The following is a 56,556-nucleotide window of genomic DNA, read 5'->3' as shown; positions in this document are numbered from 1 at the left end:
GTCGCTCACCATAACCGCTACAACGCATCTGACTTTGACGCACATGTTAAAAGCTATGAAGAAGCGTTCCATGCGTTTCGTGAAGGACTGGGAATGAAAGACAAAACCTGGAAACAGGCCGTACAAAGCTCAGCAACAAGCATGGACTATATGGACGGACGCCAGAACCTTCGCGCTACGCTTGAAGATCGCGGATTCGGTTTTAAATAAATCTGTTGCGGCTGTGTGTGCAGCCGCAAAAAAAGCGTCACTTACTGCTATCAAATCAGACATAAGTATTACGTCCGCTTTTCGCTCATAGCGGACCTTGACCATTTACCGGAACCCCACCAGGCAAGCCTCATTCAGTAGCAATACAACTCAATCTAAATCAGCTTTTCAGTAAGGATCCGGCTTTGGTATTTTTCGGATCTGACCGGGAAAAGAGAGAAGAAAGCATATGTGAAGGATATCCATATGCATGACATCTGCATAGGTATAGCATACGCATATACTCACCATCTGCATATGCCATATCTATACATATGCTGTACATCTGCCTATACTGAACATATGCACACACCCGGTGCAGTGAACCTCAATCCGGATATGCGTCACATATCCATACTTACCCGGGAGAGAAAGAACATGAGAACCGTATCTATTTTTAAAAACGGCAACAACCGCGCCATCCGCCTGCCCCGCGATCTGGATTTTGAGGGGGTGAGCGAGCTCGAGATCGTCCGGGAAGGGGACAGCATCATCCTGCGTCCCGTCCGGCCGACATGGGGCTCGTTCGCGCAACTGGACAGGGCCGATCCGGACTTTATGGCGGAGCGTGAGGATGTGGTCAGCGATGAAGGACGCTTTGCGCCATGAAGAAAACCTGGATGCTCGACACGAACATCTGCTCGTTCATCATGCGCGAGCAGCCGGCAGCGGTGCTGAAGCGCCTGGAGCAGGCGGTGCTGCGCGGTGATCGCATCGTGGTCTCGGCCGTGACGTACGCCGAGATGCGCTTCGGCGCCACCGGCCCGAAGGCCTCGCCGCGCCATATTCAGCTGGTCGATGCGTTCTGCGCGCGCCTCGATGCCATCCTGCCCTGGGACCGCGCCGCGGTGGACGCCACGACGGACATCCGGGTGGCGCTGCGCCTCGCCGGGACGCCGATCGGCCCGAACGACACGGCCATTGCCGGGCACGCCATCGCGGCCGGCGCCGTCCTGGTGACGAACAATGTGCGGGAGTTTGAGCGGGTGCCGGGCCTGATGCTGGAAGACTGGGTGAATTAACGAAGTCTGGCCGCCATCCGGCGGCCAGACAGTCATTCAGCGATAAAAGTCGTATTCACTTCATCGTTTCTGTATGACAAAATCCGGATATTCAGATATTTGGCACCAGCGTTTCACCGTTACTTTTTATAACATCGGCATACCAGTAGAAGCTCGCTTTTCTGTAGCGCTTAAGATCGCCCCGTCCCGTATCATCGCGATTGACGTAGATAAAGCCGTAACGCTTACCTAATTCCGCGGTGGAGTTACTGACCAGATCGATGGGGCCCCATGATGTGTATCCCATCACATCCACGCCATCTTCGATAGCTTCCCGGACCTGGTACAGGTGGTTATTCAGATAAGCGATACGGTAGTTGTCGTCAACCGTAAAGTCGTCTTGAAGAATATCTCTGGCACCCAGTCCGTTTTCGACAATGAACAGCGGCTTCTGATAACGATCCCACAGCATGTTTAACAGAATGCGCATTCCCGTCGGGTCAATTGTCCAGCCCCACTCCGACACCGGCAGCAGCGGGTTTTGTATCATGCTCAGCACGTTACCCCGTGACTTCTCGATGGTGTCCTCGTCGGTTGTCGCACAGCCGCTGTTGTAATAGCTGAACGAGATGAAGTCCACGGTGTTGTTCTTCAGCTGCTCGCGGTCCTCCTCTGTAATATCCAGCACAATATTATTGTCACGGAAGAAGCGCAGCATGTACCCCGGGTAGGCTCCGCGGCACTGCACGTCGCCAAAGAACAGCCAGCCGCGGTTCTCATTCATCGTTTTCAGCACGTCATCCGGTTTGCAGGTCAGCGGGTAAAGCAGGCCCCCCAGGAGCATATTGCCGATTTTTGCATCCGGGATGATGTCATGGCACCGCCCCACGACGATGGCACTGGCGACCAGCTGATGGTGGATAGCCTGATAGATATCAGCCTGACTGCTGCCTTCAGGCAGGCCCACTCCGGTCAGCGGCGCGTGCAGGGACATGTTGATTTCGTTGAAGGTCAGCCACAGCTTGACCTTCTCTCTGTAGCGCCCGAAAACCGTGACGGCGTAGTCAGTGAAAAAACCAATCAGTCTGCGGTCAGCCCAGCCGTTATAGCGGGTCACCAGATTCCAGGGCATCTCATAGTGGGAGAGCGTCACCATCGGCGTAATTCCGTGCTGCAGAAGCTCGTCAAACAGCCTGTCGTAGTAGGCCAGACCGGCTTCATTCGGGGTCTGCTCATCACCCTGTGGATAGATGCGTGCCCAGGCGATGGAAACGCGCAGGCAGGTAAACCCCATCTCGCTGAAGAGTTTAATGTCCTCCGGGTAGCGGTGGTAAAAGTCGATGGCCACGTCCTTGATGCTGCTGACGCTCCCGTCACGTTCCACCACCTCGCCGAAGATACCTGCGGGCTGAACGTCCGAGGTGGACACCCCTTTGCCGTCCTTGTCCCATGCACCCTCGACCTGGTTTGCGGCAATTGCCCCGCCCCAGTAAAAATTATCCGGGAATTTTTTCATGAATCTTCCTCACTTAATCGTTGTCATCAATACCGTGTCATATGAAACAGTCTGTTTATCTGCCAGATGTACTGCCCTGAATTCATCGCTGTTATTGATTAATACCGGCGTGTCCAGCAGACATCCTGCGCTTTGAATAAAATCGAGATCAAATTCAATCAACAGATCACCGGCTTTTACCGAATCACCCGTTTTTACATGTGCCGTAAAACCTTCACCTTTGAGATTTACGGTATTGATCCCGACGTGGATCAGCAGTTCCACACCATCATTACTGACCAGGTTGATAGCATGTCGGGAATTAAATATTGACGACACAACTCCGTCAAAGGGCGCAATAACTTTACCGGAGGTTGGAATAATCCCCACTCCGTTACCCAGCAGGCCACTGGCAAAGGTCGGATCGCGGATTTCGGCAATATCAATAACCTTCCCCTGTAGCGGAGAGAGAATAACGATCTCTGCTGTTTCTGGTGCGATACTTGGGTTAGCACTTGGCGATTCTTTTGATGCCGGTAAACCGAAGAAATAGGTCAGTAAGGTAGAAAGCACGAGCGATAAGGCCGTGCCGATTATGGCCCCCCACACGGTCATATCCATACCGGTAGGTGGGATCATCTGAGCGAGAGTGAAGAAGCTGGTCAGACCGAAAGAATAGATACTACCGTGGAATGCTCCGACTATTGTCCCGCCTATGGCTCCGGCCGTGCAGCCGAAGATGAATGGCCGTCGGTTTGGGAGGTTAACACCATATACTGCAGGTTCCGTAATACCAAAAATGGCCGCGCTGACTGCCGAACCCGAAAGAGTTTTCAATTTTGGATCCTGGGTTCTCAGGAACACACCCAGCGCTGCGCCCAACTGGCCTACCACGGCCGGTACCAGTAATGGCTGCATAATATCATGGCCTAACACGCTGATGTTGTTGATCATGATGGGGACAAGACCCCAGTGCAGACCAAACATGACGCAGACCTGCCACAGTCCCCCCATGATCGTACCCGCTAAAGCAGGCGCAAACTCATAAGCGGCCAGAAACGCATTTGCCATAAGGTGGCTGAGGCCGGTAGCGAGCGGTCCAATAAGCAGGAACGCAGCAGGAACGACGATGAGAAGCGCTATCAGAGGGGTGAAGAGGTTTTTGACCGCTGAAGGGAGAATTTTATTACAGAATTTCTCCACCACACTACTGAGCCAGGCAGCAAATATGACCGGAATAACCGAGCCGGCATAATTAATATAAGTGACGGGAATTCCGAGGAAGGCATCAACTGACGCGCCGTGCTGTAACTGAGCGTCGAACGCCGCTATCATTGCCGGATGCATCAGTGCGCCGCCAATCGCCATCGACAGGAATGGCGACCCGCCAAAACGCTTGCCTGCAGTGTAACCCAGCACGAGAGGGAAGAAATAAAACAGGGCATCACCAGCTGCCGCCAGTATTTTGTAGGTTCCGCTCGACTCAGTCGTAATTCCGCAAACGATAGCAAGGGCTAGCAGCCCCTTCATAATCCCGGAAGCGGCCAGGATCCCCAGAAAAGGGGTAAAAATCCCCGAAACCACATTAATCAGCCTGTTAAAGATATTTTCTTTTATGACTGCCTCGTCGCTGCTCCCTGCAGCTAGATCAGTCTCATCCGTAATGCCTGTAGCTTCGATAGCCTTATAAACTTCAGAAACATTATTACCCACAACCACCTGGAGTTGGCCCCCGCTTTCTACCACCATAATAATCTCTGGATGGTTGCTCAAATCATCCTTCAGAACAACATCATATTTTCTTAACTGAAAGCGAAGCCTTGTTGCGCAATGGGTCAAACTTTTAATATTTTCCGGGCCGCCGACCCGGTTAATTATAAATTCAGCAAGTGACTGATATTTCATAGGGACATTTACCTTTCAAAAAGCAAAAAAAAACCCACTCCGCCCAGATAATACTGGTCTGAAGAAGGTTTTGCCTGCAAACGCAGTAACAATCCAGTTTCTAAAAATTTGTCTGAGAAATGTATAAATAACTGGGGTTTCCAGATATCTAATTGTATCCTCAAAAATGTTATACACCGTGCCTGAGTTCATATGAATAGCAGAAATGCAGTATGGCGGATTACCGATATCAATCGTCGTAAAATATACAGATAGCAAAAAATAAAGCCTCATATGATATGAGGCTTTATTTATACAGATCTATTAGCATGCAGGGTAAAAGTGAGGTGGCGGGACCACATGATATGTTTTTACCGGTATGCCCTGCATTCACTCTGAAATCCGGTTCTCTATTTTCCGCTACGGAAATCAGGAACATTTCCTGAAACGAGGGCGAAATCAGAGAATTCTACTTCGCATCCGGAGGCGTTAGGCGCTTGTGCCTCGAACCCTATGTGTAAAATCTGTTCCGCGTCGTTCAGCACATCAAGGGGAAAAGCGCGCACAAATATCCATTTTTGACCATCCAGCGAAGCATGGAAGGCAAATACATTATCTTTGCGGGAGATCCGTAAATGCACTTCCTGTCCACTGACGGTAAAAGCATTGGCATCATCAGAGGTATATCCGTTGTTCACCACAGAGACAACCATGGGTTCACGTTCGGGTGAATATTCAAAGCACAACTTCGCCCATGATCGTTCGTTAACGTAAAGAAGCAACACGCCGGCATCGAAGGTGTTACCGAATTCGACTTTTACCGTTGAACGAAATTGAAAGTCTCCGCCAGGAGCCGGACGTAAAAGTGTTGCTGCATTACACCGGCTTGCAGACGTTACCTGGCTTGTGCCCCTTCCCGGATCGATGAAAATATCACTGTACGGCAATGCCCTAACGGCTATCTTCCGGGATAGCGTATCAATGTTCCAAACGGAGCCTTCTGACGGCTGTAAGAGGCTAATGTTGTCATGTGAAAGATGGTTCATAGCTATTCCTTTCATATATTCTATTAATTTTTAATGATCTACATTTTTTTTTCAGAGAAAATAGGGATGATGGTCAGGGAAAAGAGCATGACCAGGGCGGACAGGAAACAAAACGCATTGGCCAGTCCTGTATAATGTGCAATAAATCCGACCGCTGCGGGCCCCATAAGCACCCCCAGATATCCCAGCATGCTTGCAGCGGAGATAGCCAAAGAAGGGGCCATTGAATCCTGTTTGCCTGCACGCGTGAACAAAATAGGCACCACGTTACCGGCAGCAAAGCCCGCTATCGCAATCGCACTAAAGACAATGGCAACGGATGAGGACAGTGAAATAACCAAAAGTCCAATTGCCGTAAATATTACACCAAGAGTCAGTATCCAGCGCTCTCCTGCAAGTGAGACGAGCCTGTCACCGACGAAGCGGCTTAATGTCATCGCCACCGCAAAGACAACATACCCCGATCCTGCTATGTTTGCCGGTAAACTTTTTTCCTGAATCAGGAGCAATGCACCCCAGTCAAGCATCGCACCTTCTGCCAGGAACATCACCATTGCCAGAAGGCCTACCACAATCACTTTACCTTTAGGAAGTACAAATAATGGCGCCTCGTTAACCGTAACTGTTCTGAGGAACTTGTTTCTGATAACTGAGAGGCATATCAGTATCGTAAATATTGCGATCATCGATGCCACAAAAACGTGTAATCCCGTGGCAATCAGCAAAGTCATAACCACAGCGCCGGCAAGCCCTCCAACGCTGTAAAAACCATGAAATCCTGACATTAAAGGCATACCCGCCCGATCCTGAACTTCAGAACCGTGAATGTTGGCTGCTACATCAGTCGCACCAATCGAAAGGCCAAATAAGAAAAGTGCAGCACCAATTCCCAGGGGGGTGGAAAGCAGGGCAAGAAGGGGTAAAGCAACCACAATACCCACAGCACCCATGATGATGACCATCCGGCTGCCGGCTTTAGCAGAAATGCCACCGGCAGCAGGCATCCCTATTAATGCCCCCAGACCCAGACATAACAATACGGCACCCAAAAGAGCGGGCTCCGCCTGCATACGGCTTTGGGCGAAGGGTACCAGGGGAGCCCAACAGGCGAGCCCAAAACCAGCGATAAAGAATGCCAGTCTGGTGGCAAGTTTTGCGTCCGTGAGTTCTGTGAACTTAATATTGTCTGCTGAATAAGCCAGCTCATTTCCTTTCCCTGATATCATTTCTTCACTACTTTTCATCTGATACGCCCTGTGCGACGGTGTAAAAACAACCTAAAAAATACCAGTAGCATGCGTGTCATGATTCAGATAGGATGACAAATTATGTCTAATATACGCCAAAACACTATGAATCCAGATTTCGCTATCTCGCCTCTGGTAGGTCAGCCAGAACAATGGGGGGCTGATGTTCTTGAAAAGCATACTCATGCGCGCCACCAGTTAATTTTTTCCTCCCGGGGCGTCATTCACATCAAAACACATGTCGGCGAGTGGGTTCTTCCACCCAGCAGGGCACTCTGGATTGATGCCGGTACTGAACATTATGTTGAAACCAAGAAGCCAGCCTCGCTCTTTGTTCTGTATATTTCTCCCGCTTTTTTTTCCATGGATAAGCCTGAACACTGCTGCGTGGTTGAAGTGAGCAACCTGGTCAGGGAGCTCATCATGGCGTGTGCAAAAATGGGGTGGACCTATGATGAAAATAGTCACAGTCACCGACTGGCAGAGGTGTTGGTAGGCAGTCTTTCAGGTTTACAGCTCGCATCACTGGAACTGATCAAGCCGAAAGATCCCAGAGCCATCCACTTAATAAAATTACTGGAGCACGACCCGGGATCACGACGGTCGCTGCACGACCTGGCCAGAGAAGCAGGAGCTAGCGGAAGAACGATAGAACGACTTTTTGCTCAGGAGACAAATCTTCCCTTCGGAGCCTGGAGACAGAGACATCGAATGCTGTTTGCGCTGGAACGTCTGGCTTATGGCCAGAGTGTCATGAATGTCGCGCTGGAGTCAGGCTATGAGTCTGCTTCAAGCTTTATTGCTGCTTTCAAGGCAATGTTTGGTACCACGCCATCTAAATATTTCTCATAACCAGATTCATATGAACAGAACGGTCTGGCTCCATTTCAGCTCCGTCAGGGCGGGACCATAGATACTCTTTTATTCGCTATTTCCCTTTCATGCAGATACATCGAATAAACGACAAATTATAATCAGGATCTGACAGAACTGGAAAAAATGACTCTGCGTTCAGGCATTTTAAATTAAATACGATTAACCTTTTATCATGGCAGGGTTTACAGGAAGGTGCAGGATATTAAGTTGTTATATGAATCCATTCAGACAAAATGAAGCCTTCTCATAATACATAACGATTTTCTCTCTATTGGACCGTCCTTAAGCATTATATGTTTATTCCAGCCCTAGTATACAGGTTAGCTAAAATGTCAGATACAGCGAATAAACACTTCACAATAACAGTGTTCCCGGATAATTTTTACTGGGGCGGGGCAATTGCCGCAAACCAGGTCGAGGGTGCATGGGACAAGGACGGCAAAGGGGTGTCCACCTCGGACGTTCAGCCCGCAGGTATCTTCGGCGAGGTGGTGGAACGTGACGGGAGCGTCAGCAGCATCAAGGACGTGGCCATCGACTTTTACCACCGCTACCCGGAGGACATTAAACTCTTCAGCGAGATGGGGTTTACCTGCCTGCGCGTTTCCATCGCCTGGGCACGCATCTATCCACAGGGTGATGAGCAGACCCCGAATGAAGCCGGTCTGGCCTACTACGACAGGCTGTTTGACGAGCTTCTGCAGCACGGAATTACGCCGATGGTGACGCTCTCCCACTATGAGATGCCCTGGAATCTGGTGACCCGCTATAACGGCTGGGCTGACCGCAGACTGATTGGTTTTTTCACTGACTACGCCGTCACGGTTTTCGGGCGCTACAGAGAGAAGGTCAAGCTGTGGCTGACCTTCAACGAAATCAACATGTCCCTGCACGCGCCGCTGACCGGAGTGGGCCTGCCTGAAGGCAGCAGTCAGGCTGATATCTATCAGGCTATCCACCATCAGCTGGTCGCCAGTGCCATCGTCGTGGGGCGGTGCCATGACATCATCCCGGATGCAAAAATCGGCAATATGCTCCTGGGGGGCCTGCTTTACCCGCTGACCTGCAAACCGGATGACGTGCTGAAAACGATGAATGAGAACCGCGGCTGGCTGTTCTTTGGCGACGTGCAGTGCCGCGGAGCCTACCCGGGGTACATGCTGCGCTTCTTCCGTGACAATAATATTGTGCTGGATATTACAGAGGAGGACCGCGAGCAGCTGAAGAACAACACCGTGGACTTCATCTCGTTCAGCTATTACAACAGCGGCTGTGCGACAACCGACGAGGACACCATCGAGAAGTCACGGGGTAACGTGCTGAGCATGATACAAAACCCGCTGCTGCCGGTGTCGGAGTGGGGCTGGACAATTGACCCGACGGGAATGCGCATTCTGTTAAACATGCTGTGGGATCGTTATCAGAAGCCGCTGTTCATTGCCGGAAACGGACTGGGTGCCAGAGACAAGCTTAACGAGGATATGACCGTCAATGATGATTACCGTATTAATTACATCAATAATCACCTGTATCAGGTTTATGAAGCAATCGAGGATGGCGTCGAAGTTATGGGCTATACAGCATGGGCCCCCATCGATCTGGTCAGTAACGCCACCGCAGAGTTAGATAAGCGTTACGGCTTTATCTACGTTGACCATGATGACAGCGGTGATGGCGATTATGCAAGATATCCAAAGGATAGTTTTTACTGGTTTCGGGATGTCATTACTACGAACGGGGAAACCCTGATCCCTTTCCGGTGTCGTTGATTACAGTCCAACATTTACCGGTAACACTTTCTTTTATTTATAATGATATGGGATAATTTTTTATTCCGAGGGCAACACTAAACTTTCCGCGAGGAACTCTACAAATGATGATGTTCTTGATGGAAGAACAATGTTTTTATAATAAACCGCATTGAGTGGTTCGCGGACACGCAGTTTCTCTTTTATATCAAGATTGACAAGATCACCCTTTGTAATATCATTTTTTACATACGGTTCTGGCAGGCAAGCAATACCCGACGAGTGAATGGCCAGCTGTCTTATAATCTCACTGTTTGAAGCGACAATGGATGGCTGAATTTTATAATAGTGTTCTTCGCCCGTATCCAGAGGCCAGTCATTCATTAAGGAGTTTTGTTTGTAACCTATCAGCCTGTGGCTTTTTAATGCATCAACTCGATGAGGCATACCATGCTCTGCAATGTATCGCGGAGAGGCAACAAACATCATCTGGCACAGCCCAAGTATCTTCGCATGTAAGCCGGAATCTTTGAGTTTTCCGATGCAAACAGCAACATCACTTCTGTGTTCAAGCAAATCATAAACATTGTCATTTGAAATTATTTCAATTTCTATCTCAGGATAGCATTTCTGATATCGATGCAGAACCGGTGTAATGACGTGCAGTACAAGAGACGTGGACGCAATGATCCGAATCTTCCCGGATGGATGACGACGTTTCATGGTGACATGTTCTTCTGCATCCTCTACTGAAGCAATGATTTGTTTGGCATATTCCAGGAATGTCCTTCCTTCTTCAGTGGATTCCAGTCTCCGCGTTGAGCGTCTGACCAGTACGGTATCTAATTTCTCCTCCAGTCGTCGAAGCGCTCTGCTAACAGCTGATACGGTAAGATCCAGCTCATACGCAGCTCGTGATAATGTCCCTGTTTCTATAACAGCAATAAATATCTGCATTTCTGCTAAAGTTGTTTTCATCTTTGCCTTGAAGTCAAAAGTGTTTTAACGGCATAAATCTGTTCTTATTCACAGAGATATTTCAGTATTAATCCTTACATTTATCGATTAAGGATTTTTATGCCAATAGCACTCTTCGCTTTGACAATCAGCGCTTATGCTATCGGGACAGCTGAATTTGTCCTTGTTGGAATCATTCCCATCATTTCAGCTGATTTATCAGTTTCAGTACCGTCAGCGGGTCTGCTTGTCAGTCTCTATGCGCTGGGCGTGGCAGTGGGGGCACCTCTTTTAACAGCAGCAACAGGAAAGATGCCCCGCAAAACGCTTCTTCTGTGCCTGATGGCCGTTTTTACTCTAAGCAATCTGTATGCCTGGCAGGCACCCGGGTTCGTCTCGTTGATTGTGGCGAGGATCATTACCGGCATGGCACACGGCGTGTTCTATTCCATTGGTTCAACAATCGCTGCCAGCCTTGTTCCAAGAGAGAAAGCCACGAGTGCAATAGCTATCATGTTCACCGGGCTGACCGTCGCTCTGGTCACCGGTGTTCCCCTGGGGACTTTCATCGCTCAGCACCTTGGCTGGAGAGCCACATTTTTTTCAGTGTCTGTCCTCGGAATGATCGCCTTTGCAGGCAGCTTTTTACTGATACCCCGCGGCATAAAAAAATCTGAACCCGCGCCCGTGAGATTTCTGATTAAGGTCCTGACAACCCCTCAGCTGATACTGGCATATTCCCTGACCGCGATAGGGTACGGGGGATCGTTTATAACGTTTACCTACCTTGCCTCTACTCTTGAGGAAATATCCGGATTTTCACCCGCTGCGGTAAGCGGTGTCATGCTGGTATACGGTTTTGCAGCTGCACTGGGCAATCTGTATGGCGGACGGATCTCTGACAAACATGGCCCTATTAATGCTCTTAAAATTATATTTTTATTACTGTCCCTGGTGTTGTTCGCTTTATATCTGACAGCATCTAATTCATGGCTGATGCTGGTCACTACATTTGTCTGGGGTGCTGCCGCATTTGCAAACGTCCCTGTACTGCAATATCTGGCTGTCAGGCAGGCTGAAAAATTCGTTCCTGAAGCTGTGGATGTGGCATCAGGGCTGAATATATCGGCCTTCAATATCGGTATCGCTGGCGGAACCTGGATAGGTGGCCTGGTCGTAATCCATTTCGGTCTCCTGCATACCACATGGCTTGCCGGTGTGGTCGTTTTCTTCGCTTTCCTGCTCAGTATTTTCGCGGGAGCACTAGAAAAAAGGGAAATAAGCACTGAAGCTGCGTACTGAAAACCGTCGTGAGCATCACCCACAAATTCATTTAGTTCCCAACGCATATAGCCTGAGTCCGGAGTTATGCTCCTCCTCAGGCTATAACAGTTACACTGAATAACAGACTGACTGGCAGTTAGGCATCGACAAAGAGAACTTTACCGTTGATAAATCCGTCAACAGAACGCTGGAACGCTTTTCCGACCAGTTTGCCCGGAACTGGCTGGAACCCTGGCAGCATAGGGCCGTAAACATCCCAGGCTTCTTCCAGTACGGTTGGGTTCACTACATTGATACGGATCCCGCGGGGCAGTTCGTTAGCCACACACTGTACAAATGTGTCGATAGCACCGCTGGTTGTCGCGTCAGCTATAGAGCCGGGGATAGGTTTCACATTATGAATGCCGGAAATTAAAGTGAATGAGCCGCGGTCGTTGATGTACTCAAGGCCTATTTTAACGACATTGATCTGACCCAGCATTTTGCTCTGGACAGTGAGCTCCCACTGCTCAGCTGTCATATCGACAAAATTAGCATACTCGCAGTGGCCAACGGCGTTAACAACAGCGTCAAAGGCGCCGACGTTTTTGAAAAGTGCTCTCAGGGATTCATGACTTGTAATATCTACCTGATAGTCCGTACCTTTTCCTGAGCGACTGGCGGTAATCACTTTGTGATCGCCCAAACCGGTCAGCGCCGCTTTGCCCATTTTCCCCTGAGCACCAATCAGAATTACAGTTTTCATTATTTACCTCGGATATGTTTATGAAAGACAGGAGAAATCATATATGGGTTATGATACAATTTAAATAAAGCAAACATTGTATGAGGTACAACTAAACGTGGATTACATTGATATCAAACACATGCGTGTATTGTTACTGCTGGTTAAAGAACTTAATGTCTCAAGGGTAGCTTCAAAGCTGGATATCTCTCAGCAGGCGGTCAGTGCATATCTTAAAAGACTCAGAACCTATTTCGGCACCGAGCTGTTTGTACGCAGGAATGCAGGACTCGAGGCGACCGACTATGCCCTTTCTCTTGTGCCTAAAGTAGAGAAAATTCTGGATGAGGTTAGCCAGCTTCGTTCACCCCAGGTATTTGATCCGAACATTCAGGATTTCAGCATCTGCATAATGGCAAACGAATATGCTCAGCTTACTATTATCCCATCCTTACTGAAGACACTACATGCGCTGGCACCGCGTGCCAGCGTTGAAATCAAAGACTTCAATGCCAGTCAACATGTTGAATGTCTTAATTCCGGTGATGTCGATTTAGTGCTGGGTTTTTCGAATCATATTGATGTCGGACTGATACGCAAAAACATCCGGCGAGAAGAGTACTGCTGTGTGGTCAGACACGGTTCAGCTATTCCGGGAAAACTTGAAATGAACATGTCATTCTCGGATATTCCCGCCGTTAAGTTTGCTCCGAGTGCCGGTAACATTGAAAATCTGGTTGATGATTTTTTTGAAAAAGCCGGAATGAAAAATAACGTCATTGCTACGTTACCGTGTTATACGACGCTCGGCGCTTTTTTCACTGCGAATGACGCTATTGCATTCATTCCATCAGCGATAGGAGCACAGGGAAACTTCTGTAAACTGGAGACGGCAGAAAAAATGGTCCCGTTTGATGTTACTGTCGCCTGGCATCGGAAAAGTAATGATAATCCGCTCCGAGTATGGTTGACCAAAATACTGGAAATGACGACTATTTGCGGGGGCACGAATTGTGTTTAACATTTGCGATCAGTCAGAAAAACTGATCGGCCTATACAACATCAAATGGCATATAGCTATAGTTCCAGACTCCCTCTGAATTTTCTCCTGCTTTTGCATCAGCTCAAACTTATTCATTTGTAATCCTGGCTTTGATATTCAGAAGGAGGATTCTCATCGCCAGTTCTGATCCACTTAGTCAACAGATCATGCAACGTCTGTAGGTGGGATTCGACCTTCTTCCATTCGCTGTTCTGACATAAGCCAGTAAGGATTAGCGCAGGTTCCGACTTTACCTTTTTTCGGATCTCTGGTGAAGTAGTAAGGAGTTTATGCTGAATAATAATCATCATTGATGATAAAAATGAATTAATGCTAATCAAGCAAAAATAATGAATTATAATTGTATTTTTAGCATCAATACAGCATATCAGCCCAGTTCTTTCTTACTGGCCAGATTCAGTTAACTACACGTGATTGTCCGGTCAGGAGGTGACGGGATCTGCATTTATAGTATGAACTGAATCGCCACGGGTTTAACAGACACCTCAGAGTCATTTAAGATGGCTTAAAGAGAGGTGCCCATGAGCGGTAAGCGTTATCCCGAAGAGTTTAAAATTGAAGCAGTCAAACAGGTTGTTGATCGCGGTTATTCTGTTGCCAGCGTTGCAACACGTCTCGATATCACCACCCACAGCCTTTACGCCTGGATAAAGAAGTACGGTCCGGATTCTTCCACTAATAAAGAACAGTCAGATGCTCAGGCCGAGATCCGCCGTCTCCAGAAAGAGCTGAAGCGGGTTACCGACGAACGGGACATATTAAAAAAAGCCGCGGCGTACTTCGCAAAGCTGTCCGACTGAGGTACGCCTTTATCCGTGACAACACCTGTTGCTGGCCTGTTCGCCTGCTCTGTCGGGTGCTGGATGTTCATCCCAGTGGTTTTTACGCCTGGCTTCAGCAGCCGCATTCACAACGCCATCAGGCAGACCTAAGACTGACAGGACAGATTAAACAGTTCTGGCTGGAATCGGGATGCGTCTATGGTTATCGCAAAATCCATCTGGATCTGCGGGACAGCGGGCAACAGTGCGGAGTGAACAGAGTCTGGCGACTGATGAAACGTGTCGGGATAAAGGCTCAGGTTGGATACCGGAGCCCGCGGGCACGTAAAGGCGAAGCCAGTATCGTGTCGCCCAACAGGCTCCAGCGACAGTTCAATCCGGATGCTCCGGATGAGCGTTGGGTAACGGACATAACCTACATCAGGACCCACGAAGGCTGGCTGTATCTTGCCGTGGTTGTTGATCTGTTCTCACGCAAAATTATCGGCTGGTCCATGCAATCCCGGATGACAAAGGACATTGTCCTGAACGCACTGCTGATGGCTGTATGGCGGCGTAATCCCCAAAAACAGGTGCTGGTTCATTCGGATCAGGGCAGTCAATACACAAGCCATGAGTGGCAGTCGTTCCTGAAATCACACGGCCTGGAGGGCAGCATGAGCCGTCGCGGTAACTGCCATGATAATGCGGTTGAAGAAAGCTTTTTCCAGTTGTTGAAACGCGAACGGATAAAGAAAAAGCTCTACGGAACGCGGGAAGAAGCCCGCAGCGATATTTTTGATTACATCGAAATGTTTTATAACAGTAAGCGTCGGCATGGTTCTAGCGATCAGATGTCACCGACAGAATATGAAAACCAGTATTATCAACGGCTCGGAAGTGTCTAGATTATCCGTGGCGATTCAGATAAAAATCATGCCCGCAGACTCACGGCCATGCTGATGCTTCATCGGGGTGAACGGGTCAGCGATGTTGCCAGAACTCTCTGTTGTGCCCGTTCATCCGTTGGTCGCTGGATTAACTGGTTTACGCACTCAGGTATTGAAGGCCTGAAATCCTTACCCGCAGGGCGCTCCCGACGCTGGCCTTTTGAACATATCTGCACCCTGTTACGTGAGCTGATAAAGCATTCTCCCGGCGATTTTGGTTATCAACGTTCACGCTGGAGCACCGAATTACTGGCATTAAAAATCAATGAGATAACCGGTTGCCAGTTACATGCAGGAACCGTTCGCCGCTGGTTGCCATCTGCGGGGCTTGTATGGCGCAGGGCCGCGCCAACTCTGCGTATCCGTGACCCACATAAAGATGAAAAGATGGCGGTAATCCACAAAGCGCTGGATGAATGCAGCGCAGAGCATCCGGTATTTTATGAAGATGAAGTGGATATCCACCTTAATTCTAAAATCGGTGCGGACTGGCAGTTGCGCGGACAGCAGAAACGGGTAGTGACGCCGGGGCAGAACGAAAAATACTATCTGGCCGGCGCACTGCACAGTGGCACGGGTAAAGTCAGCTACGTGGGCGGCAACAGCAAAAGTTCAGCGCTGTTTATCGCTCTGCTGAAACACCTGAAAGCCACTTACCGGCGGGCGAAAACAATCACGCTGATCGTTGATAACTACATTATCCATAAAAGCCGCGAAACACAGCGCTGGTTGAAAGCAAATCCCAAGTTCAGGGTAATTTACCAGCCGGTTTACTCGCCGTGGGTGAATCATGTGGAACGGCTATGGCAGGCACTTCATGACACGATAACCCGTAATCATCAGTTCCGCTCAATGTGGCAGTTACTGAAAAAGGTCCGCCATTTTATGGAAACCGCCAGCCCATTCCCCGGAGGAAAACATGGTCAGGCAAAAGTGTAGCGGTATTAGGTGCAGCTATTTAGATGTGTTATGAGTTTAACCATGTAAAGTGGAGGCTGCTCTAAGAAAATCTTAACTTATCCACATCAACCATGAGCCTATTTTCCGGCATTACGCTGCGCCATCCCATGTCACCATCAGTCATCAACATATTCGAGTGCTGTGCGTTGTGTCAGGCGAGTAATCAACTCGCCAGCGCCGATACCGGTATGACGGGCGATGCGTTCCACCGGCAGTTCCTTGCCCCAAAAAATGACTTTATCTCCCACCTGATCCAGAGCCTTGGGACCGAGATCAACCGTGACCATGTCCATGGAAACCCGGCCAGCCAACGGTACTTCCCGGCCATTGACAAGCACAGGTGTGCCGTAAGGCGCGCTGCGGGGGTAGCCGTCGCCGTAGCCCATTGCTACCACACCGAGGCAGGTATCGCGCGTGCTGGTCCAGTCACCGCCATAGCCCACAGGTTCGCCTGCCTTATGCTCGCGTACTGCGATAAGGCAGGATGTCAGTGTCATGCAGGGTTCAAAGCCGAAGTCCGCAGCATCCTGAGTTACTATCGGTGACACGCCGTACAGGATGATACCGGGACGAACCTGGCCGCGATGGGCCTGTGGCCACAGAAGAATACCACTAGAGGCAGTGATGGATTGTACGCCGGGCTTACACTGGACGAATGCGTCGAAGCATTCCAGCTGACTGTGTGTGGTTTCTTCCTCAGGTTCGTCCGCACGGCAGAGGTGACTCATGATGTTGACTGGTTGCACTACGTTGCGGCAGTTGCACAGCCTCTGATAGAATTCCTCAGCCAGGTCTGGACGGATGCCCAATCGATGCATGCCGGTATCCAGTTTCATCCACACCGTAATGGGGTGGGGCAGAACGGTCTGTTCAAGTGCGAAAAGCTGTTCAATATTATGCACGACGGTTTCAAAGTGATTCTCGGCCAGCAAAGGAAGCTCGTCTTTGGATAAGAATCCTTCCAGCAGCAGAATGGGTTTGGTGATGCCTTCCTGGCGCAGCACAAGCGCTTCCGACAGGCGGGCGACACCGTAACCGTCAGCATCCTTCAGGGCGAGGGCGGTTGCCAGGGCACCGTGGCCGTATGCGTTAGCTTTTATTACGGCGATTAATCGACTGTGTGGCGCCAGACGTCGCACCTGCTGCAGGTTGTGGCGTAAGGCACAACGGCTTATGACTGCGGTTGCTGTTTTCATTTCAAATCCTTATTGCTGACTCAACGTTGTATTGTGGTCTCACGTTGTTGTCGAAACGCGGCCATGACTTTTCGTGATTAATTTGCAGGTTGTTCAGTCCTATATATTCATATACGGGACTGAACAGTTTATTCATGGTCTATTCAGCAATAATGTTTCTATTAAAATACTGAGTTGAAAGTTTCAGTAGAGTTCCATCTTTTTTCATTTCATTCAGAGCATTATTTACCTGCTGCTGCAACTCTGTATCTTTCTGACGTAACCCTATACCAGTACCTTGTCCCAATGTGACAGGGTCTTTCAGTGAATCGCCGGCAAAGCTGAATTCTTTACCTTCATCTTTACTTAGAAATGCCTGCTGTGCTGTCTGTGATTCCTGAACTGCGCCATCCAGACGACCAGCGGATAAGTCCATGAATACCTGGTCCTGGTCCTGATAGGTAACGACATTTACTCCAGCGTTGGCCCAGTGCGCTTTAGCATAATCTTCTTGTGTCGTGCCCTGTTGCACGCCTACACTTTTACCTTTGAGACTTTCCACTGTCGGTAGTAATCCGGAGTTTTTCCTGGCGACCAGTTGGATCGGCATAATATAAATGGGATTGGTAAAGGAGATACTTTTCTGTCGTTTTTCTGTGATGTTCATTGATGAGTTGATGATGTCAATTTTTTTACTTACTAACGCGGGAATAAGTCCGTCAAAAGACATCTCCACCCAAACGCAATTAGCCTGAATTCGCTTACAGACTTCGTTGCCGATATCAATATCGAATCCAACCAGCTTGCCGTCAGGGGTTTTGCTTTCAAATGGCGCATAGGCCGGACTCAGACCGAGTTTTACTGTTTTCTGTTCTGCAGCATGAGCTGTGTTCAACATCATCGTCAGGGCAATTGCACCTGTCACAACCGTCATTGTCATATTCATATCGCTACTCTCTCATTATTTAGAATAATACTTTCCCCGCTGAGAACTGCGTGCACAGCGGTAGCTGGCCTTAGCTGAATCAAAGGCGCATTGATGCCTGTCTGACCTGTTTTGATTTGAACCGGGTTAATTGATATCAGAACTTACTATTCCTCCTTTTTATAACTGAACATATACCTGTCATCCTTCCGGTTGCAGGGGGGTTGGCTGCAACCCGAAATCTATGGGGTCTGTTTATTTCATTATTTCAGCGCACCGGATAAAAACTGACGAAGGCGCGGGCTTTGCGGGTTGCCAAATACCCCGGACGGAGGCCCTTGTTCTTCGATTTTTCCCTGATGCAGGAAGATAACTTGACTGGATACGTGACGTGCAAACTCCATTTCGTGGGTGACAACCACCATGGTTTTTCCTTCTTCTGCCAGCTGCCTCATGATTTTCAGCACTTCCCCCACCAGTTCCGGGTCCAGTGCCGAAGTGGGTTCGTCGAACAACAACACTTCCGGCTCCATCGCCAGAGCCCGGGCAATGGACACTCGCTGCTGTTGTCCCCCGGAAAGATTGGCCGGATATTTACTTTGCGCCCGTTCGTCAATGCCCACCTTGGACAGATATTTCATCGCCCGTTCCCGTGCGGATTCCTTACTGAGCCCTAACACGCGAACAGGGGCTTCCATCACATTTTCCAGCACGGTCAGATGACTCCACAGGTTGAAGTGCTGAAATACCATGGTCAGGCTGGTTCTCAGACGGCGTAGCTGATTTTTATCTGCTACCTTAAGTTGCCCGTCTTTGTCCCGTACCAGGTGGATCATCTCGTTATTCACGCTGATGGAGCCTTCGCTGGGTTTTTCAAGAAAATTGATACAGCGCAGGAAGGTACTCTTACCGGAGCCGGAAGAGCCGATAATGCTGATCACATCACCAGCCCTGGCTTGCAGGGAGACTCCCTTCAGCACTTCGTGCTCTCCGTAGCTTTTGTGCAACTCGACGACGTTTAATTTAGTTTCTGACATATGGATTACTCACTTTGCAGGCGAATGGGTCAGGTGTGACAACCAGCGTTTTTCCGCTTTGCGGAACAGGCTTATCAGCACAAATGAAATCATCAGGTACAGTGCCGCAGCGATACCGAAGGCGGTAAACGGTTGATAGGTGGCGGCATTGATGTCACGGGCGATTTTCAGCAGGTCCGGCACGGTAGCGGTAAAAGCCAGCGAGGTGGAGTGCAGCATCAGGATCACTTCGTTGCTGTACGCCGGCAGGGCGATACGCAACGCGGCGGGCAGGGTCAGGCAGCAGTACATTTTTGCTGGCGAGAAGCCATAGGCCCGCGCCGCCTCAATCTCGCCGTGATTCACTGCCCTGATGGCGCCCGCGAAAATTTCCGTGGTGTAGGCACAGGTGTTCAGCATGAGCGCCAGAAGGGTGCAATTGAGGCCGCTGCGGAAAAATGCATTCAGCAGTTCGCTGCCTTTCACCACTTCCAGGGTATACACGCCGGTGTAGAGTACCAGTAACTGAACATAGAGCGGCGTGCCGCGGAACACGTAAGTGAACAGCCAGATGGGCAGCGCGATAAATTTATTGCTGGATACCCGTCCAACCGCCAGGAGCAGCGCCAGTGCCCCGCCCAGAACTACCGAGATAACCAGCAGCCACAGGGTCATCGCCACGCCGGTAAAGCGATAGCCGTCAGTCCACAGCAGGGCGCGCCCGTATTCGTGGAGGATATCCATCATAATGCGGCCCTCTTCACGCCCACGGTGTAACGTCGTTCCAGCCACCACAACACGACATTGGATAATGTGGTGAAGAACAGGTATACCGCGGCGCAGACCAGTGCGAAGTAAAACGGCTGCCAGGTACTTTTCCCGGCCAGTTGAGTGGCTTTCACCAGGTCTTCCAGACCGAGCAGTGACACCAGGGCAGTGGCTTTGATCATGACCTGCCAGTTATTGCCGATGCCGGGCAGTGCGTAGCGCATCATGGCCGGAAACAGAATGTATTGAAAACGCTGCCTCCTGGCGAAGCCAAAGGCATCCGCTGCCTCAAGCTGCCCCCAGGGTACGGCCATAAAAGCGCCGCGGAAGGTTTCAATGAAGTAAGCCCCGTAGATAAAGGCCAGTGTCAAAATGCCGGCCACCATTGGATCGATGTCCATCTGGCTCAGCCCGAAGACCTCGGTGAATTTGTTAAAAGCAATCTGAAGTCCATAAAAGATCAGCAGCATAAGGACCAGATCCGGCACGCCCCTTATCAGGGTAGTGTAGGCCGACGTCAGTTTTACCACTGAAACGTTTTTCGACAGCTTTCCGGCGGCGCCCAGCATACCGATCGCCACCGCCAGTACCGCAGAACTCAGGGCGAGCTCCAGGCTGGTTAGCGCCCCCTGGAAAATTAGTTCACCAAAACCATGCAGCATTGTCTTTGTCTCCGCGTAACGAAAATGTCATTGTTGTTTTTATCCGGCAACGGATCACCGGAGGCGTTTTATGTCCCGGTTTCCTCTGCCAGCAGTAAACCGGCGCGTAGTCCGACGGTGACGTTGGGATTGGGAAACAGTATCCATTCGGTGCCGTGTTCCACCCGCCAGCATTCTCCTGGCAGCTCGCCGATCAGGGTGCCGGCCGGGAGTGGGGTGAAGTTCGGAACGTCAGCGTCCAGATGAAAACACAAGAGCTCGCTGTGTTTAATCAGCGACCGGTTTACCCTGAAATAACGCATGGGGTTGCCAGCACGAACCGGCAACGGCGCGTCTCCGATCAGGGCGCGCAACATGCTATCCACCGCACCAAACGAGCTGAGATCGTTCTCGCCAAAGCGCCGGGCGCCCCCTAGCTCAAGCGTGCAACTGTCTGCCCGTAGCTGTTCACTGGTGAAATGGCTGAAGGTGGCACCCGGTTCGGTATGTTGGACCAGCGCATCCAGACCGGCAGCATCCAGTGCCCTAAGCAAGGCCGCGCTGCCGTGGCGGGTCTGAAAAGGCAGCAGGCCGAAGCGCGGCAGGTGTGAAGCATGTCGGGTGGTGTGAAGATCGAAGTGCCAGCGTTCGATGTTGTCGCTATCGCTGTCCCGGGTGAAGAAGTCGGTCACGGTCTGCTCCAGCTCCTGGGCGCGTGCCGACTCTTCCCCACCAGGATATTGATGATGACGGCTGGAGAACAGGCGGTTGAGATCGTGAGTCAGGTAGCGTTGTCCGGCGCGGATGGCCGGTGGATTGCCGTACAGTACCAGAAGACGAGCGGCAAGCGGTAATCTACCCGCCAGCAGGTCATCTACTATCGCTGCAAGCAGTTCTACCGGGGCGGTTTCATTGCCGTGGATACCTGCCGACAGCACGATGGCGCGCTGGTAACCGGTATGGGGAACCAGCTCCAGTATTCCTTCCCCCCGCCAGTGCCAGGATAAGTTTTTTCCACCCTCACTGCGAACGTCCGGTACCATGCCACGAAGCGTCAGATCTAAAAAATTATTCATCATGCTTCTCTGTTCCCGCTCTGCGCATCATTAAGGTTGAGCCCTGGCGGCAAGGTGGCGGGCAGCGTCAGCGCTGCGCTTTCCAGCGAGGCCATCGGCCAGGCGCAGTAGTCGGCGGCGTAGAAGGCGCTGGCGCGATGGTTGCCCGAGGCCCCCACGCCGCCGAACGGCGCGGCGCTCGATGCGCCGGTCAACGGCTTGTTCCAGTTGACGATTCCGGCGCGCGCTTCCATCAGCAGGCGGTCGAACAGCGCCCGGTCTGGCGACACCAGCCCTACAGCCAGCCCGAAGCGAGTGTGGTTGGCGAGACGCAGCGCATCATCGAACTCGTCATAGCGCGTCACGCAGGTCAGCGGACCGAAATACTCTTCGTCCGGCACGCCATCGACGCCGGTGATATCGAGGATGCCCGGCATCAGCAGCGCGTTGTTATCCTCCGGCCGGGTCATCGCCAGCAGCGGCGTCGCGCCCAGTTCCAGCAGCGCCTGCTGTACCGCCATCATGCGTTCCGCCGCTTGCGCGGAAATTACCCCGCCCATAAACGGCTGCGGCTCCGCGTCCCAGCGACCAGCGCGCAGGCGACCCGCCACGGTGACCAGCCGTTGCAGGAATGCGTCGCCCGCCGCGCCGTGCTTGACCAGCAGACGACGGGCACAGGTGCAACGCTGCCCGGCGGAGATAAAGGCGGACTGGATAGTCAGGTTGACCGCCGCGTTCACGTCGGTAACCTCATCGATAATCAGTGCGTTGTTGCCGCCCATCTCCAGCGCCAGAATTTTTTCCGGCTGACCGGCCAGTTGGCGGTGCAGCTGGTAGCCGGTACCGGCGCTGCCGGTGAACAACAGGCCGTCGATCGCCGGGCTGGCGGCCAGCGCCACGCCAGTGTCCCGTCCTCCCTGCACCAGATTCAGCACGCCCTTCGGCAGTCCGGCTTGTTGCCACAGCTTAACTGTCTCTTCAGCGGTGAACGGCGTCAGCTCGCTTGGTTTGAACACCACGCAGTTACCCGCCAGTAGTGCGGGGACGATGTGGCCGTTAGGCAGGTGTCCGGGGAAATTGTAGGGGCCAAACACCGCCAGTACTCCGTGCGGACGATGCCGCAGCGTGGCCGCGCCGTCGGTCATCGGGGTATGGCTGTCGCCGGTGCGCTGCTCAAGGGCGCGTAGCGAGATGTCAACCTTGCCGATCATCGACTGCACTTCAGTCAGCGTTTCCCAGCGCGGCTTGCTGGTTTCGCGGCTGATGACTTCCGCCAGTTGCGCCTTGTGTTGTTCCAGCAACGTGGCGAAACGCTCAACCACAGCCGTGCGCTGCCCCAGCGTCAGCCGCGCCCACACGGGGAACGCCGTGCGCGCCGCATCACAGGCGTCGGCGATGTCTGCCGAATCCGCCGCCCGGCCCCGCCACAGCGGCTGGTTATCCAGCGGATCGGTCTTGATAAATTCAGCACTGCGGCCATGCCGCCACTGACCTGCGATATAGAGTGAAGGATGCAACATTTACAGGTTCTCCAGCGGATTGAGGGAAACCACCCGAACGCGATCGCCTGTCTTGATTTCCAGCGCGTCCGCTGTGGACGGCGTCAGGTACAGAACGCCTTCGGGAGAAAAATGGCCGAGTGCTAACGTCGCGCGATAGTTGAGGTAGCGATCATTGGCGACCAGCAGCGTGGAGTCAGGTGTCGATACTGGCGCTTCGTTGGTCGACACCGTGACTTTGCGGCTTTCTTTTACTACCCGCAGTTCGTCCAGTTCCGCCTCAAGCGTGGCGCCGCCGTCAAAGATGTCCACGTAACCGCGGTGGCGCAGCCCTTCGGTCTCCAGCAGTCGGCGGGCCGGAACAGTATCCGGGTGAACCTCCCCAATCACGGCTCTGGCTTCTTCGGGGAGAAAATCGATATACAACGGATACCGGGGCATCAGCTCGGCGATAAATGCTTTCTGGCCGATACCGGTCAGGTAGTCGGCGTGGGCGAAGTCCATGGCAAAAAATCGGTTGCCGAGCCCCTCCCAGAACGGTGAGCGTCCGTTGCTGTCACTGTAGCCGCGCATTTCCGCCACTACGCGCTGGGCGAAGCAGTCGCGGAACGCGGCAAGAAACAGAAACCGTACTTTGGAGAGTAATTTGCCGTTATGGCTATGCCGCCACTCCGGGTCGAGATACAGCGTGCATAATTCTGTACAACCTGTATGGTCATTACTGAGAAATAATGTTTGATGCGAACTGTACACGTTCAGTGAGGTGCTGGCGTGCACAAGTGGCGCAACCCGGAAGTTGTACCAGGGTTCGTGTAACCCCACGGCAACTTCGAGGGCACTGATGCCCACGACACGGCCGCTATCTGTGTCTTCCAGCACAAACAGGTAACCCTGTTCACCACGGGGGCGCAGGCCCTGCCAGGTTTCCTGAGAACGAGTGATGCGCCCGGCCAGAATATCTTCATTTTGCGGCAGGGAAGTGAGTCCAACACCGGATTTGCCGGCCAGTGCCATCAGTGCAGGCAGATCGCGGGACTCAACGGGACGAATAACCATCATCGTGCATCACTCCCGGTTGCGGCGGCGAGGCGTTCCGCGGCGTGGGCAAACCGGGCCAGCCCCTCACGCACATCGGCCTCGGGGATGATCAGCGAGGGGGCAAAACGCACCACTTCGGACCCGGCGATTAGCGCCATCAATCCCTCTTCTGCGGCATAGCTGGTGAGCCGTTTAGCCTGACCGGCGAAGGCCTGATCCATCACGCAGCCGATCAGTAATCCACGGCCGCGGATCTCGCTGAACAGCGGGAATCTGGCGTTAATCTCTTGTAATCCTTCGATAAACCAGTGGTGGCGTAGGGCCACGCCGTCCAGCACCTCAGGAGTATTAATCAACGCCAGTACCGTACCGGCAACGGCGCTGGCTAAGGGGTTACCACCCCAGGTAGTACCATGTGTGCCTGCGCTGAAAGCGGGGGCAAACCGATCGGTGGTGAGCATGGCACCGATCGGAAATCCGCCGCCCAGTGCTTTGGCGCTGGTCAAAATGTCTGGTATGACGCCGTATTCCATATACGCGTACAGCGCGCCGGTGCGGCCGACGCCGGTCTGTACCTCATCAAAAATCAGCAGCGCACCGTGGCGGTCACACAACTTACGCAGCCCTTGCAGGAAAGCCGTGTCCGCAGGCAGCACGCCGCCTTCGCCCTGAATCGGCTCGACGATCACGGCACAGGTCTGGTCGTCGATCGCTGCTGCAGCTGCGGCCAGATCGTTGAACGGTACATGCTCGATGCCGCCCGGCAGCGGCGAGAAGTCTTTCGCGTATTTCGGCTGACCGCCCACGCTGACGGTAAACAGCGTACGGCCGTGGAAGGCGTTGCAGAACGCCAGAATGCGGGTTTTGTTCGGCACACCGCTATCGCAGGCCACTTTCCGCGCCAGTTTCAGCGCTGCTTCGTTGGCTTCCGCACCGGAGTTGCAGAAGAACGCCTTGTCGGCAAAGGTGGCGTCAATCAGCTGTTTCGCCAGCCGCAACACCGGCTCGTTGGTGTAGCCATTGCCCAGATGACAGACGCTGGCCGCCTGGGTTTGCAGAGTCGCCAGCAACTGAGGATGAGCATGCCCGAGTGCATTCACCGCGATACCGCCAGCGAAATCGATATACTCTTTTCCGTTCTGGTCCCATACACGGGAGCCTTGCCCGCGTACGGGAATGAACGGGGCAGGGGAATATACCGGAACCATATATCTGTCAAAATCTTCGCGGTGTACCGCATTCGCATGCTGGGACATAAGACCTCCTGGCGATTAAACGTGAAGTGATAAACGGCTAAGGTTTTCACTATTCATAATTAAGAGCATCGGAATTACGACAAATATGCATATCAAAAAATAATGCATGCCGTGCTTGCAAATAAAAAACAATATGCACTACAATGGATCTCACTGGTGGTGCAATGCACCAAAATGAATCACCTAAGCAGAAATATAACAAACCACTAAAAGACTCTGTTTTTTGTCAGCATTGCACGAAAGATTTATTTGTAAAAAATAATGTATGACTTTTAACCCCTGGATTTAAATACAGGAGTCAACCCATGACATGCTTTGTTGCATGTGTACAAAATATGGCGATATTTCGCCATTTTTTAACACGAGTATTTTTTTCTAACGCCGTGGGCTGAATATTTCACCAACCATACATCTCGCCCCGCCACCGCCGAGTTGTTCAATAATATCCAGAGACGGTGCGACAATAGTAGCGTAATCTGAAAGAATATGCCGCTGAGAGTCAGTAAACGCCTGCCAGGCTCTCTTTGACATCGCCAGAATAGGATGTCCATTATTTTCGGCATGCAATTCGATAATGTTGCCGCAGAAGTTTTCTGTCTGTGTCAGGGTAATATCGATAATTTCTTTACCTGCCTGACGTAGCCCATTATAGAGTACGGCGGCTTCTTGACGGTTTCTGATCGCTTCAAAGCAAACCACCGCGTATTTTTTGCCGATGCTCATCATTACATTGGTGTGATAAATCGGTTGTTGTCTGCGGTCGTCAGCGTTAAACCACATTGCGCGGTAACCGGTAATTTCTTCTACCGACGTCATGACATGTGGCGAACTTCGCGAAGAGCGACAAACCCAGGCGATTTTATTCTCGTGATCGCACACCATAGAACCCGTGCCTTCAAGAAATTCCCCTTGTTGCTCAAACGCCGAAAGATCAATGACCTGGTTAATAGTGAAGTGTTCTGACAGTGTGGCGATCAGTTCAGGATTTCGTTCTTTGCGACGATTTGGCGCTTCCATTGGGTAGAGGATGGCCTCGCCCTGCTGACCCAGCGTCAGCCAGTTGTTGGGGAACAACGAATCAGGGGTATCCGTTCCCGTGGGGTCGTCGAAAACATGTACGTCGACACCCGCTTGTTGCAGGGTGTCGACATAGCAGGTGAATTCGGCAAGCGCAAGGGATTGTGCGGCATCAGGAATTTGCGCGGTCTGCTGGAAATAATTTGTGACGGCGGTTTCCTGATTAACGGTAAAGGACGCGGGACGAACCATGAAAATACGACTGGTGGTTTGCATTTTTCACCTAGGCTGACAAGGGCTATTTGATATAACTAAACAAATCACGAGGATCGGCAGGCTGTGGCACTAATTCGATTTTTTCACCAATACGATATTTTTCAGACAGATGCCTGATATAGCGCAGGGTGGAAAAATCTTCGATGGCGAACCCCACTGAATCGAAAACAGTCAGCCCGTGCTGGAAATCACGATTATTAACATTACCGTTAATAATTTTCCAGAGTTCGGTAACAGCGAAACTGGCTGGCATATTTTGAATTTCACCTTCAATTCGGCTTTGAGGCTCATATTCAACCACTACCCTGGCACGGTTAATGATATCGGGATGAATTTCCGTTTTCCCAGGGCAGTCACCACCGACAGCATTTATATATACATTGTCGGATATCATCTCGGGCTTGATAATGGTGGCATTCTTTTTGTCCGCCGTGATCGTGGTGATAATATCCGCGCCTTGAACTGCTTCTGCCACCGAATCGGATATGTGTAGATGAATCGCCTGATACTCTGTAAGATTATTTTTTAGTTTTTCAGAAGCTCTGGGATCAATATCGTAAAGACGGAAGTGATTAATGCCGAGCAACGTGTGGAATGCCAGAATCTGGAATTCGCTTTGTGCACCGTTCCCAATCACCGCCATGGTCCTGACATGATGTGGCGCAAGATATTTTGCGGCCAGTACTGATGTGGCAGCAGTACGTAACGCTGTAGCCAGCGTAAGTTCACTTAACAGCAGGGGATAGCCGGTGTCTGTTTCTGCGAGTGCCCCAAATGCCATGACCGTCAGATTATTTTTATCCGCGTTCGACGGATGCCCGTTAACGTATTTAAATCCGTAGAGGATTTCGCTGGCAGTTGGCATCAGTTCTATAACGCCCAGCGCTGAATGATTGGCGACCCGCCGGCATTTCTGGAAATGAGCCCAGTTCCGATAATCATCTTCTATAAATCCAGTCAGCTCTGTAATGAACTGCTGCACACCGGTCTTTCTGATCAGTTGCTGCATATGTGAAATATCAATGAAAGTCGTCATTATTCTGTCTCAGTTTTGGTATGCATTCAGAATAGCGATCATTGTGTAAGGTGCACAGTTGACAGAATGAATCAAATTGCATTATTTTTTATCAAATTTTATACACTTATGGAGCAATTTGTTCATGGGAGACATTGACCACAGAATCATCACACTGTTAAGAGACAATGCTCGTATCCCGGTCAGTGAAATTGCTACACGTATCGGCGTATCACGCGCAACGGTGCAGAAGCATCTTGATCAGATGGAAGCGAACGGCACCATCAGCGGTTACACTGTACGCATACGGCAGGAACCGGAGACGGACCTTATACGGGCCTGGATGAGTATTGCGATTGAAGGTAATAAGGCACAAAAAATCATTCATCAACTCCAGGGAGAAGCAGCAATAGCAACGCTGCATACAACAAATGGCCGCTGGGATATCCTGGTAGAAATTCACACCCGCAGTCTTGAAGAGTTTGACAAGGTTTTAGGGGGGATTCGGCGCATCCCTGGGGTGGCAAATACAGAAACAAGTATTCTTCTTTCTACTCGTAAAATGTGATACTGGTTTAGAATATATCCCTGTCAAAAACCATATTTGGACTAAATTTTCATCCTAAAGCGGGTCACGGATACGCAAGGTTGGTGCGACTCTGCGCCAGACTAATTCAGCCAATGGCAACCAGCGCCTGAGCGTTCCAGCATGTAACCTGCATCCGGTTATATCTTTGATTTTTATTGCCAGTAGCTGTGTACTCCAGCGTTAACTTTGGTAACCAAAGTCGCCGGGAGAATGCCTTATCAGATCACATAACAGGGTGTAGATATACTCGAAGGGCCAACGTCGGGAGCGTCCTGCGGGCAAGGATTTTAGGCCTTCAACACCTCATTGTGTAAACCAGTTAATCCAGCATCCAACGGATGAACGGGCACAACTGAGTGTTCTCGCAACATCACTTACCCTGTTTCTGCTGTGCCAGCCTCAGAACGGCACCCAGTCGTTTGTTATCGACAACCGCCCCCTGAGTTTCTTCATCGATCCGGTTGTTTGCAGGACGTCCACGGCGGGAAGATGCAAACGCGGTTGCGCCATCTGTCCGGTACAGGCGCACAAGACGCTGCACCTGACGAACACCGAGTTCAAGAATATCTGCAGCGTCGCGCTGAAGCAAAGCCCGGTCAAATACTCGCTGAATGATGCCAAGCCGGTAAAGTTCTTTGTCTGTCATAGTCACCAACATAAGATCGCGGTCCTGTGCTGAGCAAAATGAAGGCTTAGCGTACACGACGCGTGTGAATTGTGCTCAGACGACAATAACGCTTTGCGCTTACACCATGTGTCAAAGCTCAATTGAAATGTCCGTTATCCGGCTCAATTAAAATGACCACTTTGATCTCTGATTCTCTTTACTGATAGACTTTCCTCCGACTGAAACAACAGGATGATTGAGCCCATGCTTCGATACGAGTTAACGCCGAACAATGCAGGTTTTATACTGTGGGGAGATTCAGGGGGCCAGTCTACTAACATCGCGGTGTATTAATCAACGAGGATCAGGTCAATATGGCCAAGTTTACTGAGCAGTCGCAGCAGCTGACCGGTGCCGCGAGAGCTGAATATCTCGAAATAGGAAGAGCATTCCGTGTGGGCTGTAACTTAAAGATCAGAACTTAAGTGATTAGCAACCAGGGTCTGACCTGCTCCCCACTGCTTAACATGCGTCGTAGTAAGTATGCATTCCGAACTTCCGCTGTTCGCTCATAACGGACTGCGCTCACTTATTGCAGTGAGCGTTACCTTGTGTTTGATGCCAGCCTGGTATAGTCAGGTTGACAGTACCGGTTTCAGGTCTTCGTCATTAAAAACGGTTCCGGTCTTCAGGACGCCATAACACCAGTGCACCAGTTTCCGCATCAGCGCGCCAATGGCCACCATTTTAGGTTTACCCCGCAGGCACATCTCATCGTAAATATTACGCATTCGCTTATTGTAGATTTTTCCGCACAGGGCGGACATGTAAAGCTTCGCTCTCAACTGAGGGGGGCCGATTTTCGACATCCGCGGCCGGCGCCGGACCGATGTGCCTGAGCGTTTCTCGATCGGCACCACGCCCAGAAAGGCGGCAGCCTGCTCAGCCGATACAAAGTTATGGCTGCGAAGCACGATCAGCATATGCATCCCCAGCTGGGGACCAACCGATTTAATTGAGGTCAGCAGTGTATAATCACGCCTCAGTGCAGGGCTGGCTTTGATATGTGCTTTTATCTGCCGCTCGATATTACTTATCTCCTCGCGCAGAAGCTGCGCCATACGCCTGCAGGAACTGATAATATCTGCAGGTGTGTCTGTCGACAGGTATTTTTCCAGTCTGTTCTCCTCACGCAGGGCATCACCCAGCAGAACATCCCGCCGTCGCAGGAGTGCACCGAGATATCTGATTTCGGGTGCCGGCGGCTCCCAGCGGTGTGGCTTCTTAAGGAATGCGTAACAGGCCAGCATATACGCATCCACCTTATCCGTTTTTGTCATGATTCCCATGCCACGCGCAAACTCCCGACTACGGTGAGGGTTGGCCAGAGAAACCCGGAAACCGGCATCATGTAATTCAGTGGCCAGCTGTTCGTGATAAACACCGGTAGCTTCCATTACCACATGAACATCTTCCGGACTGCAATGTTGAAGCCTGAGCCAGTGAAGAATATTTTCAACTGAATGTCTGTTATTCTGGATGTTACGGGTTTTTATGCGTCCTTTGATACCGTCATAAAGCATGCAAAGATCCAGGGTGTTTTTACTTACGTCAATGCCGACTGGAAACATGGTCAAACTCCTCTCACATAAACCGTCACGCCTGTTCGCCTTGTACATACGGAGTCGAGCTCCCGGTAACCGTTCAACCTGATGTGCTGGCGTGAAAGGTGAAGCAGAGGGCCATGTGCTGCAAATCAAGGTTCAGCGGTGCCGACTTTTCTGACCTTAAGGGAAGGGGGCGGCTCACTCTGCTTCAGTGGTGGTAGCTAATCACCACAAACTGTTAGATACAAGGGAAGGGGGTCGGTGAGGCAGAACCTGTCAACACAGTAGCCGGCTGCGCCGGGCGACGGCGCCATTTGCCCGCAGTACTCCATGCAGCTTCAGCTGGCGCCTCCATGCCGCTGACGCGGCATTCAGAAGCTTCCCGATGCTGTAAGTCTTAACGTCTGCTTAGTGCCAGAAGCGGACGTTAATATTTTGGAAAATTTATAGTGCTTAACAGCAAAGTGTTGTAGCAAATTCACCTCTAATGACTGTTCCAGTACATAATGGATTGACCAACCGTCTTGTTAAAAACTTAATGGATTTTCCATCTTATCCAGTTCCCGGAAGATTGCTTCGTCCTGTATCGAAGTAACAGATGCGATGAGTAATGATGTAAAGCTGGCAGCAAGCATGGATTGCTCAAGTTGTATATCGAACGTGCACTCTTTTGGGTTCGCTTTGCCTCTGAATGGTGCAAAAGTACCAGAATATTTAAAACCCCCCACTGTGTAATAGCCTTGTACGAACCAATCATTAAGTGGCATGTCTTTTGCATATTAATATATCAGTATATCAAAACACATAGTGAGGTCGCCATGTCAGTTATTAAAGTTGTTCTTGCAGGGATCATGTTAGTAGCAGGCCTGTCTTCTCAGGCAGCAATGGCTAAGGAATGGAAAGAAATCCGCATTGCTACAGAGGGTACGTATAAACCGTTTAGCTACATTGCCAATGGCAAACTGACAGGCTTTGATGTCGATATTGCTAATGCACTATGCGAAAAGATGAAAGCCAAATGTAACATCGTGTCGCAGGAGTGGGATGGCATGATTCCGGGGGTGATGTCTGGCAAATATGATGCAATCGTGGCAAGTATGTCCATTACCCCTGAGCGTCAGAAGAAGATAGATTTTACTGACAAGTATTACGCCACTCCGGCCCGCTTTATCGCGACTAAAGACAGTGACATACAAGAAACCACACCAGCTTCACTGAAAGGCGTGACTGTTGGTGTGCAGGGCTCGACCTCTCAGGCGACCTATCTCGAGGACAACTTCAAAGATACCGACGTCAAAATGTATAAAACCGTCGACGATGCCAACATGGATCTTGCTAACGGTCGAATCGATCTCGTGTTTTCCGATGCTGCAATCCTCTCTGACTGGATGAAGTCTCCTGAAGGGGCATGCTGCAAATTTGTGGGTGGTGATGTTCGCGATGAAAAATACTTTGGCGTAGGAAAAGGCGTAGGCGTGCGTAAATCCGATGCGGACCTGCGCGATCAGTTCAATGCGGCAATTAAAGCCATTATTGCTGACGGAACCTTCGACCGAATCAACAAGAAATATTTCGACTTTTCGATTAAGTAAAGCCTGTTTGTAAGCAGAAGGTACCGTATGGGTGAATACCTGAATTATCTGTCATTCGGGAATGGAGGATGGGCGAAGCCCATCCTGTCCGGAGCACTGTTAACAATTGAACTTGCGGTTGCAACGCTGCCGTTTGGTCTGGTTATAGGGCTGCTGCTGGCAAGCGGAATGTTAAGCCATAAAAAATGGGTGCAACGATTTTGCATTGCCTATGGCACGATTTTCCGTGCACTTCCGGAGCTCCTGACCATCTTTATTATTTTCTATGGCTCGCAGCTCGCGATTAAGATGGCATGCGATTTTATCGGTTGGGAAACACCACAGATTAATGGTTTTATTGCTGGCCTGATTGCGCTGGGCGTCGTGTTCGCAGCTTTTTCGTGTGAAATCTTTTATACCGCATTAAGAGCAATCCCACAGGGACAATATGAGGCGTCTTACGCGCTGGGATTGTCTGCGAGGACGAGTTACTTCCGCGTAACGCTTCCTCAGTTATGGAGAACCGCTCTGCCGGGTCTTGGCAATGTCTGGCTGGTGCTGCTGAAAGATACCTCGCTGGTTTCCGTAATTGCGCTGTCAGACCTGATGCGACAAACCTATATAGCGGTAAATTCGACAAAAGAGCCTTTTTTCTTTTACGCGCTCGCATGTGCCGTTTATCTGGTATTTTCCTCTGTATCAGGACTCATTCTGAGTTTCCTTGAGCGCAGAGCCAATCGCTTTTACGCCAGGGGGTAAGTATGTTTGAGCTTTTACAGGAATACGGTCCCCGCATGCTGAACGGTCTTGGCATTACCTTTCAGATAGTACTGACATCAGTTTTTGCCGGTGCGATCCTGTCAATGTTAATCCTGATGCTGCGTATGTCTGGCTCATCGATACTGAAGTCAGTTTCTCTTGCTTACATCTACTTTTTCCGTGGCACACCGCTACTGGCCCAGACATTTTTGGTTTACTACGGCGCAGGTCAGTTCAGGCATGAATTACAGGGGCTCGGTTTATGGTGGTTCTTCCGTGAAGCTTACTGGTGTACCGTTTTCACATTTACGCTAAATACAGCGGCTTATCAGGCTGAAATCTGGCGCGGTGCGATCCAGTCGGTTCCAGGTGGTCAGCATGAAGCCATTCATGCATTAGGAATGACACGGACCTCCGGTTTTCTGAAAATCATTCTTCCTCAGGCCTCCATTGTCGCGTTGCGCCCTTTGGGAAATGAGCTGGTACTGATGATGAAGTCATCAGCAATCGCCAGCACCATCACGGTTATGGAAGTGATGGGAACCACCGCGCTTGCCTTTTCACGCTCTTTCGATTTCCAGGTTTATTTATGGGCAGCAATTATTTACCTGGCCATTGTAGAAATCATTCGCCGCCTGGTATTGAAAATCAGTAACCGTCTGACAAGACACATGGTCAGGGCCTGAAGGTCCGGAGAATAAAATGACTGATAAAGAAAATCACAAACTTATCGTGCAGTTTCATGGCGTCAATAAATGGTATGGCGATTACGCCGCGCTGCGGAATATTGAGCTCTCTGTCAGCAAAGGTGAGATAGTCGTTGTATGCGGCCCGTCCGGAAGCGGGAAATCAACGCTCATTCGCTGTGTGAATGGACTTGAAAAATATCAGGAAGGCAAGCTGGTCGTAAACGGTACCGATTTAGGCGTGACGCGATCAGGTGATGACAAAGTCAGATGTGAAACGGGTATGGTTTTCCAGAACTTCAATCTTTTCCCGCATATGACAGCCCTTGAGAACTGCATGCTGGCTCCCCAGTCGGTATTGAAAGTGTCGAAAAACGAGGCTCATGAGCGTGCAGTTAAATTTCTGAATAAAGTCGGCATGTCTCATAAGATGAGCCACTATCCCAGTCAGCTGTCAGGCGGCCAGCAGCAGCGCGTCGCGATTGCTCGTGCGTTGTGCATGACACCCCAGGTTCTGTTGCTTGATGAACCAACTTCAGCACTCGATCCTGAGATGGTGAAAGAAGTACTGGATGTTATTTTATCACTGGCCGAAAGTGGAATAACCATGATGTGCGTCACACACGAAATGGATTTCGCCAGAAAAGCAGCTGACAGAGTTGTATTTATGGATAAAGGACAAATTATCGAAATTAACTCGCCGGATGAATTCTTTACTAACCCGACATCCGAACGAGCAAGACAATTTATTGGGCAGATATCACATTAATATAAAAAGAGGCGACAGCCTCTTTTTTATTACCCGAGCAAATGACGCAATCCTTTTTTTGAATCCAGACGGGATAAAATGGCATCATCTTTTTCAAAATAATGCCGGTGCTTATCGAGCAGGATCATAAGGCTGTCATATACTTCAAGATTAACAGTCATCAGCTCTTCGGCTGAAGTTTCATCTCCGCGACGAACAGCATGGTACAACGCTTCATGCTCATTGATCACTGATTCATAGTGTTGTTCCACTGTGAAAGCCAGCCTGCGAACCCGATCAAGATGCCCGGTACCACCGTGCAGCGTCAGCCATATTTCTGGCATGTTAGCGCACTTTGCAATCAGCTTGTGAAACTCATCATCCAGTGCAAAGAAATAGCTCGTGTTAGCATTTATAGCCGCGAAGCGCTGTCGGTTAATAATTTCATCAAATTCAATATTATACTCAGGTCGGTAGAACCGTGCGGCAAGTTTCGCAATCCGGGGTTCAAGAGATTCACGCAGGAACTGACCGTCAAGCACTAGTTTTATGTCGATGGGGCTGACAATAGTGCCCTGGTTTGGTCTGACAATGATGAGATTCTGACTTGCAAGAGCCAGAAGCGCTTCACGAACGGGAGTTCTCGAGAGGCCGAGTTGAGCGGCAATCTCTTTTTCCTGAATCACTTCACCGGGGGGAAGACGCATCGCAATAATGGCATCACGCATCAGAGTGAAGATTTGCATAGTCTTTGGTAACCGGTGATCAAGCATCTCAGCTGAAAACAGAAAACTCATTGAAATTCCTCATAAACGCCCACTGTCGTGAGATTCACATTTGTCTGCCAATATATCACGAAATGGCGGGTCAGTAATCCGTATACATACGCAATTCTTCTTATAAATCACCCTGTTATTAGCATTTCCCTTTATATAGTAATGCATGGCCATTCTGTTTTCTTATAACGCTCATTTTAACTAGCGCATCAGGCCAAGACAGCTTTATTTAAACTTACTGATATGCCAATATATCAGTTAACAATTCATTGATGGTAACCGGCATGGCAGACAACATTTCAATGGAAGCGGAAGCGACCAATGCGCTGACAGCGCAGCAGAGCGATATTGACTGTGACTTTGCAGCAGACGTTCTTCTTGAGCACTACGGCATTCGCGGTGAAGTCCGCAAATTGCGTAGTGAAAGAGATCAAAACTTTCTGGTTGAAAGCGCGGATGGCGCTAAGTTCACGATTAAATTTGCCCATCCAGGTGAAGAACGGATGGTAAGCAATTTCCAGACTGAGCTGATGCATCACATCAATCTTCGTGCCCCTGGCCTGCCGATTCAACAGGTCAGAGCAACGTCAGACGGTCGTTTTGAACTCATTCTTGATTGCCTGGGGCAAATGCGTACGGTCAGAGTCGTTACTTATCTTGAAGGTAAGCTAATGGCACAGTCACCTGCGACTAATGTACAGAAATATAATCTTGGCAGCATGGCTGGGCTCGTCACCAGTGCTCTTTTGGATTTCAGTCATCCCGCTCAGGATCATGTGCTGCTCTGGGATGCTCAACATGCATCATCGCTGCGCGAATACATGAAAGTGATTGTTGCACCTGCTCGCCGTGCCATGCTGGAGTTTTGTCTGGATAACTTTGAATCACGCGTTAAGCCACTTCTTCCCTCGTTACGTAAGAGCGTTGTTCACAACGATATGAACGGCGACAACGTGCTGGTTGATCCACAAAATACTGACGAAATAGCCGCAATTCTTGATTTTGGTGACGCCGTCTGCACAGCGATTGCCATTGATGTTGCGGTGGGAGCCACTTATCAGATGGGAACCGGCGAGCGCTTGCTTGATGGCGCTCTCGCCTACCTTCGAGGCTACATAGCACAGGTTCCGCTTCAGGAAGAGGAGATCAACATTATGTTCGATCTGTTCCTCACCCGCATGTTTGTCCGAATTGTCATTACCGAATGGCGTGCACGTCAGTTTCCGGATAACCGTGAATATATTCTGAGAAACACCGCAACCAGCTGGGCACAGCTGGAACAGTTATTGTCTCTGCCGTTTGAAGAAACTCGCTCCCTCATTGAATCAGCCTGTAAGGAATAACTATGTCACAGTCATTTTCTCCCACTGCTGGTATGCAGAATGGGTTTGATATTGCCCGTGTGAATGAGCTCAATACTCGTGAACGTGAAATCGTGTCACGCCGCGAATCACTGCTTGGCCCATCCTATAAGCTGATGTATGAACATCCGGTTGAGTTTGTGCGTGGCGAAGGCGTGTTCCTCTATGATGCCGAGGACAATGCCTATCTCGACTGCTATAACAACGTGCCTTCAGTCGGCCACTGTAATCCGGCAGTGGTTGAGGCGGTCTCCAGCCAGATTGCCACGCTCAATACTCACACGCGTTACATGAGCGAAAACATTCTTAACTATTCTGAGCAACTGCTGAATACCTTTGAGCCTGAGCTCGGCCACGTCATGTATACCTGCACGGGAAGTGAAGCTGTTGATCTTTCCCTGCGTATCGCCAAGTTCTATACCGGTGGTACCGGCATTATCGTGACTGATTATGCTTATCACGGTATCACCACAACAGTGGCAGCTATCTCAACCACTATGGGTAAATACGTCCCGGTTGATCAGCATGTTCGTACGGTCCGTGCTCCTGACGCCTATCGAGCCGGTGAAGGCGTGGATGTGGCGCAGCGACTGGCTGATGATATTGAAGCAGCGATTGCAGATATGGCACGCCACGGGATCAAATTTGCGGGGTTCATTGCAGACAGCATTTTCTCCACCGATGGACTACTGACCACACCTGCTGGCTTCCTTAAAAAAGCGATTGATGTCGTGCACAAGCACGGCGGCGTTTACATTGCCGATGAAGTGCAGCCTGGCTTCGGGCGTACCGGCTCGCATATGTGGGGTTATCAGCGCCACGGTATTAACCCTGATCTGGTGGTTATGGGCAAGCCAATGGGTAATGGCCTGCCAATCGCAGCGGTTGTTGCCAGACCTGAATTGCTGGCAGATTTTGGCCGTAAAGTTCGCTATTTCAATACCTTTGCAGGGAATCCGGTCTGTATTGCTGCAGCACAAGCCGTACTGAACGAAATACAGAACAAAAACCTGATGGAGAATTCACACCTTCTGGGTGATTACCTTCTGAATGGTTTCCGTGTGATTGCTGAAAATTATACCCAGATTGGGGATGTACGTGGCGCGGGGCTTTATCACGCGATTGAGTTCGTTAAAGATCCTGACACTAAAGAGCCAGATACCGGATTAACACGTAAAGTTGTCAGTGAACTGCGTGAGCGCCGTATTCTTATCAGCACAACGGGTAAAGGAGAGAACAGCCTGAAAATTCGTCCGCTGCTGACATTCAATCAGGATAATGCGGATCTGCTGCTTAACCAGTTCGAAGACACCCTCAAAGCAGTTATCAGGTAAGGAACAGTCTGTGGCTCTCCGTCATTTTTTTATCGTCATTCTGGTTGTTGCAATCTGGGCATTTAATGTTGTGGCTATCAAGCTGGGCGTGACGGAGTTGCCTCCGCTCTTTATGACATTTCTACGTTTTATAGTAGTGTCCGCAGTAGTAGTTCCTTTTGCCAGAGTCACCAGGGAACAATTCAAGACCTTGATGGTACTGGCATTTACATTTGGGTTTATGCACTTTTCTTTGTTGTTTGTGGGCACGCGTTATACCGATGCGGGAACCGCAGCAATCGTGGTTCAGCTTGGTACGCCCTTCGCAATGATCATGGCCGCCGTTGTGCTTAAGGAAAAGTTGAGTTTTATACAGGTAATGGGCATTGCAATTTCATTATCAGGCGTGTTCTTCCTGGCTGGCAGTCCTTCATCCGCCTCAATGCTGGCTATGGTATTGCTGCTGACCAGTGCAACTGGCTGGGCACTCACAAACATCATAGTTAAATGCTCAGTGCCGATTCACCCACTGACGATGGCGGGATGGCTTTCCTTTCTGGCGATTCCTCTAGTTGCGCTGGCATCGTTCATTTTTGAAACGGGTCAGTTTGCTGCTATTGAGAATGCAAGCTGGCGCGGCTGGTTCGGTGTTTTTTACAGTGCGATAGGATCATCCGTTATAGCTTATTCATTGTGGTACTGGCTATTAAAAAAATATCCGGTGAACAAGGTCATGCCTTACTCTTTACTCAGCCCGGTATTTGCTATTTTCTTTGGTGCTTTATTTCTCGGTGACAGCCTCAACGTCTGGAAAATGTCAGGAGCCACGCTTATAGTCGGCGGAACTTTTCTGGCCCTGGTTAATCCAGTAAATATTTTAAGGCGTTATAAAGCAAGACTGGCTAACTAAATACTGCTCAACATTAGGGTGATGCTGCCAACTTACTGATTTAGTGTATGATGGTGTTTTTTTGGTGCTCCAGTGGCTTCTGTTTCTATCAGCTGTCCCTCCTGTTCAGCTACTGACGGGGTGGTGCGTAACGGTAAAAGTACTGCCGGACATCAGCGCTATCTCTGCTCTCACTGCCGTAAAACATGGCAGTTACCGTTCACATACACCGCCTCTCAACCCGGTACGCACCAGAAAATCATTGATATGGCCATGAATGGCGTTGGATGCCGGGCAACCGCCCGCATTATGGGCGCTGGCCTCAACACGATTTTACGTCACTTAAAAAACTCAGGCCGCAGTCGGTAACCTCGCGCATACAGCCGGGCAGTGACGTCATCGTCTGCGCGGAAATGGACGAACAGTGGGGCTACGTCTGGGCTAGATCGCGCCAGCGCTGGCTGTTTACGCGTATGACAGGCTCCGGAAGACGGTTGTTGCGCACGTATTCGGTGAACGCACTATGGAGACGCTGGGGCGTCTTATGAGCCTGCTGTCACCCTTTGACGTGGTGATATGGATGACGGATGGCTGGCCGCTGTATGAATCCCGCCTGAAGGGAAAGCTGCACCTAATCAGCAAGCGATATACACAGCGAATTGAGCGGCATAACCTGAATCTGAGGCAGCATCTGGCAAGGCTGGGACGGAAGTCGCTGTCGTTCTCAATATCGGTGGAGCTGCATGATAAAGTCATCGGGCATTATCTGAACATAAAACACTATCAATAAGTTGGGACCATTACCGCAGGCATGAAGCTAATGGTTTTATTTCTAAGGCTTTCACTTTTGTACTGGTTGTAACATATCCGCCAGAGGAATGGTTCTTTTGAGTTGAATTCTTTGAGGTGGATGAGGTATCAACAAAGGAATCGATGCTTAAGCTTGAGGTGCATAGGCATGAATTGATATTTAAAGGCATGTACCCTCCGTATAAGACTGACTGTCAATGAAAGGGGAAATAATAGCAAGAAACAGAGCCTATCATATAAGTGTTTCACCCCGAACAAGACAGTAGGAGCGAATTTTTCCCACCATGATCGGGGAAGACCCATATATATACAGTGCGCATATAACATAAGATAGATTACACGAACTAACAAATTGATTTAATTATGTTTTTTCATATTCGATTACCTCCAGGGTTCATGGCGCGCCGTATCCTGAGACTGGCTGAGAATACGTATGATCGTAACCACTGAATGTGATGGCACAAAATAGATCATGTGCTGTTCCACCGGCAGCGAGCAGATATTTTCGCCAAGCTCCGCGCGATGCGTGCCAATATCATGCATGGCCAGCACGTCAAAAACCGCTGCTATACGGCCGATATACGCATCCGCCTGAACAATCCCGAACTGTCGGAAGCTGTAGTCCCAGATTGCTTCCAGATCTTCTTCTGCTTTGGGTGTCAGCTCAATCTCTTTCATTTGCCACCCTGGCCCTGACATTATTCAGGAATGCATCCTTGTTCCATGGTTTCGCTTCGCCGCTGCTGATACCTTCGACCAGCAGATCGCGCAGTTCCTGAAGGCGTGATTCGGCCTGCTTCTCGCGCAGTAAACGCAGCGCGTCACGCATGACCTCGCTCTGTGTTCGGTAATCACCGGCCTTAACCAGGGAATCGATAAATTCACGCAGCTCGTCGCCCACGTCCACCGTCATCGTTCGGGCCATAGCCCCTCCGTTTCTTAATGTAAGATTTGTTCTTACATCATTATATCAGCTTACTCCCCTGCTTCCATCTCCGGCATGTTAGCCAAAATACACCGGCTGTAGTCTGGAGATCCGACTTAGCCAGAAATCGGATCTCAGGAGTAGGAGGTACACGATTAATGGAAAAGGTATAAAGAGCCATAAGAAACATAAAAAAAAGAATATATATGGTTATCAGAAATGCTTGTTGCTGTTAGAAATTTTCCAGGTTATTTTTTTTAAAACCGTTTGCAAACGGTTTTTTAAAAAGAAGACAATCCATGTAGCAGGACTTACATAAATGAACGCAAAATCATCACCTGAACGCGGCAGGATAAAACGCGTAACTGCCCAGAACAGTGGGTTCACTGAAATTAAACTGATCGCGCGCTCAGATCAGGACCGCCTGGAGATTGAGAAAATGAAATATGACCAGTTAGTACGATTCATCCATCAACAGCCGGCGAATGCCGAGCTTGCACCACCGGTACGCAAAGCTGTACTGGAGGCTCTAGGGTTAAAGGGTTCCCCCCTGTATGCCACCACTCATGGTGCCATGAGCCATATCATTACCACCATGATGGACTATGGCATGACGGCCCAGGTGGTACCGGCCGTCCAGATCTACAGCGCCTGTTTCCCGACCAGCCTCAACTACGTACTGAAATCCTTCCCGGGTAAGGTGCATAACTACCTGTGCCGGCATGGCGATGCCTCTTCGGTGGTGACCTGGACTGAGCGGAACCCGGACTGGGGCGATCGCATCATTGCCAGCGTCCTTGACGGTACATTCGATGCCGTTCTTTACCAGATGCGCACCGCCGTCGGGGCCATGACGCTTAATCAGCCAGTCCTGACCATGCTTCGCCGTCTGAAGGAAGATGCCAGCGGGATTAATGCCGGCGCGCAGGAACAGGCACAGCAGATCCTCGACAAGGCCCCGGAGACGCTTATCCAGTCACCCCGCCAGTGGGATACCGACTGCAATGCCCTGCGCGCGTTTATCCTGTATTTCCTGCTCGTTGATCTTGAAAAACGCTACGGCGATATGGCGTGTGGTGAACGCACCTTTGAGATCCCGTTCTACGAGTGGCAACGTGAAGTCGCTGAAATGCCGGCGACCGGTGTTGTGTCGTTTAAGGAAGACTCCGAACTGGCTGAAGAGTATGACTACGGGCTGTGCATTGGCTGGCGTTACGATAAGTGGGAGCAGTTTTTCTACCAGGCCGCACTCGGGGCCGTTTATCTACTGAACCCCCGCGTCGCCCCCAGGGGTACGCTGAAAACCTCGGCTCTTGAGCCGGGTATGGCCATCCGTTACGCAGAGGACATGCTGGAAAAATACCTGCCGTATACCGGACGTGCTTTAGTGGACAGTCCGGTCGGGACGGGCAATATGTTTGATCGTGCCTGCCGTGCTGCACGCAAGCTTCCGGATAGTCTTCTGCGCCAGATCCGCGAAGAGTTTGGCAGCTTCGGTACCATCACAGATCCGGTGCGGTTTGCAGACATGACATCTGACTTCCTCACTCCGGATGAGGCCCGCCTGCTCAGCAGTGATTTTCTTCACGACTAATATGTACCCCTTCAAAAAAGGTCCCTCCGGGGGCCTTTTTTTATTTCACCATGACTCCAGCACCGAACTTCGCTGGACTACGCCTCAACCTGATACAACAGGTTTATCAATAACTTAGGCGGATTCATCATATGCCGGTGCTTTCTGAAACTTGACCCGGCTTCCACCCGCTTGGCTCCCAACAGGCTCCTGGAAATCGGGTCTTCCGAGGAGTCATCATGGCGAAAATCAAACTCACGAAGTCCGCAGTCGATGCGGCACAAACCCAGGCGCAGCCAGTCGAACTGCGCGATACCCTAGTTCCTGGCTTCCTGTGCAAGATCACCCCGGCAGGCCGCAAGGTGTTCATGCTCCAGTACCGCACGAACGCCGGAGAGCGGCGTAAACCTGCCCTGGGTCTGTACGGTGAACTGACCGTCGAACAGGCCCGATCGCTGGCGCAGTGGTGGAGGTGCGCGGTTCCTCCGAGGTACGGGCGGCCGACAGGAACATTGCCGCGCTGGCGAGCGATGGCCTGTATCGCACCGATCATCATCTGGCGATCGAGCAAGGACGAGCCAAGCCTGGCCGCGATCCGCAGGAAGTCGTCGCGGCCCACGTCCGCCGACTGGAAGCCCTGCGCCGGGCTGGGATTGTGGAGCGCGTGGTCGATGGTTTGTGGAAGGTACCGGACGACCTGCTGGAGCATGGCCGCCAGTACGACGCCCAGCGACTGGGCAATGTAGCGGTGGAGCTGAAATCGCATTTGCCCATCGAGCGACAGGCTAGGGTGATCGGCGCGACCTGGCTCGACCAGCAACTGATCGGCGGAGGCAAGCGGCTGGGCGACCTCGGCTTTGGTGGCGTTGTCAAGCAAGCCTTGCAGCAGCGCGCCGACTTCCTTGAAGAACAGGGGCTGGCCGAGCGGCGCGTGATTCTGACGCGCAACCTGCTGGGCGCGCTGCGCAACCGGGAGCTGGCGCAGGCAGCCAAAGACATTGCGGCCGAAACCGGCCTGGAGCATCGCCCGATGGCGGATGGGCAGCGCGTGGCCGGTGTCTACCGGCGCTCGGTCATGCTGGCGAGCGGGCGCTACGCGATGTTGGACGACGGTATGGGATTCAGTCTGGTGCCGTGGAAACCCGTTATCGAGCAAAAGCTGGGGCAACGGGTCGCAGCGACGATGCGCGGGGTAAGTGCGTCGTGGGAAATCGGAAGGCAGCGTACCCATTCGATTGGGTAGCGTGCAGGCGTTCTCGCAAGCGCACAAATGTCCCGCCAGTGCTTTCTTAAACCATCAATTTATCAGATGAAATCAATCTTTATTCATCTGATAAATTGCTCAACAATAGCGTTATCGCCAAGCACGACGCCTCACTCGAAAGAAGGGAGGCACAACGTTGGCAGAACGTCATTAAACAGAACAACGGAAGGAATGCTTCATGAAGCAAGTGCAACTGATTTGGGGGCATCCGCGCGCCGACTCTCTGACCGCCAGGGTCGCTCAGGCGATCACTGAGGAACTGCAACAGCGCGGCTGGAAGGTCGCCGAGCTGGATCTGTACCGCACCGGGTTTAATCCGGTACTGCAGCCCGTCGATGAACCCGACTGGGCCGATCCCGATAAAGCGTACTCCTCCGAGGTCATGAGGCTCGCCTCGGATCTGGCCGGCAAGGACGCGGCGTTCATTGTGTTCCCGATCTGGTGGTACTCGACTCCGGCCATTGTCAAAGGCTACATCGACCGCGTCTGGAACCATGGCATCTTCTACGGCAGTGGCCGCAGACTGCCGTTCGATAGCGTGCGCTGGATCGCCCTGGCCGGCGAGTCCGAAGCCTCGTTCACCAAGCGCGGTCTGGACAAGAGCATGACCCACCTGCTCAATGTGGGGATCGCGGGCTTCTGCGGTGCCAAGGACAGCCAGGTTCACATCCTCTACGACACCCTGGGAGAGCAGGCAACGGATCTGCCTGCCCAACACGCGGCGCTGCTCGTGCAGGCGCGTCGCATGGCGGCCGATTGGGCCGAGGCACAGCCTGGCGCCTGACCATTTTCAATGGCGAGGCTTGTGGCCTTGCCGTGTTTCAACAATTTCAACAAGATAGTGTTTTCTGATGATGGATCTGACAATTACCAAGGCCACTGTGGCCGATGCCCGAGAGGCTGTACGCCTGATCGCACTAGCAGATGAAGATGCAGTAATGGCGATTTCTGGCCAAGCCACCTTGGCCGACGCGCTCGCCCGGTACGAACAGGATTTCACGCGCACCGATGTGTACTTCGGCTACGAAAACGTGATCGTGGCGCGCAAGGGAACTCTCGTGGTCGGATGTATCCTGTCCTTCAAGGGAACAGACGAGGATCGCTACGCGGCCCTCGACAGCCAGGGCGGGGAGTTTCCCAGGGAATCGGATGACGACGAGATTTACATCGACTCGCTCGCGGTCGATCCGGACCACCGTGGCGGCGGTATCGCCAAGCAATTGGTGCGCGCCGTCATCGAGCAAGCGGCTGCGCAGGGTTTCACCAAGGTTAGCCTGTTGGCCGATGTGGCCAAGCCGCATTTGGGCAAGCTCTACCGCAGCCTGGGTTTTGTCGAGGTCAAGCGCATGCGCTACCTGAACGACGAGTACGAGAAACTGGTTTTTGACATGGTGCAGGCCAACACATCGCAGGGATACGCCATATGACAGAGGGCATTCCGACCCTCACATTGCCATCAGGCCAAGCCGTGCCGGTTCTGGGCCAGGGCACTTGGCACATGGGCGATATCAACGCCTCCCTCGGTCAGGAAGTCGCCAGTCTGCGCCATGGGCTCGACCTGGGCATGACACTGATCGACACTGCCGAGATGTACGGCGATGGTGCCTCCGAGCGCGTTGTAGGCGAAGCGATCCATGCACGCCGCGAGCGGGCTTTCGTCGTCAGCAAGGTACTGCCACAGCATGCTACGCCACAGGGAATTCGTGCGGCCTGCGAGCGCAGTCTGCGCCACCTCGGTATTGAGCGGATCGACCTCTACTTGCTGCACTGGCGCGAGGACGGGACGTCACTGGCGGATGTGGTCGTTACCTTTGAGGCGTTGAAAGCCGAAGGACGAATATCCGCCTGGGGTGTATCCAACTTCGACGTCCCGGACATGGAAGATCTGCTGGCGGTTCCCGGCGGCGATCAGGTCGCAGTTAACCAAGTGCTCTACAACCTGTCCCACCGTGGCATCGAGTTTGACTTGCTGCCCTGGTGCCTGGCGCGCGGGATCGGAGTCATGGCCTACTCGCCGCTGGACGAAGGTCGGCTGCTGCACCATAAAGAACTGGCACGCTTTGCGCAGGCCCGCGGCCTGACTGCAGCGCAAGTGGCGCTGGCGTTCGTACTGGCGCGCCGTGGGGTCATCGCCATCCCGAAGGCGGGAGCCGCCGGCCACACCCGCGACAACCGCGATGCGCTGTCGATCCGGTTCGGTGCCTCGGATCTCGCACAGCTCGATGCGCTGTTCCCTCCGCCGCAATGCAAGATGCCGTTGGAGATGATTTAGCCCGATGACCATACCGCAGACCAAGCAGGCATTGCTAAAGGCGATTCGCACCGCACACGAGTAGTTGGCCGCCGACCTCGCCTGCGTGCCGCCCGAGCGCGCCCGTGAGACACACTGGAGGGCCATGCGAAAGGCACGCAAATGAGCGTCGCCGACTTGGTGGCCTACCTTGTCGGCTGGAATCTGCTAGTGCTGATATGGTGCGATGGCAAGGTTAGGGCTTGCCGGTCGATTTTCCTGAAACGGGCTACAGATGGAACGCGCTGGGAGAGTTGGCGCAGAAGTTCTACGCCGACCATGCCAGCATTCCCTGCGCCGAGTTGCTGCAGCAGTTCGCAGGTGTATAAACCAGCGTCTTGACCCCTCGCCGAAGGGCAAGGCGATGCGTCGCCGTACGGCACCCCCTGGTACGAAAGGTACACCCAAGAGCGAGTGATCCATCTCATCACCTCTTCCCCTCATCAATTCGCGAGGACGGCTGCGCGAGTGGAAGAAGACCAACGAGCTCGGGTAAGTGGTCGTCTAGGCACCTCAACGAAACAGTGTGCTGTGGTTGCGATCATTCGTCCACGGTCTGCCCAGCGTCAATTGCGCGGCGACGCCAGCCATGCTGCATGGGTGGGAGACCATCGTCCGCGAGGGAAAGCGGGAAGCTGCTTCTTACGGATTAGTTTGTGCCTGATGAATCAATTCCGCGAAGCGGGTCTGCACCCACTGCACGGTCAGCGTCGGGTGCCAGCCCTGACACCACAGCATGCGCACCGACAGCGGAGGTAGCGCGAGCGATGGGCAATGCAACTGCTTTAGTGGCTTGCGATAGGCCTGGTAGGTGCCGATGTTGATGGGCAGGATGGCCCAGCCCAGGTCATCGGCCACCATCTCGGCGATGCTGTAGAAACTGTCCGAGCGCCACAGACGGGGGCTGTAGGCGGTTTCCTGTACGTCCTCGGCTTCGAGGATGAGTTGGCGGTACCTGGCCAGATCCTTACGCTGGACAGTTTTGAGTCGCGCCAGGGCATGCCCTTCGGCCACGAAGGCTCCTTGCGGCACGGCGCCGATGTAGCGCTGATCGAAGCAAGCCGGTAGTGCGCCACGCACGAAATGAAAGGCGATCTGAGCCCGCTCCTCATCCACGTAGCTGGCTACTTCGGTGGCAGTGCCATTGAGCAGGGTGAGATCCAGGTCGGGAAAACGCGTGGCGATCTCGCGAATCAAGGCGCTGATTGCGGCATAGGGCAAGGCTTCGTCCAGCGCCAAGGTCAGCGTGGCTTCGCTACCGCCGTGCAGGGCGCGTGCGCGGTTGTCCAGGGACTCGGCCTGGCGTAGCAACTCGCGCGCTTCCAGCAGCAGCACTTGCCCTGCATCGGTGAGCTGCGCGTTGCGCCGTGAGCGGTCGAACAATTCCACACCCAGGTCGGCCTCCAGCAGGCCAATGGCGGTGCTGACCGCCGATTGGGCCTTGCCCAACTGCCGAGCAGCCGCACTGAACGAGCCGCTGTCGGCGGTCGTCACGAATTGGCGAAGTTGATCCAGTGTCCATTGCATATGGAAATTCTATCAATTTAGTTGATGAAATCCAACTTTATTAATCTCTATAACAGCTGAAAAATGCGTGGATCGGCTCGCATTTTCGGGCCACTCGCACGACTTAGGCAGCGCCGTTGGCTGCTTTGCTTGGACTGGCGTACGCAGTTCGCTTGGCTTAACAGGCGAACTGCATCTACGGCTCCTGCGCCGACTGCTCAGCAGAAAGAGGACATATGAAACATACGATGAAACCGGCTTTAACACCCCTGCGGCGATGGGCCTTGCTCGCTGTCGTGGGCATCGGTCTGCTGATGGTGGCACTGGACATCACCATCCTCTACACAGCGCTCCCGTCATTGGCGCGCGAACTGCACGCGACCAGTGCGCAGGGGCTGTGGATCATCAACGCCTATCCGCTGGTGACCGCAGGCCTGCTGCTGGGCGCCGGCACACTGGGCGACCGCATCGGCCACCGTTCGATGTATCTGGCCGGCCTGGTGATCTTCGGTCTCGCCTCGTTAATGGCGGCCTTGTCGCCCACACCTGACGTGTTGATCGCGGCCCGGGTCTTCCAGGCCGTCGGCGCGGCCGCGATGATGCCGGCCACGCTGGCGCTGATCCGCATTGCCTTCGAGAACGAGCGCGAACGCAATTTGGCGATTTCGGTTTGGGCGAGCCTGTCGCTGGTTGGTGCCGTGCTCGGCCCGCTGCTTGGCGGTGTGTTGCTGCAGCACTACTGGTGGGGCGCGATCTTCCTGATCAACCTGCCAATTGTCGTGCTGGCCATCGCAGGCACCTGGTTGGTGGCACCTCGGCACAATCGACTGCACGATGGCGTGGCCCGCCCGTGGGATGGCGTGTCCTCGTTGCAGGTGTTGGTGGCGTTGTCTGCGCTGGTGGCCGCGATCAAGGAATGCGCCGCGCCTCAGCAATCGTGGCCACTTGCACTGGCGCTGCTGGTCATGAGCGCAGGGGCTGCGGCACTGTTCATTCGCCGGCAGTCCCGGCTGGCGTATCCGCTGCTCGACTTCTCGCTGTTCCGCAATCCGGCCTTCACGGCAGGCGTGCTGGCCGCCGCCTTCGTGACCTTCGCCACGGGCGGCCTGCTGCTGAGCATCGCCCAGCGTTTTCAGTGGGTGGCGGGGTTCACGCCGCTGCAGGCAGGACTGCTGGTGTCGGCGATCTTTCTGGGTACGCTGCCCAGCGGCTTGCTGGGTGGGGCCTTCCTGCACCGGGTCGGTCTGCGCTGGCTGCTTTCGGGTGGCTTGGCCGTGGGGGGACTGGGTGTGCTGCTGGCGGTGTTCGGACAGCCGTTCGGCCTGGCTGGGCTGGTCACTGGCCTGGTGGTGGCTGGCAGCGGTCTTGGCGCCACGATCTCGGTGGCCTCCACTGCCATCGTGGGCAACGCGCCCGCGCATCGCGCCGGCATGGCCGCCTCCGTGGAGGAAGTCGCCTACGAGTTCGGCAGCCTGTTCGCCGTTGCGGTACTGGGCAGCCTACTGGCGGGCCTGTACTCGGCCACGGTGCAACTCCCCCCTGGCGTGCCAGAGGCGGCACGCCAGGGCATGGCCGAGGCGCTGGACATCGCCAAGGGCGCGGGGGCCGCTGGGGGGGCACTGTTCGAGGCCGCGGCCCAAGCATTCGACCATGCCTACCAGCGGGTGATGGTGGCCGCTGCCGTGTTGCTGTTCATCGGTGCGCTGGTGACGGCACACTTGCTGCGCTGCTACGGGCCAGGCACCGCGTCGGCCTCGGCAGTGCACTGATCGCATGAGGCATCCCTGATGGCTATCCGCTCAACGCTTCAACCCTGGCTGTTTCTTCTGGCGGCCGTCGCTTCGGAGGTCGCGGGTGTGAGCACGATGAAGTTGGTGGCGCAGGAACATGACTGGGGTGCGCTCTTGTTCATGTACGCCATGATCGGCCTGTCGTTCGCGTTTCTCGCAATGGCGATGAAACAGATTCCCATGGCCGTGGCCTATGCCACCTGGGAGACGTTGGGACTGTTGGCGATTGCGTTCATTGGCTACCGCTACTTCGGAGAAAGCATGAGCGCGGGCAAGTTGCTGGGCATGAGCGTGCTGATTGTTGGGGTCGTTCTGGTTTGACCTGCTCCCCGTTGATTAACACACCCCGATGTTAGTAATGTCTTCATAAGCCACATGAGGACATACCCATGAAAAAGCGTTTTTCCGACGAACAGATCATCAGTATTCTTCGCGAAGCGGAAGCCGGGGTTTCTGCCCGTGAGCTCTGCCGTAGGCACGCCATTTCCGATGCCACTTTCTACACCTGGCGCAAGAAGTTTGGTGGCATGGAAGTTCCTGAGGTGAAGCGGCTTAAATCTCTTGAAGAGGAGAACGCCCGCCTCAAGAAGCTGCTTGCCGAAGCCATGCTGGATAAGGAGGCGCTTCAGGTGGCTCTGGGGCGAAAGTACTGACGACAGACCACAAGCGGGAAGCCGTTAAGTTTATGTGTGATGCGACCGGTCTGTCGCAACGTCGTGCCTGCAGGCTTACTGCTTTGTCTCTGTCGACCTGCCGCTACGAGGCTCAGCGTCCGGCGGCTGATGCGCATTTATCAGGGCGCATCACTGAGCTGGCACTGGAGCGCAGGCGTTTTGGCTACCGCCGCGTCCGGCGGCTGATGCGTCGGGAGGGCCTTCACGTCAATCACAAGCGGGTATACCGTATTTACCACCTTAATGGACTGAGCGTAAAACGCAGACGACGCCGTAAAGGGCTGGCAACCGAACGGTTTCCGCTTCTGCGCCCGGATGCGCCGAACCTGACATGGTCGATGGATTTCGTTATGGACGCACTGGCCAACGGTCGGAGAATCAAGTGCCTGACCTGTGTGGATGATTTCACGAAGGAGTGTCTGACGATCACCGCTGCTTTCGGTATTTCAGGCGTTCAGGTCACGCGTATTCTGGACAGCATCGCGCTGTTTAGGGGCTATCCGGCGACAATAAGAACCGATCAGGGCCCGGAATTTACCTGCCGCGCGCTCGATCAATGGGCCTTTGAGCATGGTGTGGAACTACGGCTTATCCAGCCAGGTAAGCCAACGCAGAACGGATTTATTGAGAGTTTTAACGGACGCTTTCGCGATGAGTGTCTGAATGAACACTGGTTCAGCGATATTCTTCATGCCCGGAAAACGATTAATGACTGGCGGCAGGATTATAACGAGTGCCGTCCCCATTCATCGCTGGATTACCAGACACCAGCTGAATTCGCAACGGACTGGCGAAACAGGAAATATGAAGAAAAACCAACCGACATTACTAACTGAAGGTTGTATCTAATCCTGGGGGCAGGTCATTGAAGCCCAATGGAGCGGAAATGTACGCTAAGAACCTAACTGCATGATTTTAGGTCTATGAAGTCGTGGCGTTGTTCGTCAGGTTTACGTTGATTTGATTACCGGGTTTATTAACACTGAAAGTACCTGAAACCGCATGGCTACTGGCATCAACGAAAAGAGTAAACAAAATCCTCGTTTTCTTTACTCGTCTGACCGCTCAAAAAATGTACTTCGCGTGCGTTCTCGTCCGGTTGGCTTTCAACCCCCGCTAACGGCCAGTACCATTTCAACTGAGGTTGGTGACGGGAAGCAGTACGGTAGTAGTCGTGATTTTACTGCGGCAACAGGGCTGGTACCCGTCAGTACAGCACTGGTGGCCGGACAACATTGCTGGGCATCAGCAAACGAGGTAACAAAAAGATTCGAACATTGCTTTTAGTCAAAAAAATGCAGACTCAGCTGCATTTTGCGCATGCGCAAAACATTTAGTTCCTGTGCTGATATCGCGTACCTGGATTATCCGTTCCCCTTAATTGCCGTGAGTAGAAGTTATCGAGGTTGTTAACCGCCTTTCGCGGATCTAAATAAGGTACATTATTCCAGTCAACGGGATGGCTAACGCCAGCCACATCATCATCATTGAGGTTTTTTTTAGCATTAGTTTCAGCAATATCCCGCCTGAATTCCCGCCAGATATGCTTCATGTCATCAATAAAGTTTCTGGTCCAGTTTTTCATTGCGACCTCCCGTACACAATGGTTTGTCTCTCAGATTTTAATTCTCCAATCATAAAATATCCCTACACTTCGTATATCACTTAACTGTTACATACCTGATGGTGGCATTCAGCGCTTATAGAGCCTAATCCAATCGATGGTCTCGATAAACTGGTCGTTATCCAGTTCCGCGCAGTTCGAAAAAATTGCTTCAGCTACGCGTCCCTGACACTTTTCAGTTGTTGAGCCGATACCTGCTACGCCACCCATACCTTGCTGGCCGTTGTCGGTAAGCACCTGTCGTCCCGTTGATGTGACAAACTGTTGAGCCTTTATTTCCTTCGTTGTATCCCTGTATTAACGCCTGGCTGTTGTCTCAATATACCAGGTCATATCCCGTGCAGCCAGCAGAACTGGACCGCAACTGCGATATCGCAAGGGCGTTAACTCAAAAGCGATAGCCTCTGACGCAAAATCATTCCGTTACGCCTCGCGATCGGTTAAATAATACGTTTAACGTAAAAAAACTCCGGTCTCCAAACTGCCTCCTGTATCTTCAGATAAATTTAAGTCCCATAACGGGACTAAAAAACTTGAAGTAGTCCTAAAATGGGACTATCTTCATGACATGAAGATAATCGCTATCAAGAGACTGAGGGATTTCTGGACGGCGAATCCCGATGCAGAGCAGCCGCTAAAAGCCTGGGTAGATGAAGCCAGTAAAGCTGAATGGAAAACTCCGGCAGAAATCAAAGAACAATACCGCAGCGTCAGTATTCTGAAAAACAGGCGAGTGGTTTTTAATATTAAGGGAAATGACAATCGATTAATTGTTGCGATTGCATACCAGCGAGGATGGATGTTTATCAAATTCATTGGTACGCATAAAGAATATGATAAAATAGATGCTGAAACTGTCAGCCTGGAGTAAACCCTATGCAGATTAAACCAATTAAAACTGAACAGGACTATGAAGCCGCGTTACGCGCTGTAGGGCCTATGTTTGATAACGAGCCTCCTGCTGATACCCCGGAGGGAGACTTTTTCGAAATCATGTGTGTGCTGATTAATGAATACGAAAATAAACACTTTCCTATCGAAGCCCCGGACCCGATTGAAGCTATTAAATTCAGGATGGTACAGCAGGGGCTGACGGTAAAAGATCTTGAGCCGGCAATTGGAAAATCTAACCGGGTCTATGAAGTGCTTAACCGCAAACGTAATCTGACGCTGCCCATGATCAGGAAATTACATTCAATGTTTGGCATACCTTTAAAAAGCCTCGTTGGAGGATAAGCCGAGTTGAAATTTACGAGCTTAATACCCGCAGGTTATGCAACCGGGGATAATAAATAATGAAACGGAAGTTCTGCTCACTGGTCCTGTTCGTTGTGGCGTTTTCGGCCAGTGCAGATATCAGCGGCCGGATTGTGCGCGTGCTGGACGGGGATACCGTTGAGATACTTGATCCAGGAAACCGACTGACGCGCGTTCGCCTGGCTGGCATCGATGCGCCGGAAAAGAGCCAGCCCTTTGGTCAGCGTTCACGTCAGGAACTCTCATCGATGGTGGCTCAGCGGCCCGTAACCGTCACGGGAAGTGAAATGGATCGCTATGGACGCCTGCTGGGTACCATATGGCTTGGTATGACGGATGTAAATGCCGCACAGGTACGCAAAGGCCTGGCCTGGGCATACCGGTACCACGGAAAACCCGTCCGGCCAGACTACGCTGTTCTGGAGGCCGAAGCCCGCCGTCAGTCAGTCGGACTCTGGTCAGAACCGGGTCAGACAGAGCCCTGGCGCTGGCGTAGTCTGCATCAGGATGGGCTAAAAAAGAATAATGATTAAGGAGATTTCTGAATGACGTTAAAATTGACAGAAAGCAAGCTGGAAAACCTTGTAGATACTTTAAATGCCATTATATGCGGTGAAGTAAATATTACGCGTGAGCAGCGTGAAAATATGGTCAGGACGGTTGCAATTCTGGGAGGGTTAACGGAGCGGCAGCGCCTCATCACTGCGGAAAAAGAAGCTAAAAAGCAGGTAAAAGAAGAAAAGGAAAAAAAACCACGCCTTCCGGATGAAGTGTTTCCGCGATCAGGAAAACCGTGGGCACCGGAGGACCTGGACCTTATTCATTCGATTATTGCTGATATTCCGGATGACAGAATCGACGATCATATACTCTGGCTGTCGAAGAAACTGCAGCGCACCCCTTATGCCATCACCCTCAAAATTGTCAGTGAAGGCCGTATGAATGAGGAATGGGCTAAAGGGTGGAAGCCTGCCGCAAAATCTATTCGTGAAGATTTCGCTCTGGTCAGGGAGAAAATTTCAGCAAATAATACAGATAATTCATGAGCGATCGCCACATATATAAAAGGGTCGATAAATTGGCCCAGATTTTGGGCGCTAATATGAATTTTTATTAGGAATTTTCCTACTCCGCTAAATATAATATTCATGCAGCCGATAATAAGAGTGTAAGAAAGGGGGCGGTGTGAACGATTTTCATAATTTAAGTATTTGTATTCAGAATAAGGATGTGGCAGGCGCAATGCGCGTGCTGCGTGATAAATCAGAATTTGCAGTGCGCAAGATTCTGGAGAAATTAAAGATCAGGGTCACTACGCAAACCGGCAGGGCATTCTGGCATTATGTTCAGTGCTGGCTGTTAACCGTGTGTCGCCAGGGGAATCTACAGCATGAATCATTCAGTACCCGACGTTCTTCCCACTATCCGGAACGCCAGCCAGCTCAGTCCCGCAGCTCTCGATTTGGTCAAACTTCTCGCACTTCTGGCCATGATTATCGACCACATCAATACGGTGTTTCTGTCGCCAGCATTGCCGGTGATGTATGCGCTTGGCCGGATGGCCTTCCCCCTGTTCACGCTTATATGGGCGATGAACGTACAGCGTACCCCGGAACGACTGCAGAAGAGAGCCAATCGTCTGTGGATCTGGGCAGTCATCACGCAGCCGGTGTTCAGCCTGGCCTTCTGGCATCACCAGCCCTGGTGGGCCCTGAACATTCTGTTCGTGTTCGCAGGCGTCACGCAGCTGATTGCCCTGCAGTACCAGCACGGCCTGAAAGGAATGTTTGCGGGATATCTGCTCCTGGCCATCATGATTTGGCCACTGCAGCCGTCAAGCTACGGGCTGGCAGGAATAACGCTGGCCATCAGTATGGCAACCGTTTCTGGCAACGAAAAACCCGAAGTGCAGCGTCTGGCGGCCATCACTGCCGTGCTGTCACTGATTTGTTTAAACGGGTTATCGCATCTCCTGGATATGCCCGCAGAAACATTACTACTGGCCACGCTGCCTACTCTGGCATTCCCCCTGGCAGTGGTTTCCTTCTGCAGAAAAATCTGTCCGGAGGGCCGCAAGCGTTTCATGCCGCGTAATTTCTTTTATTATGCTTACGCCGGCCACCTGGGGATTATTGGTCTAGTACAGTCTGCTTTTGGCTGACTTAGGATGACGTGATGGCTATCAGTGAGAAAGAGCTGATAGCCCGTAACCACCTGAGAGGTTATCGGTCGGGCGTAACTGGTTATTAGCGCAGGGCATGTTAAACTTCCCGCAGGGAAAAGGAGAGAAGCATGAACCATGAAAGTGATCTGACGAACCACGGCTTCAGTGAAGAGGACATTGTCCGGCTGCGGGCCAGTTCAGCTAAATCGGGTACGGAGATGGATACCCTGCTGAACGATCTGGCAAACCGTTTTAAGGCCCTGATATGGGTGCTGTCAGTCATGTTACTGATTTTTGTGGCCACACTTTTGGCGGGCTCGAGGATGCATGCCATTTCCTTTGGCGTGGCTATTCTTGTTCTTGGCACTCTGTTTACGATTACCATGCCTTTGAAGCTGGCCTATAAATCATGGCATTACCGCCGGAATCTCATTTCCCAGCCTCATCAGAAGTGATCAGATCGAAAACAACCTTAGCCTTTATCCCCCATCCCACAATTTTCATTGTCAGTTTGCCCCGGGACATGGTGTCGATTTTCCGGTAAAAATCGGTGCTGATATAGTTAAACAGACGCCATGTTCCAGGTCTGGCCATTAATCCATAGACACTGTAGATATTGCCTGCAAGCGCGATCCCGTTGTATAACCCCAACCCTGTTGATCGTTCAAATCCCATGAATTTAGCGATGTTCATGGCACCATCACCAAACATACCCTGCGTGTCAGGTTCATTCAGGAACTGACGACCAACTTCACGGGTTATCGTGTTGGCCGAGTCGACAATCAGAATAGCCCCGGCAAGAACGCCAACAGGGGTCATTGAGGAAGTCAGCACGAAGCCAAATACGCCCTGCATACCTGCCAGCACCACTTTAATTCCTGAGATGACATAACCGACCATCCGGTCTTCATCCCTGACGTATTTGATCTGGGCATATAGCTTCGCATAACCGGTCTGGAGCTGACGGCTCTGCTCAAGCAGACTGGTGTTTTCGGCCTGCAGGTTACGCAGGCAGGTCATGCACTCTTCGTCAGACTTTGCCCGCCGGGCACGCTCAAATTCGCCATTAATGACAGATTTAATTTCATCGATGAATTTGAGACGCGTCAATCCATCCCCCAGATGTCGGGCGCCAACAATATTAGCGGTATTGACGAGTTTGCGGGCCTCCAGATTAATCATGGTTTCTGCCCAGACTCGTGCCTGGCTTTTGTTTCCCGGAAGAATTATATCCATGTTTCTCATCCTGATTGAAAATCACCCGTTAAAGCTAATCGCGCTCCCGGATTTAGGCAACCCTGCTTTAAAGGGGAAATGTATGCCGCGAAGCGGCATGGAGACGCCAGCCGGAGCTGAACCGGGTGATTCTGGTGAGGGGCGTCGTAACCGGCATCAGCCGTTACGGATTGATAGGTTCTGCCAATCCCATCCCTTTCCCTGCAAAGCCATACCCGCTTAAAGCTTTCTGATTGCTAATGTGCGCGGTCGGAGTGAGTCCGTCAAGGCCTCTGGCCGCTGACGGGCTGTATCTCCGCGTTAGCGCCGTGAGGCGCTTACGAGCGTGTACAGCGGGCTTGCCGCGACGCTAACTGCAGCAGTTCTGATTTCTAGTTACAACATCCCTCTTAAAGCGAGGGTGTTCCGGCCCTACGGGCCGGGGCGGCGTCGGTTTAGCAGGGGTCAGGTATGTATGCGGTGCCGGGTTGTGGCCAGAACGGGGCCCGGCGCTTGCGACGGGAGGAACTTTTGATTTCCTTCTGAGCCCGTGGCCGTGAGGCCGCTGCATGCGAAGGCATATTATGTTATCCACAGAGTGGCCGAAGACAAAAATCTACTCTGGAATGTAA

At 51.8% G+C, this 56,556-nt stretch carries 57 protein-coding genes and 7 pseudogenes (1 of these 64 cut by a window edge); 35 read left to right on the top strand and 29 right to left on the bottom strand.

Annotated elements, in window-relative coordinates; genetic code table 11:
- Positions 1-210: the 3' portion of a nitroreductase family protein gene (locus tag L362_RS0123380; RefSeq protein ID WP_219284548.1), read on the top strand. The gene continues 468 nt to the left of window position 1, outside the view; the window shows 210 of its 678 coding nt (coding positions 469-678); its start codon lies beyond the left edge, outside the window; the stop codon is at positions 208-210.
- Between the two features lie 175 nt (positions 211-385).
- On the opposite strand, the pseudogene L362_RS25155 reads toward L362_RS0123380, so the two are convergent.
- Positions 386-553, bottom strand: a pseudogene (locus L362_RS25155) (hypothetical protein); the annotation flags it as partial.
- A gap of 74 nt (positions 554-627) precedes the next feature.
- Between L362_RS25155 and vapB the strand changes: the two are divergent.
- Both vapB and L362_RS00150 read left to right on the top strand, forming a co-directional pair.
- Complete coding sequence (gene vapB / locus L362_RS00145; RefSeq protein WP_023345588.1) at positions 628-858, top strand: type II toxin-antitoxin system VapB family antitoxin; 231 nt, start codon at positions 628-630, stop codon at positions 856-858.
- On the top strand, positions 855-1,271 hold the full coding sequence (locus L362_RS00150; RefSeq protein WP_023345587.1) for a type II toxin-antitoxin system VapC family toxin: 417 nt from the start codon (positions 855-857) through the stop codon (positions 1,269-1,271). The genes vapB and L362_RS00150 overlap by 4 nt, the downstream gene beginning before the upstream one ends.
- A 91-nt stretch (positions 1,272-1,362) precedes the next feature.
- On the opposite strand, the gene L362_RS00155 is transcribed toward L362_RS00150, so the two are convergent.
- From L362_RS00155 to L362_RS00170, 4 genes are all read right to left on the bottom strand, one after another.
- Positions 1,363-2,766, bottom strand: a complete 1,404-nt coding sequence (locus L362_RS00155) for a glycoside hydrolase family 1 protein (RefSeq protein ID WP_023345586.1) — start codon at positions 2,764-2,766, stop codon at positions 1,363-1,365.
- 9 nt (positions 2,767-2,775) lie between these two features.
- Positions 2,776-4,650, bottom strand: a complete 1,875-nt coding sequence (locus L362_RS00160) for a beta-glucoside-specific PTS transporter subunit IIABC (protein ID WP_023345585.1) — start codon at positions 4,648-4,650, stop codon at positions 2,776-2,778.
- A gap of 389 nt (positions 4,651-5,039) precedes the next feature.
- Complete coding sequence (locus L362_RS00165; RefSeq protein ID WP_023345584.1) at positions 5,040-5,675, bottom strand: DUF1349 domain-containing protein; 636 nt, start codon at positions 5,673-5,675, stop codon at positions 5,040-5,042.
- 38 nt (positions 5,676-5,713) lie between these two features.
- On the bottom strand, positions 5,714-6,919 hold the full coding sequence (locus tag L362_RS00170; protein ID WP_023345583.1) for an MFS transporter: 1,206 nt from the start codon (positions 6,917-6,919) through the stop codon (positions 5,714-5,716).
- Positions 6,920-7,003: 84 nt separating this feature from the next.
- Between L362_RS00170 and L362_RS00175 the strand changes: the two genes are divergently transcribed.
- Both L362_RS00175 and L362_RS00180 read left to right on the top strand, forming a co-directional pair.
- Positions 7,004-7,774 carry an AraC family transcriptional regulator gene (locus L362_RS00175; protein WP_023345582.1) on the top strand — a complete coding sequence of 257 codons (771 nt, stop codon included), beginning with the start codon at positions 7,004-7,006 and terminating at the stop codon, positions 7,772-7,774.
- Positions 7,775-8,127: 353 nt separating this feature from the next.
- On the top strand, positions 8,128-9,567 hold the full coding sequence (locus L362_RS00180) for a glycoside hydrolase family 1 protein (RefSeq protein ID WP_023345581.1): 1,440 nt from the start codon (positions 8,128-8,130) through the stop codon (positions 9,565-9,567).
- A 60-nt stretch (positions 9,568-9,627) separates the two neighbouring features.
- Here the strand turns inward: L362_RS00180 and L362_RS00185 are convergent, their stop codons facing one another.
- The gene (locus tag L362_RS00185) at positions 9,628-10,524 is read right to left on the bottom strand and encodes a LysR family transcriptional regulator (RefSeq protein WP_023345580.1); all 897 of its coding nucleotides are present in this window, start codon (positions 10,522-10,524) and stop codon (positions 9,628-9,630) included.
- Between the two features lie 99 nt (positions 10,525-10,623).
- On the opposite strand from L362_RS00185, the gene L362_RS00190 reads away from it, so the two are divergent.
- Positions 10,624-11,805, top strand: a complete 1,182-nt coding sequence (locus L362_RS00190; protein WP_023345579.1) for an MFS transporter — start codon at positions 10,624-10,626, stop codon at positions 11,803-11,805.
- A 118-nt stretch (positions 11,806-11,923) separates the two neighbouring features.
- On the opposite strand, the gene L362_RS00195 is transcribed toward L362_RS00190, so the two are convergent.
- On the bottom strand, positions 11,924-12,532 hold the full coding sequence (locus tag L362_RS00195) for a short chain dehydrogenase (protein WP_023345578.1): 609 nt from the start codon (positions 12,530-12,532) through the stop codon (positions 11,924-11,926).
- Positions 12,533-12,629: 97 nt separating this feature from the next.
- Between L362_RS00195 and L362_RS00200 the strand changes: the two genes are divergently transcribed.
- From L362_RS00200 to L362_RS00210, 3 genes are all read left to right on the top strand, one after another.
- Complete coding sequence (locus L362_RS00200; protein ID WP_023345577.1) at positions 12,630-13,532, top strand: LysR family transcriptional regulator; 903 nt, start codon at positions 12,630-12,632, stop codon at positions 13,530-13,532.
- A 563-nt stretch (positions 13,533-14,095) separates the two neighbouring features.
- A protein-coding gene (locus tag L362_RS0123375) for an IS3 family transposase (RefSeq protein ID WP_102863719.1) occupies positions 14,096-15,243 on the top strand; the annotation gives its coding sequence in 2 pieces (ribosomal slippage) (positions 14,096-14,333 and positions 14,333-15,243; 1,149 coding nt in all).
- Positions 15,244-16,224, top strand: a complete 981-nt coding sequence (locus tag L362_RS00210; RefSeq protein ID WP_071787701.1) for an IS630 family transposase — start codon at positions 15,244-15,246, stop codon at positions 16,222-16,224.
- A gap of 137 nt (positions 16,225-16,361) precedes the next feature.
- Here the strand turns inward: L362_RS00210 and alr are convergent, their stop codons facing one another.
- From alr to L362_RS00265, 11 genes are all read right to left on the bottom strand, one after another.
- A complete protein-coding gene (gene alr / locus L362_RS00215; protein ID WP_023345572.1) occupies positions 16,362-17,441 on the bottom strand; it encodes an alanine racemase in 1,080 nt (359 codons plus the stop codon).
- 139 nt (positions 17,442-17,580) lie between these two features.
- Positions 17,581-18,354, bottom strand: coding sequence for an ABC transporter substrate-binding protein (locus tag L362_RS00220; protein WP_369796363.1), 774 nt, complete (start codon positions 18,352-18,354; stop codon positions 17,581-17,583).
- A 254-nt stretch (positions 18,355-18,608) separates the two neighbouring features.
- Positions 18,609-19,382, bottom strand: coding sequence for a histidine ABC transporter ATP-binding protein HisP (gene hisP, locus L362_RS00225; protein ID WP_023345570.1), 774 nt, complete (start codon positions 19,380-19,382; stop codon positions 18,609-18,611).
- Positions 19,383-19,391: 9 nt separating this feature from the next.
- Positions 19,392-20,108: an ABC transporter permease gene (locus L362_RS00230; RefSeq protein WP_023345569.1), complete on the bottom strand. Its 717-nt coding sequence runs from the start codon at positions 20,106-20,108 to the stop codon at positions 19,392-19,394.
- On the bottom strand, positions 20,105-20,791 hold the full coding sequence (gene hisQ / locus L362_RS00235) for a histidine ABC transporter permease HisQ (RefSeq protein WP_023345568.1): 687 nt from the start codon (positions 20,789-20,791) through the stop codon (positions 20,105-20,107). The genes L362_RS00230 and hisQ overlap by 4 nt, the downstream gene beginning before the upstream one ends.
- Positions 20,792-20,859: 68 nt before the next feature.
- Positions 20,860-21,846, bottom strand: a complete 987-nt coding sequence (gene astE, locus L362_RS00240) for a succinylglutamate desuccinylase (RefSeq protein ID WP_032638114.1) — start codon at positions 21,844-21,846, stop codon at positions 20,860-20,862.
- Positions 21,846-23,345, bottom strand: coding sequence for a succinylglutamate-semialdehyde dehydrogenase (gene astD, locus L362_RS00245; RefSeq protein WP_023345566.1), 1,500 nt, complete (start codon positions 23,343-23,345; stop codon positions 21,846-21,848). The genes astE and astD overlap by 1 nt, the downstream gene beginning before the upstream one ends.
- Positions 23,346-24,383: an arginine N-succinyltransferase gene (gene astA, locus L362_RS00250; protein WP_023345565.1), complete on the bottom strand. Its 1,038-nt coding sequence runs from the start codon at positions 24,381-24,383 to the stop codon at positions 23,346-23,348.
- Positions 24,380-25,618: a bifunctional succinylornithine transaminase/acetylornithine transaminase gene (locus tag L362_RS00255; RefSeq protein WP_023345564.1), complete on the bottom strand. Its 1,239-nt coding sequence runs from the start codon at positions 25,616-25,618 to the stop codon at positions 24,380-24,382. The genes astA and L362_RS00255 overlap by 4 nt, the downstream gene beginning before the upstream one ends.
- A gap of 375 nt (positions 25,619-25,993) precedes the next feature.
- Complete coding sequence (gene ctlX / locus L362_RS00260) at positions 25,994-26,911, bottom strand: citrulline utilization hydrolase CtlX (RefSeq protein ID WP_023345563.1); 918 nt, start codon at positions 26,909-26,911, stop codon at positions 25,994-25,996.
- Positions 26,912-26,933: 22 nt separating this feature from the next.
- The gene (locus L362_RS00265) at positions 26,934-27,947 is read right to left on the bottom strand and encodes an ornithine cyclodeaminase (protein WP_023345562.1); all 1,014 of its coding nucleotides are present in this window, start codon (positions 27,945-27,947) and stop codon (positions 26,934-26,936) included.
- Positions 27,948-28,071: 124 nt separating this feature from the next.
- Here L362_RS00265 and L362_RS00270 point away from each other — a divergent pair, with 124 nt between their 5' ends.
- Positions 28,072-28,494, top strand: coding sequence for an Lrp/AsnC family transcriptional regulator (locus L362_RS00270; RefSeq protein WP_023345561.1), 423 nt, complete (start codon positions 28,072-28,074; stop codon positions 28,492-28,494).
- A gap of 60 nt (positions 28,495-28,554) precedes the next feature.
- On the opposite strand, the pseudogene L362_RS24330 reads toward L362_RS00270, so the two are convergent.
- The 4 genes and pseudogenes from L362_RS24330 to L362_RS24845 form a co-directional block, all read right to left on the bottom strand.
- Positions 28,555-28,908 (bottom strand): annotated as a pseudogene (locus tag L362_RS24330) (IS630 family transposase); the annotation flags it as partial.
- Complete coding sequence (locus L362_RS00275; protein ID WP_172616466.1) at positions 28,886-29,161, bottom strand: helix-turn-helix domain-containing protein; 276 nt, start codon at positions 29,159-29,161, stop codon at positions 28,886-28,888. The pseudogene L362_RS24330 and the gene L362_RS00275, both read right to left, overlap by 23 nt.
- Positions 29,162-29,757: 596 nt before the next feature.
- Positions 29,758-30,753, bottom strand: coding sequence for an IS110 family RNA-guided transposase (locus tag L362_RS00280; protein WP_023345558.1), 996 nt, complete (start codon positions 30,751-30,753; stop codon positions 29,758-29,760).
- Between the two features lie 503 nt (positions 30,754-31,256).
- Positions 31,257-31,496 carry a hypothetical protein gene (locus L362_RS24845; RefSeq protein ID WP_127807690.1) on the bottom strand — a complete coding sequence of 80 codons (240 nt, stop codon included), beginning with the start codon at positions 31,494-31,496 and terminating at the stop codon, positions 31,257-31,259.
- A gap of 51 nt (positions 31,497-31,547) precedes the next feature.
- Here L362_RS24845 and L362_RS00285 point away from each other — a divergent pair, with 51 nt between their 5' ends.
- The 4 genes from L362_RS00285 to L362_RS00300 are packed head-to-tail and all read left to right on the top strand — an operon-like array spanning position 31,548 to position 34,514.
- The gene (locus tag L362_RS00285; protein WP_023345557.1) at positions 31,548-32,321 is read left to right on the top strand and encodes a lysine/arginine/ornithine ABC transporter substrate-binding protein; all 774 of its coding nucleotides are present in this window, start codon (positions 31,548-31,550) and stop codon (positions 32,319-32,321) included.
- A 27-nt stretch (positions 32,322-32,348) separates the two neighbouring features.
- Entirely contained in the window at positions 32,349-33,059 is a 711-nt protein-coding gene (locus L362_RS00290; protein ID WP_023345556.1) for an ABC transporter permease, read from the top strand.
- 2 nt (positions 33,060-33,061) lie between these two features.
- The gene (locus L362_RS00295) at positions 33,062-33,745 is read left to right on the top strand and encodes an ABC transporter permease (protein WP_023345555.1); all 684 of its coding nucleotides are present in this window, start codon (positions 33,062-33,064) and stop codon (positions 33,743-33,745) included.
- 16 nt (positions 33,746-33,761) lie between these two features.
- Positions 33,762-34,514, top strand: a complete 753-nt coding sequence (locus L362_RS00300) for an amino acid ABC transporter ATP-binding protein (RefSeq protein WP_023345554.1) — start codon at positions 33,762-33,764, stop codon at positions 34,512-34,514.
- A gap of 29 nt (positions 34,515-34,543) precedes the next feature.
- On the opposite strand, the gene L362_RS00305 is transcribed toward L362_RS00300, so the two are convergent.
- Positions 34,544-35,290 (bottom strand): GntR family transcriptional regulator, encoded by a 747-nt coding sequence (locus L362_RS00305; protein WP_023345553.1) that lies wholly within the window; start codon positions 35,288-35,290, stop codon positions 34,544-34,546.
- Positions 35,291-35,553: 263 nt separating this feature from the next.
- Here L362_RS00305 and L362_RS00310 point away from each other — a divergent pair, with 263 nt between their 5' ends.
- From L362_RS00310 to L362_RS24505, 4 genes and pseudogenes are all read left to right on the top strand, one after another.
- Positions 35,554-36,612 (top strand): phosphotransferase, encoded by a 1,059-nt coding sequence (locus L362_RS00310; RefSeq protein WP_048978452.1) that lies wholly within the window; start codon positions 35,554-35,556, stop codon positions 36,610-36,612.
- A gap of 2 nt (positions 36,613-36,614) precedes the next feature.
- Positions 36,615-37,964, top strand: coding sequence for an aspartate aminotransferase family protein (locus tag L362_RS00315; protein ID WP_023345551.1), 1,350 nt, complete (start codon positions 36,615-36,617; stop codon positions 37,962-37,964).
- Positions 37,965-37,974: 10 nt separating this feature from the next.
- Positions 37,975-38,853, top strand: a complete 879-nt coding sequence (locus L362_RS00320) for a DMT family transporter (protein WP_023345550.1) — start codon at positions 37,975-37,977, stop codon at positions 38,851-38,853.
- 72 nt (positions 38,854-38,925) lie between these two features.
- Positions 38,926-39,622: pseudogene (locus L362_RS24505) on the top strand (IS1 family transposase).
- Positions 39,623-40,023: 401 nt separating this feature from the next.
- On the opposite strand, the gene L362_RS00325 reads toward L362_RS24505, so the two are convergent.
- Complete coding sequence (locus L362_RS00325) at positions 40,024-40,320, bottom strand: type II toxin-antitoxin system RelE/ParE family toxin (RefSeq protein ID WP_023345548.1); 297 nt, start codon at positions 40,318-40,320, stop codon at positions 40,024-40,026.
- On the bottom strand, positions 40,307-40,567 hold the full coding sequence (locus tag L362_RS00330; protein WP_023345547.1) for a type II toxin-antitoxin system ParD family antitoxin: 261 nt from the start codon (positions 40,565-40,567) through the stop codon (positions 40,307-40,309). Before L362_RS00330 ends, L362_RS00325 begins: the two co-directional genes overlap by 14 nt.
- Positions 40,568-41,141: 574 nt before the next feature.
- Here L362_RS00330 and L362_RS00335 point away from each other — a divergent pair.
- The 7 genes and pseudogenes from L362_RS00335 (at position 41,142) to L362_RS25150 (ending at position 46,023) form a co-directional block, all read left to right on the top strand.
- Entirely contained in the window at positions 41,142-42,161 is a 1,020-nt protein-coding gene (locus tag L362_RS00335; protein ID WP_155249618.1) for a hypothetical protein, read from the top strand.
- 218 nt (positions 42,162-42,379) lie between these two features.
- Positions 42,380-42,622 (top strand): annotated as a pseudogene (locus L362_RS24325) (Arm DNA-binding domain-containing protein); the annotation flags it as partial.
- Positions 42,598-43,383: pseudogene (locus L362_RS00340) on the top strand (DUF3363 domain-containing protein); the annotation flags it as partial. The pseudogenes L362_RS24325 and L362_RS00340, both read left to right, overlap by 25 nt.
- A 199-nt stretch (positions 43,384-43,582) precedes the next feature.
- A complete protein-coding gene (locus L362_RS00345) occupies positions 43,583-44,188 on the top strand; it encodes an NAD(P)H oxidoreductase (protein WP_023345544.1) in 606 nt (201 codons plus the stop codon).
- Positions 44,189-44,255: 67 nt separating this feature from the next.
- A complete protein-coding gene (locus tag L362_RS00350) occupies positions 44,256-44,831 on the top strand; it encodes a GNAT family N-acetyltransferase (protein ID WP_023345543.1) in 576 nt (191 codons plus the stop codon).
- Positions 44,828-45,676 (top strand): aldo/keto reductase, encoded by an 849-nt coding sequence (locus L362_RS00355; protein WP_023345542.1) that lies wholly within the window; start codon positions 44,828-44,830, stop codon positions 45,674-45,676. The genes L362_RS00350 and L362_RS00355 overlap by 4 nt, the downstream gene beginning before the upstream one ends.
- A 141-nt stretch (positions 45,677-45,817) precedes the next feature.
- Positions 45,818-46,023: pseudogene (locus L362_RS25150) on the top strand (ClbS/DfsB family four-helix bundle protein).
- Between the two features lie 313 nt (positions 46,024-46,336).
- Here the strand turns inward: L362_RS25150 and L362_RS00360 are convergent.
- Positions 46,337-47,221: a LysR family transcriptional regulator gene (locus L362_RS00360; protein ID WP_023345541.1), complete on the bottom strand. Its 885-nt coding sequence runs from the start codon at positions 47,219-47,221 to the stop codon at positions 46,337-46,339.
- Between the two features lie 215 nt (positions 47,222-47,436).
- Here L362_RS00360 and L362_RS00365 point away from each other — a divergent pair, with 215 nt between their 5' ends.
- The 4 genes and pseudogenes from L362_RS00365 to L362_RS24320 all read left to right on the top strand — a co-directional run.
- Positions 47,437-48,969 carry an MFS transporter gene (locus L362_RS00365; RefSeq protein ID WP_023345540.1) on the top strand — a complete coding sequence of 511 codons (1,533 nt, stop codon included), beginning with the start codon at positions 47,437-47,439 and terminating at the stop codon, positions 48,967-48,969.
- A gap of 18 nt (positions 48,970-48,987) precedes the next feature.
- Positions 48,988-49,311: a DMT family transporter gene (locus L362_RS00370; RefSeq protein WP_023345539.1), complete on the top strand. Its 324-nt coding sequence runs from the start codon at positions 48,988-48,990 to the stop codon at positions 49,309-49,311.
- Positions 49,312-49,379: 68 nt separating this feature from the next.
- Positions 49,380-50,500 (top strand): IS3 family transposase gene (locus tag L362_RS00380; RefSeq protein ID WP_155249617.1). Its coding sequence is split into 2 segments (ribosomal slippage): positions 49,380-49,638 and positions 49,638-50,500, totalling 1,122 coding nucleotides; the frame shifts between segments, so codons are not numbered across the junction.
- Positions 50,501-50,777: 277 nt separating this feature from the next.
- Positions 50,778-50,950, top strand: a pseudogene (locus tag L362_RS24320) (transposase); the annotation flags it as partial.
- A gap of 47 nt (positions 50,951-50,997) precedes the next feature.
- On the opposite strand, the gene L362_RS00385 reads toward L362_RS24320, so the two are convergent.
- Positions 50,998-51,249: a hypothetical protein gene (locus L362_RS00385; RefSeq protein ID WP_023345536.1), complete on the bottom strand. Its 252-nt coding sequence runs from the start codon at positions 51,247-51,249 to the stop codon at positions 50,998-51,000.
- 108 nt (positions 51,250-51,357) lie between these two features.
- Positions 51,358-51,564: a hypothetical protein gene (locus tag L362_RS25010; protein ID WP_032638108.1), complete on the bottom strand. Its 207-nt coding sequence runs from the start codon at positions 51,562-51,564 to the stop codon at positions 51,358-51,360.
- A gap of 292 nt (positions 51,565-51,856) precedes the next feature.
- On the opposite strand from L362_RS25010, the gene L362_RS00390 reads away from it, so the two are divergent.
- From L362_RS00390 to L362_RS00415, 6 genes are all read left to right on the top strand, one after another.
- Positions 51,857-52,159 (top strand): type II toxin-antitoxin system HigB family toxin, encoded by a 303-nt coding sequence (locus L362_RS00390; protein WP_023345535.1) that lies wholly within the window; start codon positions 51,857-51,859, stop codon positions 52,157-52,159.
- A gap of 5 nt (positions 52,160-52,164) precedes the next feature.
- Positions 52,165-52,524 carry a helix-turn-helix domain-containing protein gene (locus L362_RS00395; protein WP_023345534.1) on the top strand — a complete coding sequence of 120 codons (360 nt, stop codon included), beginning with the start codon at positions 52,165-52,167 and terminating at the stop codon, positions 52,522-52,524.
- A gap of 59 nt (positions 52,525-52,583) precedes the next feature.
- On the top strand, positions 52,584-53,078 hold the full coding sequence (locus tag L362_RS00400) for a thermonuclease family protein (protein WP_023345533.1): 495 nt from the start codon (positions 52,584-52,586) through the stop codon (positions 53,076-53,078).
- A 12-nt stretch (positions 53,079-53,090) separates the two neighbouring features.
- A complete protein-coding gene (locus L362_RS00405) occupies positions 53,091-53,591 on the top strand; it encodes a hypothetical protein (RefSeq protein ID WP_023345532.1) in 501 nt (166 codons plus the stop codon).
- A 344-nt stretch (positions 53,592-53,935) separates the two neighbouring features.
- A complete protein-coding gene (locus L362_RS00410) occupies positions 53,936-54,706 on the top strand; it encodes a TraX family protein (protein WP_023345531.1) in 771 nt (256 codons plus the stop codon).
- Between the two features lie 131 nt (positions 54,707-54,837).
- Complete coding sequence (locus tag L362_RS00415) at positions 54,838-55,164, top strand: hypothetical protein (RefSeq protein WP_023345530.1); 327 nt, start codon at positions 54,838-54,840, stop codon at positions 55,162-55,164.
- Here L362_RS00415 and L362_RS00420 read toward each other — a convergent pair.
- The gene (locus tag L362_RS00420) at positions 55,139-55,945 is read right to left on the bottom strand and encodes a DUF4225 domain-containing protein (protein ID WP_023345529.1); all 807 of its coding nucleotides are present in this window, start codon (positions 55,943-55,945) and stop codon (positions 55,139-55,141) included. The two genes, L362_RS00415 and L362_RS00420, sit on opposite strands and share 26 nt — an antisense overlap.
- Positions 55,946-56,556 lie beyond the last annotated feature (611 nt).

The sequence above is a fragment of the Enterobacter sp. MGH 16 genome, from assembly GCF_000493175.1.
GTDB lineage: Bacteria > Pseudomonadota > Gammaproteobacteria > Enterobacterales > Enterobacteriaceae > Enterobacter > Enterobacter roggenkampii.
This window is presented reverse-complemented; position numbering and strand designations above follow the sequence as displayed.

What these genes read in the sequence shown, in the direction of transcription:
- vapB (WP_023345588.1), top strand. Translation starts at nt 628, where the DNA reads ATGAGAACCGTATCTATTTTTAAAAACGGCAACAACCGCGCCATCCGC.
- L362_RS00150 (WP_023345587.1), top strand. Translation starts at nt 855, where the DNA reads ATGAAGAAAACCTGGATGCTCGACACGAACATCTGCTCGTTCATCATG.
- L362_RS00155 (WP_023345586.1), bottom strand. Translation starts at nt 2,766, where the DNA reads ATGAAAAAATTCCCGGATAATTTTTACTGGGGCGGGGCAATTGCCGCA.
- L362_RS00160 (WP_023345585.1), bottom strand. Translation starts at nt 4,650, where the DNA reads ATGAAATATCAGTCACTTGCTGAATTTATAATTAACCGGGTCGGCGGC.
- L362_RS00165 (WP_023345584.1), bottom strand. Translation starts at nt 5,675, where the DNA reads ATGAACCATCTTTCACATGACAACATTAGCCTCTTACAGCCGTCAGAA.
- L362_RS00170 (WP_023345583.1), bottom strand. Translation starts at nt 6,919, where the DNA reads ATGAAAAGTAGTGAAGAAATGATATCAGGGAAAGGAAATGAGCTGGCT.
- L362_RS00175 (WP_023345582.1), top strand. Translation starts at nt 7,004, where the DNA reads ATGTCTAATATACGCCAAAACACTATGAATCCAGATTTCGCTATCTCG.
- L362_RS00180 (WP_023345581.1), top strand. Translation starts at nt 8,128, where the DNA reads ATGTCAGATACAGCGAATAAACACTTCACAATAACAGTGTTCCCGGAT.
- L362_RS00185 (WP_023345580.1), bottom strand. Translation starts at nt 10,524, where the DNA reads ATGAAAACAACTTTAGCAGAAATGCAGATATTTATTGCTGTTATAGAA.
- L362_RS00190 (WP_023345579.1), top strand. Translation starts at nt 10,624, where the DNA reads ATGCCAATAGCACTCTTCGCTTTGACAATCAGCGCTTATGCTATCGGG.
- L362_RS00195 (WP_023345578.1), bottom strand. Translation starts at nt 12,532, where the DNA reads ATGAAAACTGTAATTCTGATTGGTGCTCAGGGGAAAATGGGCAAAGCG.
- alr (WP_023345572.1), bottom strand. Translation starts at nt 17,441, where the DNA reads ATGAAAACAGCAACCGCAGTCATAAGCCGTTGTGCCTTACGCCACAAC.
- L362_RS00220 (WP_369796363.1), bottom strand. Translation starts at nt 18,354, where the DNA reads ATGACGGTTGTGACAGGTGCAATTGCCCTGACGATGATGTTGAACACA.
- hisP (WP_023345570.1), bottom strand. Translation starts at nt 19,382, where the DNA reads ATGTCAGAAACTAAATTAAACGTCGTCGAGTTGCACAAAAGCTACGGA.
- L362_RS00230 (WP_023345569.1), bottom strand. Translation starts at nt 20,108, where the DNA reads ATGATGGATATCCTCCACGAATACGGGCGCGCCCTGCTGTGGACTGAC.
- hisQ (WP_023345568.1), bottom strand. Translation starts at nt 20,791, where the DNA reads ATGCTGCATGGTTTTGGTGAACTAATTTTCCAGGGGGCGCTAACCAGC.
- astE (WP_032638114.1), bottom strand. Translation starts at nt 21,846, where the DNA reads ATGAATAATTTTTTAGATCTGACGCTTCGTGGCATGGTACCGGACGTT.
- astD (WP_023345566.1), bottom strand. Translation starts at nt 23,345, where the DNA reads ATGTTGCATCCTTCACTCTATATCGCAGGTCAGTGGCGGCATGGCCGC.
- astA (WP_023345565.1), bottom strand. Translation starts at nt 24,383, where the DNA reads ATGATGGTTATTCGTCCCGTTGAGTCCCGCGATCTGCCTGCACTGATG.
- L362_RS00255 (WP_023345564.1), bottom strand. Translation starts at nt 25,618, where the DNA reads ATGTCCCAGCATGCGAATGCGGTACACCGCGAAGATTTTGACAGATAT.
- ctlX (WP_023345563.1), bottom strand. Translation starts at nt 26,911, where the DNA reads ATGCAAACCACCAGTCGTATTTTCATGGTTCGTCCCGCGTCCTTTACC.
- L362_RS00265 (WP_023345562.1), bottom strand. Translation starts at nt 27,947, where the DNA reads ATGACGACTTTCATTGATATTTCACATATGCAGCAACTGATCAGAAAG.
- L362_RS00270 (WP_023345561.1), top strand. Translation starts at nt 28,072, where the DNA reads ATGGGAGACATTGACCACAGAATCATCACACTGTTAAGAGACAATGCT.
- L362_RS00275 (WP_172616466.1), bottom strand. Translation starts at nt 29,161, where the DNA reads ATGACAGACAAAGAACTTTACCGGCTTGGCATCATTCAGCGAGTATTT.
- L362_RS00280 (WP_023345558.1), bottom strand. Translation starts at nt 30,753, where the DNA reads ATGTTTCCAGTCGGCATTGACGTAAGTAAAAACACCCTGGATCTTTGC.
- L362_RS24845 (WP_127807690.1), bottom strand. Translation starts at nt 31,496, where the DNA reads ATGCCACTTAATGATTGGTTCGTACAAGGCTATTACACAGTGGGGGGT.
- L362_RS00285 (WP_023345557.1), top strand. Translation starts at nt 31,548, where the DNA reads ATGTCAGTTATTAAAGTTGTTCTTGCAGGGATCATGTTAGTAGCAGGC.
- L362_RS00290 (WP_023345556.1), top strand. Translation starts at nt 32,349, where the DNA reads ATGGGTGAATACCTGAATTATCTGTCATTCGGGAATGGAGGATGGGCG.
- L362_RS00295 (WP_023345555.1), top strand. Translation starts at nt 33,062, where the DNA reads ATGTTTGAGCTTTTACAGGAATACGGTCCCCGCATGCTGAACGGTCTT.
- L362_RS00300 (WP_023345554.1), top strand. Translation starts at nt 33,762, where the DNA reads ATGACTGATAAAGAAAATCACAAACTTATCGTGCAGTTTCATGGCGTC.
- L362_RS00305 (WP_023345553.1), bottom strand. Translation starts at nt 35,290, where the DNA reads ATGAGTTTTCTGTTTTCAGCTGAGATGCTTGATCACCGGTTACCAAAG.
- L362_RS00310 (WP_048978452.1), top strand. Translation starts at nt 35,554, where the DNA reads ATGGCAGACAACATTTCAATGGAAGCGGAAGCGACCAATGCGCTGACA.
- L362_RS00315 (WP_023345551.1), top strand. Translation starts at nt 36,615, where the DNA reads ATGTCACAGTCATTTTCTCCCACTGCTGGTATGCAGAATGGGTTTGAT.
- L362_RS00325 (WP_023345548.1), bottom strand. Translation starts at nt 40,320, where the DNA reads ATGAAAGAGATTGAGCTGACACCCAAAGCAGAAGAAGATCTGGAAGCA.
- L362_RS00330 (WP_023345547.1), bottom strand. Translation starts at nt 40,567, where the DNA reads ATGGCCCGAACGATGACGGTGGACGTGGGCGACGAGCTGCGTGAATTT.
- L362_RS00335 (WP_155249618.1), top strand. Translation starts at nt 41,142, where the DNA reads ATGAGCCATATCATTACCACCATGATGGACTATGGCATGACGGCCCAG.
- L362_RS00345 (WP_023345544.1), top strand. Translation starts at nt 43,583, where the DNA reads ATGAAGCAAGTGCAACTGATTTGGGGGCATCCGCGCGCCGACTCTCTG.
- L362_RS00350 (WP_023345543.1), top strand. Translation starts at nt 44,256, where the DNA reads ATGATGGATCTGACAATTACCAAGGCCACTGTGGCCGATGCCCGAGAG.
- L362_RS00355 (WP_023345542.1), top strand. Translation starts at nt 44,828, where the DNA reads ATGACAGAGGGCATTCCGACCCTCACATTGCCATCAGGCCAAGCCGTG.
- L362_RS00360 (WP_023345541.1), bottom strand. Translation starts at nt 47,221, where the DNA reads ATGCAATGGACACTGGATCAACTTCGCCAATTCGTGACGACCGCCGAC.
- L362_RS00365 (WP_023345540.1), top strand. Translation starts at nt 47,437, where the DNA reads ATGAAACATACGATGAAACCGGCTTTAACACCCCTGCGGCGATGGGCC.
- L362_RS00370 (WP_023345539.1), top strand. Translation starts at nt 48,988, where the DNA reads ATGGCTATCCGCTCAACGCTTCAACCCTGGCTGTTTCTTCTGGCGGCC.
- L362_RS00385 (WP_023345536.1), bottom strand. Translation starts at nt 51,249, where the DNA reads ATGAAAAACTGGACCAGAAACTTTATTGATGACATGAAGCATATCTGG.
- L362_RS00390 (WP_023345535.1), top strand. Translation starts at nt 51,857, where the DNA reads ATGAAGATAATCGCTATCAAGAGACTGAGGGATTTCTGGACGGCGAAT.
- L362_RS00395 (WP_023345534.1), top strand. Translation starts at nt 52,165, where the DNA reads ATGCAGATTAAACCAATTAAAACTGAACAGGACTATGAAGCCGCGTTA.
- L362_RS00400 (WP_023345533.1), top strand. Translation starts at nt 52,584, where the DNA reads ATGAAACGGAAGTTCTGCTCACTGGTCCTGTTCGTTGTGGCGTTTTCG.
- L362_RS00405 (WP_023345532.1), top strand. Translation starts at nt 53,091, where the DNA reads ATGACGTTAAAATTGACAGAAAGCAAGCTGGAAAACCTTGTAGATACT.
- L362_RS00410 (WP_023345531.1), top strand. Translation starts at nt 53,936, where the DNA reads ATGAATCATTCAGTACCCGACGTTCTTCCCACTATCCGGAACGCCAGC.
- L362_RS00415 (WP_023345530.1), top strand. Translation starts at nt 54,838, where the DNA reads ATGAACCATGAAAGTGATCTGACGAACCACGGCTTCAGTGAAGAGGAC.
- L362_RS00420 (WP_023345529.1), bottom strand. Translation starts at nt 55,945, where the DNA reads ATGGATATAATTCTTCCGGGAAACAAAAGCCAGGCACGAGTCTGGGCA.